This is a genomic window from Rhodovarius lipocyclicus (assembly GCF_009900765.1).
GTDB classification, from domain to species: Bacteria; Pseudomonadota; Alphaproteobacteria; order Acetobacterales; family Acetobacteraceae; genus Rhodovarius; species Rhodovarius lipocyclicus.
In genome coordinates this window covers 1-55,397 of sequence record NZ_JAAABL010000016.1, presented here as the reverse complement: position 1 = coordinate 55,397, position 55,397 = coordinate 1, and the positions used below count along the sequence as shown (strand labels likewise).

Sequence of the window (55,397 nt, the reverse complement as noted above, 5' to 3'; positions counted from 1 at the left end):
ATGGCGGGCGGGCCCTCGGCGATGCGGATGACCTCCAGCTCCGGCAGGCCGGGGGCGCGGAAGCCGGCCACGGCCTCACCGATGCCATCGGTGCAGGAGAGGGAGGAATTGGGATTGATGATCAGAATGCGTCCGGACATGCCCGCCAAGGTGCGGCGATGTCGCGCGCCGCGCAAGGCTGGGCTGCGGTGCGGGGCTTGCCCGGCGGGCGGATTTGCTGGACATCTGCTGATGGAGAAGGCAGGATTGCTGCACCGCACAAGACTCAGCGCGGAAACGACACAAGACGCCAGACCAAGAAACAGGCCCAGACAATCCGCCGGGCCGGGACCATTCGGGGCCAGAGTCATGACCGATTCATCCATCGCGGCCGCGCCGGATCCTTCCGTGCGCTGGGTGCCGCCTTCCGCTGCCGCCAATGGCAGCCAGTACCCACGCCCGCCGCTGGGCCTGGCGATGCGCCGCGGCATCATGGGCCGCTGCCCCGTGTGCGGCGAGGGTCATGTCTTCCAGTCCTTCCTGAAGCTGGCCCCGAAATGCGAGAGTTGCGGCACCGCCTTCGGCAAGCTGCGGCCTGACGACGCCGCGCCCTATTTCGTCATCCTGCTGGCCGGCCACATCCTGATGCCGCCGATCTTCTGGATCGACCGTGCCTATGAACCGCCGATCTGGCTGCACATGGTGGTCTGGCTGCCGCTGTTCGCCGTGGTGTGCACCCTGCTGCTGCGCCCGGTGAAGGGCGCCATCGTGGGGTTGCTGTGCCGGCTGGGCATCACCGGCAACACGGATGACCCCAACCTGTTCGGCGACAAGCCCGAATAAGCCATGGTGGACCGCCGCCTCATTCGCGTGGACATGCCGGAGATGGCTCCGCTGCCCAGCGCCTATGCCGAGGCGGACCGCCTGCAGGCGTTGCAGGACCTGCTCTCGGACAATCAGTTCGCGCCCTCCGGCATGGGGGTCGGGCCGTTCGGGCTGGAGATCAGCCTGCGCGATGGGCGGCTGGTGTTCGACATCCGCGACGCCGACCACAAGCCCCTGCGCGCCATCGTGCTGGCGCTGGGCCCGTTCCGGCGGCTGATCAAGGACTATCGCATGGTGGTCGAAAGCCATGAGATGGCGGTGGCGGACGGCATGGGCGAGGCCCGCATCCAGGCGATCGATATGGGCCGGCGCGGCTTGCACAACGAAGGCGCCGCACTGTTGATGGAACGTCTGGAGGGGCGGGTGGCGCTGGACCATGAGACCGCGCGGCGGCTGTTCACGCTGATCTGCGCGCTGCATCAGCGGATCTGAGGCCGGGGGCCTTGCCCCCGGAGCCCCCAGCAAGGGGCTCTGCCCCTTGCATCCCCGCCAAAGGCCGAAAGGCCCTTGGAACCCAACAGATTGGCGCCTTACCTTGCCAGGTTGGGCGCCATTTTCATGATAAAAACCAATAGGAAACACCTTCCCAAGGTCAGCGCCAAACTGCTCTAGGTCCAGGACCGAGCACGGTCCTGGCGGGGGTCCAGGGGGCAGCGCCCCCTGGTGGGGCCAGGGGGGCAAGGCCCCCGTGCTCAGTGCGCGATCTTCTCCGCCACATCCCGGTATCCGGCCCGCCGCGCCGGCGGCAGCGGGTGCCGGCCTGACACGCGTTCCAGCAGGGTACGCATCGCCGCATCATCCCCCGCGTCGCGCGCCGCGACCAGGAAGAACTGTTCCAGCACATCCTGCTGGGCGTAGCTGCCGCCCAGCGTGTGCATCGTGCCCAGTGCCGGCAGCATGCGCCGCACCGCGCCCGCGGCATCGCCCCGGGCGTGCAGGGCGATGGCCTCGCACACCGGCAGGGCGGCGTCGCGCAGGATGGCGGCCTGCGGGCCATTGCCGCGCGCGGCTTCGCGCAGGGCCTCCAGCATGCGGGCGGCGGCGGCCTCACGGCCGGTGGCGGTCAGCGCCATCATCCAGTGCGGCAGGGTGAAGCCCGACAGCGTGTCGCCGATCCGGGCCTCGGCCTTGTCGGCGATTTCCACCCAGCGGTCGCCCACATCCACGCCCTGACGCTGCAGCCGCCACAGCATGGAGGCCGCGTTCTGGCAGTCGATGTACAGGTCCGGCTGCATCTGCGTCACCTCGCTGCCCAGGTCCCGGAAGCCGGTGTCGTACAGCTCCAGCACGCGGTCATGCTGGCCGAGTTCCAGGTGATACATGGCCTGGTGCCATTCCACATGGTGACGGATGTTGTTGGTGCCGCCGAAATGCGGGCGCAGGCTTTCCACCCATTGCACGCCCTCGCCGCGCCGGCCCTGCATCTCCAGCGTATGGGCCACGGCGTGCACGGCCCACAGGTCCGCGGGGTCCATCGCCACGGCGGCGCGGCCGGCGTGCTCGGCCAGCACATAGTCGCCGCATTCCTCCGCCGCGAAGGCGCGGCAGGCCAGCATGCTGCCATAGCCGGGGTCGTCCCGGCCCCAGGCGGGCATGACGCGCTCCACCACCTCTCGCATCACCGGCGCGCGGCCCAGCCAGAAGGCGCAGAAATGATGCAGGCGGAAGGCCAGGATGTCGCGCGGGTATTGGGCCAGCACCTGCTCCCAGATATGGATCGCGCGGTCCCAGTCGAGCCCCGCCCAGGCGCGGACGGCGGCGATGTACAGCGCCTCACGCGGGTTGGGGTTCAGGGCCTCGGCCTTGTCGGCGGCGGCCAGCGCGGCCGGCACGGCGGCCGCCTTGTAGGACAGCATGGCGAAGACGCCCTTCATCAGCACCGCCAGCGGTGCCTCGGGGTCCAGCGCCAGCACGGCCTTCAGGCGCAGCGGCGTGTCCAGCCGGTTCTTCAGGAAGCCCTCGACCAGGTGGTCGAAGGCGGCGGCCGCCTCGGCGGAGGCGATGGACATCTCCAGCCCCTGGGCATTGCGATGGCTCATGCTGCGCTCTCCTTCAGGCCATGCTCTGCCAGCACGGCATCGGTATGCTGCCCCAGCCCGGGTGAGGGCGAAAGGATGGGCCCGATTCCCGGCAGCGCCACCATGGGCACGGGGCCGAGGCCGGGCTGGTCCAGCAGGGGCGCCGCGTTCACTTCCTTCACATGGGGCTCGGCCAGCCATTCCAGCGGGGTGTTCATGCGGTCCGTCAGCAGGCGCTTGGTGCGGAACAGGGCGAGCCATTCCTCGCAGCTCCGGGTCAGGAAGATCTCCCGCAGCAGGGGCAGCAGCGCGGATTTGTTGGCGGCGCGGGCGGGGAAATCGGCGAAGCGCGGGTCCTCCAGCAGGTGGGGGGCGCCCATCAGCGTCACCAGGTCCACCCATTCCTGCTCCCGCACCAGGGCCACCATCACCCAGGCGCCATCGGCGCAGGCGTAGCTGCCGGCGGGCACGTTCAGCTCCGGCGGCTGGCGGCCCAGCAGGCCGACATCGGCCACCTGGATGGACAGCAGCGAGGCGGCACCCGCCATCAGCGAGCAATCCAGGATGCGCTGGCGCGGCGCGCCGCCCCGCGCGCCTTCGGCCAGGCGGTCGGCCAGCGCGGCCTGCACGGCGGCGAAGGTGCACATGCCCGTGTGGATGTCGATCGGCGTGGTGTAGGCGCGGTGGGGCACGTCATCCATGCCCTTGTTCAGCGCGGCGAAGCCCGAGAAGGCCTGCATCACGCTGTCCGTGCAGGGGCGTTCGGTGTGCGGCCCCTTCTGCCCGAAGCCCGAGACGGAGGCATAGACCACATCCGCCTTGCAATGTTCCGGGCCGAGCCCGATGCGCGCCGCCACCCCGGGGCGGAAGGCCTCGATCACCACATCGGCCTTCGCGGCCAGCGCCTGGACCTGGCGCTTGCCGTCCTCGGTCGCCATGTCCAGCACCACGCCGCGCTTGCCGCGGTTGAACACCGTGCTCATCACCGAATGGTCGCCCTGGCGGGTGCCGAGGCCGCGCGACCAGTCGCCCTTGGGCGGTTCCAGCTTGATCACCTCCGCGCCCATCGCGGCCAGCAGCATGCCGCAATAGGGCCCGGCGATACCCTGTGCCGCGTCCAGCACCAGAAGTCCTTTGTAGGGCTGCATGGGCGTTTCCTCTCGTTTCTTTTCGTGCCTATCCTGCCCGCAACGAGAAGATTGGGAAGGGTAGGATGCGGATTTCATGCCGGATGGGCCGCCGCGCGGCCTTGTCATTGCCATTCGTGGCCACCGCCGCCGTGGCGCAGGAGGCATGGCCGAGCAAGCCCGTGCGCATGATGGTGCCCTATCCGCCCGGCGGGCCCACCGACATCCTGGGCCGCATCGCCGCCAACCGCCTGACGCAGGACCTCGGCCAGCCCTTCGTGGTGGAGAACCGGGGCGGGGCAGGGGGCTCCATCGGGGCCGAGATGATCGCGCGCGCGGCCCCCGATGGCTACAATTTCCTGGTCAATGCCTCGGCCCATGTGATCGTGCCGCACATGATGCGGGTGAACTACGACCCGGTGCGGGATTTCGCGCCGGTCACCACCATCGCCTCCGTGCCGCTGATGCTGGTGGTGCCCGTCTCCTCCCCCGCGCGGGATGTGCAGGGGCTGATCGCGCATCTGCGCGCGACCCCCACCGCGCGCAGCTTCGCCTCATCCTCCAACGGCGGCGCGCCGCACCTGGCGGGGGAGATGTTCAAGCTGGCCACGGGGATCGAGCTGCAGCACGTGCCCTATCGCGGTTCCGGCCAGGCGCTGCCGGATGTGGTGGCGGGGCAGGTGGGCTTCATGATCGACAGCATGGCCAGCAGCGCCGACCTGGTGCGCCAGGGCCGGCTGCGGGCGCTGGCTGTGACCACCCGCGACCGCCAGCCCGCCTTCCCCGATCTGCCGACCATGGAGCAGGCGGGGCTGCCGGGCTTCGTCATCACCACCTGGTACGGCATCTGGGCCCCGGCGGGCACGCCCGCGCGCCTCGTGACCGCGATGCAGGAGGCCACGGCGAAGGCCCTGGCCAACCCGGAATCCGGGCAGCGGCTGGCGGCGCTGGGCGCCATCGCCGGGGGCGAGAGCCCCGAGACCTATGCCGATTTCACCACGGCCGAGAACGCCCGCTACGCGCGGCTCGTTCGCGAGGCCAATATCAGGGCTGAATGATGCGAGCAGTCGTTTGCGAATCCTGGCGCCCCTTCGACGAGTTGGAGTTGAAGGAGGTCGCCCCCCCACCGCTGCGCCCGGGTTCGGTGCGTATCCGGGTGGAGGCGACGGGCATTTCCTTCGCCACCCAGCTGGTGGTGCAGGGCAAGTACCAGCGCCAGCCGCCCCGCCCCTTCACCCCGGGCACCGAGATCGCGGGCACGGTGATCGAGGCAGCCGCCGGCGTGGGCATCCCCCCCGGCACCCGCGTGTTCGCGGTGCTGGATTGGGGGGGCCTCGCCGAGGAAGCGGTGGCGGATGCCATCCATGTGATGCCGCTGCCCGATGAACTGCCGCTGGATGCCGCTGTCTCCATGCCCATCAGCTACCCCACCGCCGGGGCATCCCTGCTGTGGCGCACGGATGTGGGCCCGGGCGATTGGGTGCTGGTGCATGGTGCCGCCGGCGGCGTGGGGCTGGCGGGGGTTGAGATCGCCAAGGCCATGGGCGCGCGCGTGATCGCCCGCGCCGGGGCCGCCAAGCACGCCCTGCTGCACGATCGCGGCGCGGATGTGGTGCTGGACAGCGCCGTGCCCTTCAAGGACGCGGTGCTGGAAGCCACCGGCGGGCTGGGTTGCATGGCGGTGCTGGATGTGCTGGGGGGCGACGACTTCGATCCCTCGCTGCGCTGCCTGCGGGAAGGGGGGACGCTGGTCACCATCGGCTATGCGGGCGGGCATATCCCCACCGTGCCCGCCAACATCCTGCTGCTGAAGAACATCGCGGTCGCGGGGCTGAACTGGGGCACCTATATCGGCTGGTCCCCGGGCGACAACCGCGACCGCTACGCCCAGCGCGTGCGCGCGCTGTGGGGGCAGCTTGTGGAATGGTGGCAACAGGGCAAGCTGCGCCCGGAAGTGCACGCGCGCTTCCCGCTCGCCCAATTCCGGGAAGCGATGGCCGAAGTCGCCGCCCGCCGCAGCGTGGGCCGCGTGGTGCTGAAACCGCAGGAGTAGTAGCCGCATGGCCTGGCAGGCGAAGTTCATGGTGCAGAATGGCCGCGTGATCCCGTGGGAGGAGGGGCGCATCCACCCCCACGCCCTGGCCGTCACCTATGCTGCCACGGTGTTCGAGGGCATCCGTGCCTATCGCCACCCCGAGACCGGCGCCTATGCGGTGTTCCGCCTGAAGGAACACCTGGACCGCATCATGCAGGGCGTGAAGATCATGCGGTTCGAGAACCCGCCCAGCCTGGAGCAGATGCACGCCGACATCCTGCGCCTGATCCCGCTGAATGAGCCGGACGACGACGTGTATATCCGCCTGCAGGTGCTGGTGGACGGCCCCGGCACCCAGGCCACGCGCGGGCCCACCGGCTGGACGGTGGTGGCCATCCCGCGTGAGCGCTCGCCGGGTTTCGGTAGCGGGCTGGCGGTGGGCATCTCCTCCTGGACACGCATCACCGACAATTCCATGCCGCCGCGCGTGAAGGCGGTGGCGAACTACCACGCCGGGCGGTTCGTCACGATGCAGGCCAAGGCCGATGGCTATGACACCGCGCTGATCATGAACAACCAGGGCAAGGTCAGCGAAGGCCCTGGCGCCTGCCTGTTCATCGTCCGCGACGGGCGGCTGATCACGCCCAACCGCGGCAGCGACATCCTGGAAAGCGTGACGCGGACCACCGTGATCCAGGTGGCGCGCGAGATGGGCTATGCCGTCGAGGAAGCCCAGGTGGACCGCACGGAGCTGTATGTGGCCGATGAGGTGTTCCTGTGCGGCACGGGCCAGGAGCTGGTGCCGGTGGCCAGCGTGGACCGGCTGCCGGTGGGCGATGGCAAGCCCGGGCCGATCACCATGGCCCTGCAGGCGCGGTACGAGGCGCTGGTGCGGGGGACGACGGCGGATCATCCGGAATGGCGGACGGCGGTGTAGCGCGCTGGGGAGGCGCTGCCTCCCCAGGCCCCTCCGCCGGGGACACGCGTGTCCCCGGACCCCAGCGTCGCGGCGCTCCGCGCCGCTTTCGAGACCAAGGGGTTTCTCATTGAAAATTAATAAGAAACCCCTTTCCAAGCATCAGCTCCAAGCCAAAACTGATGAAAAGTAATGGGGGAGTTTGAGGGGGAAAGTCATTTCCCCCTCAACGGGAGTGTGAGGGCGGCGCCCTCACACCGCCCCCGAGCACGGAGCGCCCCATGACCACCACCGACCGCCACATCCTGGACCTGCATCGCCGAGGCCTGCTGACCGGCGCGCTCGCGCTCACGGCCCTGGTCACCCAGCCCGGCTGCGTGGCGCTGGCCCAGGACCAGGGGCTGTTCGGCCTGGGTGTCGCCAGTGGCGACCCCTGGCCCGATTCCGTGGTGCTCTGGACCCGCCTGACCCCCGCGACCCCCGACCCCGTGCCCCTGCGCTGGGAGTTGGCCACCGATGACGGCTTCGGCCAGGTCGTGGCGCGGGGCGAGGCGCTGGCCAGCCCCGACCATGCCCATGCGGTGCATGTGATCCCGCAGGGGCTTCAGCCCGGGCGGCGCTACTGGTACCGCTTCCACGCCCAGGGCCAGACCAGCCCGGTGGGGCGCACCCGCACGGCGCCCGCGCCCGGGGCCGATGTGCCGGTGCGCTTCGTGAATGCCAGCTGCCAGCGCTATGAGCACGGGCTGTTCACCGCCTGGCGCCATGTGGCGGCGGATGACACGCTGGATTTCGTCTTCTTCAATGGCGACTACATCTATGAGTACGCCCACCGCGCGGCGGGCTCCACGCCCATCCTGGTGCGCGCGGTCGATGGGCCGGAATGCGTGACGCTGGACCAGTACCGCGCCCGCTACGCCCAGTACCGCCGCGACCCCGACCTGCAGGCGGCCCATGCCGCGCACCCCTTCATCGTCGTGTTCGACGATCATGAGGTGCAGAACAACTGGGTCAGCGACATCCCCTCCGTCCCGCAGCCGGCGGGGGTGGAGTTCGCGCTGCGCAAGGCCGCGGCCTTCCGCGCCTGGTACGAGAACATGCCGGTGCGCCCCGGCGCCCTGCCGCGCGGGGCGGAGATCACGGCCTATCGCCGGCTGGTGTTCGGGCGGCAGATGGCGCTGCATGTGCTCGACACGCGCGGATACCGCGACGACCAGCCCTGCGGCGACGGCCGCAAGCCCGCTTGCGAGGCCGTGCACAACCCCGCCGCCCAGGTGCTGGGCCCGGCGCAGGAGGCCTGGCTGTTCGACAGCGTGGCCGGCAACAGCGCCGCCATGCAGGTGCTGGGCCAGCAGATCTTCATGGCCCCGCGCCCAGGGCCGCATGGGGAGGTGTCCATGGACAGCTGGGACGGCTACCCGGCCGCCCGCGCGCGGGTGATGCGGGGGCTGCGCCAGCGCGGCGTGGCCAACCCCATCGTGCTGACCGGCGACGTGCACCGCGCCTGGGCGGGGCTGGTGATGGTGGACGAACAGGCGCTGGGCACGGAATTCGTCGCCACCTCCATCAGCAGCGACGGCGATGGGCGCGATGCCGACCAGGGCGCGCTGGCGCTGATCGGCGCGCATCCGCATCTGCGCTTCCATTCCGCCCGGCGCGGCTATACCCGGCATGAGGCCAAGGACGGCCAGATGCTGGCGGAATTCGTGGCGCTGCCCTTCGTCAGCCATCCGGGCGCCGAGGCCCGCATCGTGGCAAGGCTGATGACGGAGGCCCGCGCACCCGGCATCATCACCGCCTGAGGAACGCCGAACAGGGGGAAACATGACAAGCATCGGTTTCGTGGGGCTGGGCCGGATGGGCCTGCCGATGGCGCTGAACCTGGTGCGCGCCGGCCACCGGGTGGCGGGCTTCGACCTGAGCGCCGCGGCGCTGGAAGCCTTCGCCGCCGCCGGCGGCACCCTGGCCACCAGCGCGGCGGAGGCCGCGCGCGGCGCCGAGGTGATCATCACCATGCTGCCCGCCGGGCGCCATGTGCGCGATGCGTGGCTGGGCGAGGGCGGCATGGCCGCCGCCGCCAGCGCCGACGCCCTGCTGCTGGATTGCTCGACCATCGATGTCGGCACGGCGCGGGAACTGGCCCGCACGCTGGGGGCGCGCATGCTGGATGCCCCGGTCTCGGGCGGGGTGATGGGGGCGGAGGCCGGCACCTTGACCTTCATGGTCGGCGGCGAGGCCGCGGCCTTCGCGGCGGCGGACCCTATCCTGGCCTCCATGGGCCGCAAGCGGGTGCATTGCGGCGCGGCGGGGGCGGGGCAGGCGGCCAAGGCCTGCAACAACATGCTGCTGGCGATCTCCATGATCGGCACCTGCGAGGCCTTCGTGCTGGCCGAGCGGCTGGGCCTGTCGCACCAGGCGCTGTTCGATGTGGCCAGCACCTCCTCCGGCCAATGCTGGTCGCTGAACACCTATTGCCCGGTGCCGGGGCCGGTGCCCTCCAGCCCCGCGAACCGGGACTACGCCCCGGGCTTCGCCACCGCGCTGATGGTGAAGGACCTCGGCCTGGCGCAGCAGGCGGCCGAGGAATACGGCGCGGCCACGCCGCTGGGGCAGATGGCGCTGGAACTGTACGAAAGCTTCGCGGCGGAGGACGGTTCGGCGTTGGATTTCTCGGCGATCATCGGGATGCTGCGCGGTCAGCCCCGCTGAAGCGCGCCCCCGCATTCTGCGCCCTGAAATTGCCGCACTGGCCGTGTCCGTTCCGGCCACTGGAAGCACCGGAAAGGGGTTCCGATGGGGTGGTGGGAAAAGAAGTCCTCGCGCTGGCAGGCCTGCATCGTGGCCCAGGTGGGGGGTGCGGCCGTGCTGGGCGGCGGGGTGTTCTTCATGCAGTTCCGCTCGCCCGATCTGGGCGGCGTGCGGCCGATCTTCCTGGCGCTGGCGGGCGGCGCGGGGGTGGGCGGCAGCATCGGCAGCGGCATCTCCATCCCGTATTCGGATGTGGTGCGCCAGCTCATCAACCCGCAATTCCACCCGCCGGTCGATGACTATGGCTGGGGCGACCTGAACGGCAATTTTTCCTGCGCGGAGATCCAGCGGGAACGCTTCGACATCGCGCAGGTGGGCGCCTCTGCCGTGGTGCTGGGGGCGCAGGTGGTGGTGTTCACCATCACGGAGGTGCACCTGTTCGACCCGGACCGCACCCTGTGCAGCACCCGGCTGAACATCCCGCGCAACCTGCCCCAGGTGGGCACGGCCCTGCTGGACCTGCCGCAGATCCAGGGCGGGCTGGGGGCGGGGGCCTTCGCCTTCCGGGGCACGCTGTTCTATATTGGGAGTTAGACCATCGCCCGGTCGGATGGCATCATCCGATCGGGCCAAGATGATCGTGCGGTTATGCGAAGCCCTCGGGGAAGATGTGCAGCCCGTCCGCGCCCAGGGGCAGTTCCAGCACGCGCGTGACGGCCGAGAGCGGCAGCGCGGCATACAGATGCGGGAACAGGCCGGGGCGGCCGCTGGCGGGCGGCTCGAAGCGCAGCGAATCGCCCAGGGGGGCGCTGGCGGCCTCGATGATCAGCAGGTCGTGCTCTCCGCGCCGGTGCTTGGCGGCGGTGGCGCGCAGCTGGGCGGCGGTGGAGAAATGCAGGAAGCCGTCGCGGCGGTCGTCGGCACTGCCGGTGTAAGCGCCGGCCGATTCCGCGGCGGTCCAATCGGCGCGGCGGACCAGGGTGTAGATGAAGGGTTCCATGGGCCCTGTGTCCCAGGCACCGGTGCCGGGGGCAAGAGGGCCGGGAGGGGCGTGCACCCCTCCCGGTGACCAGTTACGCCGCCTGGGCTTCGACCAGCTTGGGCTGGGCGGGGGCGCTGGTGGCGATCTCGATCCGGCGGGGCTTCAGCGCCTCGGGCACCACGCGCTCCAGGCCCACATGCAGCAGGCCGTTGCGCAGCTCGGCACCCTTCACCACCAGATGGTCGGCCAGCACGAAGCGGCGCTCGAAGGCGCGGCCGGCGATGCCCCGGTGCAGATAGCTGCGGGCCGCGCCCTGCTGTTCGGCCGGGCGGCCGGCGACGAGCAGCGTGTCGCCCTTCACTTCCAGCTCCAGCTCCGATTCGCTGAAGCCGGCGACCGCGAGGGTCAGGACATAGCTGTCCTCACCGGTGCGCTCGATGTTGTAGGGGGGGTAGCTCTGTGCCTCGGTGCCGCGCGCGCCCTCGACCAGGCGGGCCAGACGGTCGAAACCGATGGCGGTGCGGAACAGCGGAGAGAAATCGACAGCATTCATAAAAAAACCTCCTGCATCAGCAAGGTTCATGCGAAGCGACGAACCCTGATGCATGAGGCCCTGTGGCACCCCCGGGACGGGCGATGCCGGCCCCGGAACACCGGGCCGCCGTGGCGGGGCCCCATCAGGGCACCCCGCACACGGCGGATATGGAAAAGGCCACCCCCTGTTGCAAGGGGTGGCCTTCAAGCCTTCCGCGAGATGGAGAAGGGCGGCTCAGCCGCGCTTCAGGCCCAGCCCGGCGAACTTCTTGTTGAACTTGGCGACCTGGCCGCCGGTGTCCATGATGCGCTGCACGCCGGTCCAGGCCGGGTGGCTCTTGGGGTCGATGTCCAGGCGCAGCGTGTCGCCTTCCTTGCCGTAGCAGGAGCGCGTTTGGAAGCTGGAGCCGTCGGTCATCACCACGGTGATGGCGTGGTACTCGGGATGGGTGTCGGACTTCATGGCGCTACTCTCGGCTCTCTCGACTACGTGTCAGCTTACACGGCGCCCGGTCCGGCCCCGCAGGAATGCGGGCGTATAAGCCGCCATTCCCCGGGACGCAACCCGCAGCGCGCGGGGCAGGGCAAGATTCAGCGCTGGCCGCGTGCCCATTCCTGGATGGACCGCGGCCGGCCGCCGCCGCCACCACCCCCGCCGCCCCATTGCTGCGGCCGGCCGCCGCCGCCACCCCATTGCGGAGCCGGCCGCCCGCCGCCGCCCCAGCCGCCACCACCGCCCCATTGGGGGCGCGGCGGGGGCGGCGCGTAATAGGCGCGCGGGGGCGGCGCGTAATAGCTGCGCGGCGCGGCGTAATAGGGACGGCCATAGCCGCCACCATAGCCGCCGCCATAGTAGCCGCCGCTATAGACCGGCCCGCCATAGCCATAGCCCGGCTCCACGCAACCCGTCAGGGCCAGCCCGGCGGCGGTGATCATGGCGGCGAATGTGAGGCGGCGCATGGCTGCCCTCCTGTTCGGCACCGCCCCGGGGTTTGGGGGGATGGGGTGGTGCCATGGTCGAAAGATGAACGCGGATCGCGGCGAATTGTTGGCGGCCAAAGGTTTTTCTTGTGATGGCCGGCTTTTCATTCTCCCAGTCCCGATGTGGGTAAGGAAAAACCCGGATCAAGACAAGATTTGCTGCGCCAGGAATGCCTCCGTGTCCTGCAACCCGGCGGGCTTGCCGATTTCATAGAAGCGTTCGGTCACGGCAAAGCCCGCCAGCCGCCCTTCCAGCGCCAGCGCCCCGGTCAGGGCCGACAGGTCCCATGGGTCGGGCGCGGGCCATCCGGCGACCACGCCCGCGGTGAAGACGGACAATCCGTAATCGATCCATTCCACGCCGGGCTGGCCGCGCGCGGCCTTGTCGTGCCGCAGCACCCGCCCGTCCTGGAATTCCACATTGGAGGGGTCCCAGCGGTCCTGGTTGCGCAGCACCGTCAGCAGGGCGGGCGCGCCGGCGGCCCGGAAGGCGGCCCAGACCGGGGCGGCCTCGATGGGCAGGTAGCTGTCGCCGTAGAGGACGAAGAATTCCGGCCCCAGCAGCGGCAGGGCATGGCGCAGCGCGCCGCCGGTGCCGCGCCGCGTGGGCCCCTCATGGCTGATCGCGATCTCCAGCCCGAACCCGCCCCCGCGCGCGGCCAGGAAGGCCTCCACCTGCTCCGACAGGTGCCCCAGGCACAGCACCACGCGCGAAAACCCCTGGGCGGCCGCCAGGCGCAGCTGGTGGGCCAGGAAGGGCTCGCCCGCCACCGGCACCAGCACCTTGGGGATGGTTTCCGTGATCGGGCGCAGCCGGGTCGCCAGCCCGCCGGCCAGGATGGCGAGCGGGGGCAGCATCAGCCGACCAGCACCTGGGTGCCCTGGCTGTCCAGCTCGACCGGCACCTCGGTCAGCCCCGCGCCGCGCATGGCCGCGCGCAGCGCCGCCGGGTCATGCGCGTAGAACAGCAGGAAGCCGCCGCCGCCCGCCCCCACCAGCTTGCCGCCCACCGCCCCGTTGCGCAGGGCCAGATCGTACCAGGCGTTGATCTGCGGGCTGCTCATGGCGCCGGAGCGCTTCTTCTTGGCTTCCCAATGCTCGCGCATGATCTCCCCCCAGCGGGGCAGGTCGCCGCGCAGGAAGGCGTCGCGGGTCTCGTAGCCCAGCGCCTTCACCCGATCCAGGTTCGCCAGCATGCCCGCATCGGCGGTGCGGGAGGCCTTGTCCTGCTCCGCCAGGATGCTGCCGGCGCTGCGGGTGCGGCCGGTGAAGAACATCAGCGTGTTGGCGTGCAGCGCCTCCAGCGTCGCGGGGGCCACGGGCAGCGCCTCGGCCACCACCTGCCCGTCGCGGGCGAAGGTGAAGGCCGTGAGGCCGCCCACCGCCGCGATATACTGGTCCTGCTTGCCGATCGGCTCGCCCAGGCGGTGGATCTCGATATGGCAGGCCTGTTCGGCCAGCTCCCCGGGCGCGATGTCGCGGCCCAGCAGCCGGTGCAGCCCCTTCAGCAGGGCGGTGGTGAAACTGCCGGAGGAACCGAGCCCCGTGCCCGCCGGGATATCGGCCACCGAAGTGACCTCCATCGCGGTTTCCGCGTGCAGGCCGAGTTCCAGCAGCGCCTCGCGGATGATGGGGTGGTGGATGTCCGCCACCCGCTCCGGCCGCTCGATGCTGGAGTATTTCAGCAGCAGCCCCGCCTCCAGCGTGCGCTGCAGGGAAACATAGACATGCTGGCGGATGGCCATGGCCAGCAGGAAGCCTTCGCGTTCCTGGTAGTAGCTGGGCAGGTCCGTCCCGCCCCCGCCGATGGAGATGCGCAGCGGCGAGCGGGTGACGATCATGGCGCGTGGCCCGGGGCGACGGCGTAGAACACCAGGTCGATGCCGTCATGGTCATGCGCACGCAGATGGAAGCTGTGCCCGGGCAGATGCCGCATGGCCCATTCCGGCAGGGTGAAGATGTCCGCGGGCCAATGATAGGCCGACAGGCCCAGCGAGGGCTTCCAGGCCGCGATGCTGGCGGCGGCGCCGTCCAGCACGGCCTGCTCGGCGCCCTCGGCGTCGATCTTGACGTAGTCCACGCGCCCGCCCGCCAGCTCGGTGTCCAGCGTGACGCAGGGCACCTCCAGCATGCCGGCGGCGGCCTGGCTTTCGGTGATGGTGCCGGGCGTGCCGGTGGGGGTCAGGAACAGGCTGCCGGGGGCGGCGCCGATCGCCATCTGCCGGGGGGTGATGCGCGCCGCGATGTCGGGCCGCAGCCCCTGCTGCAACGCCACCAGCCGCGCGAAGCTCAGCGGGTCGGGCTCATAGGCCAGATAGGCGCCGAAGCCCGGCCCCTGCCAGGTCAGGAAGGTCGCCAGCGTGTCGCCGGAATAGGCGCCGATATCGGCCACCACCGCATCCGGCGGCAGGCGGATCAGCTCCGGGTCGAAATAGATGCGCTGGGGCTGGGGGGCTGGGATCAGCGCCGCGTCCAGCAGCACGCGCCAGGCGATGGCGCCCGCGTATTGGCGCTTGCTCTCGCCATCGGCCAGCGCGTCGTGCACGGCCAGGATGCGGGGGGCGGCCTCGGCATACAGGGCGGGGGGGCCGAACTGGTAGTGCGGGCCGATGCCCTCACCCCAGGCCCAGAAGCCGGCCTGCACCGGATAGGCGCGGGCGATGCCATGGGCGGCCAGCCAGGCGGCGGTGCGGGCATGGACGTGGTTGGGCGACCAGATGCCCACCAGCGCCACCGCGTCGGGGCCGGCCAGCGCCAGGGCCTCATCGGGTGGCAGCACCTTCAGGCCGTCCACCTCGCGCCCCCAGAAGCGGGCGTCGAATTCCACCAGGGCGGCCACCTGGCCGCCGGCGGCGCGCACGGCCGCCGCGATCTTGCGGGGCAGGGCGGCGGAACCCACGACCAGCAGCCGCCCGGTCGCGGCGGCCCCGGTCAGCTCGGCCGCCACATCGGCGCTGAACTGGGCGATGCGGGCGCCGTCCAGCGCCTCCTCCAGCAATTCGCGGCTGGCGGTCATGAGCGGGCCTCCAGAACCCATCGGTGGGCCATGATCCAGCGAAGGGTGGCGCGCACGCTGGCCTCGATGCGGTGGCGCGGCGCCCAGCCCAGCGCGCGCATGCGCGCGCAGTCCAGGAAGATGAACGGGTTGTCCCCGATCCAGCCGCGATCCCCGCCCGTGTGTTCCAGGCGGGGTGCCAGCCCCAACTCCGCCGTGATCCAGCCCACGCTGTCATTCACCTGGCAATAATGATCCTGCCCCAGATTGTAGACGGCGAAGGGTGCGGGCGCGCGTTCCAGCGCGACCAGCATCGCCGTCACGCAATCCTCAACGTGCAGATAGGATTTGCGTTGCCGGCCATCGCCCAGCACCTCCAGCCGGGTGGGATCGGCCAGCAGTTTCCGCGCGAAGTCGAACACATGCCCATGGGTGTAGCGCGGCCCCAGGATCGAGACGAAGCGGAACACCGTGGCGTGGAAGCCGAACCCCCCGGCATAGGCGCTGAGCAGCCCCTCCCCCGCCACCTTGGAGGCCCCGTACAGCGAGGTCTGCACCGGAAACGGCGCGTCCTCCGGCGTCGGGATCACGGGGGTCTCGCCATAGACGCTGCCGGTGGAGGAGAACAGGATGCGCTTCACCCCCGCGGCGCGCATCGCCTCCAGCACGGTGAAGGTGGCGATGGTGTTCTGTTCCAGGTCGCGGCGCGGGTGCTCGGTGCCGAAGCGCACATCGGCGTTGGCGGCCAGGTGGAACACCGCCTCCACCCCCGCCAGGGCCACGGTCAGGGCCGGCTGGTCCAGCACGTCGGCGCGCACCAGGGTGAAGCGGGGGTTGGCCCGCGCGCCCTCCAGGAAGCGTTCCTGGCCGGTGGAGAAATTGTCGTAGCCCACCACGCTGTCGCCGCGCGCCAGCAGGGCATCCACCAGGTTGCTGCCGATGAAGCCGGCGGCCCCGGTCACCAATACCCTCACAGGCGGAAACCCGCCGCCAGCGCGTCGTTGCGGAACATCTGCACCGTCTCCAGGCTGAAGCGTTCCAGATCCTTCCCGATCCCGCCCAGCTTGGCCAGCAGGTCGGCGGTCATGGTGATGATGTGGCAGCCGATGCTGTCGGCCTGGACCAGGTTCAGCACCTCACGCGGGGAGGCCCAGATCAGCTCCTGCTGCGGGCGGGGGGCCATGATCTCCAGCGCGGCGCGCATCAGCGGCAGCGGGTCCACGCCCGTGTCGGCGATGCGCCCGGCGAAGATGGACAGGCAGCTGGGTGCCGCATCGGCCAGCGCGTCGGACGCCGCGCGCAGCTGCGCCAGCGTCATGATCGCGGTCACGTTGCACTTCACCCCATGCGGGGCCAGCGCCCGCAGCACGGGGATGATGCTCTCGCCGCGCGTGTTGGTGATGGGCAGCTTCACATAGACATTGGGGCCCCAGCCCGCGATCAGCCGGGCCTGGGCCTCCATCTCCGCCAGCTCGTCGGAGAACACCTCGAAGCTGATCGGCCGGTCGGGGATGGCGGCGATGGCCGCGCGGGCGAAGGCCTCGTAATCGGCGACACCGGCCTTGCGCATCAGCGTGGGGTTGGTGGTGAAGCCCTGGATCAGCGGGTTGCGCGCGGCTTCGCGCATGCCCTCCAGATCGGCGCCATCGGCGAAGATCCGGGTCCGCAAGGAAAGGGCGGCGTTCATGCGGGCACCGACAGGATATGGTCCACGGCTTCGCTCAGGTTGCTCACGGTGATGTCTGGTGCCTCCGGCTGGCGCTCGGCGTAATGGGCCTGGATGAAGGCCGTGCGGCAGCCCGCCGCCTGGCCCGCCGCGATGTCCCGCCAGCGGTCGCCCACCATCCAGCTGTCTTGCAGGGCGATCCCGTGTTCCTCCGCCGCCCCGGTCAGCAGGCCCGGCAGTGGCTTGCGGCAGCCGCAGCCATCCGCGTCGTCGTGCGGGCACAGCGCCATGGCGTCCAGCCCCGCGGCCTGGCTCACCAGCGCGTTCAGGCGCCGCACCAGTTCGGGCGGGGTGGTGCCGCGCGCGATGTCGGGCTGGTTGGTGGCGCCGATCAGCAGGAAGCCCGCCGCGCGCAGCCGCGCGCAGGCCTCGGGCACGCCGGGCAGGATGCGCAGCCCGGCCTCGTCGCGCGGGGGCAGGGGGCGGCCCTTGGCATCGCGCAGGGCGGCGTTCAGCACGCCGTCGCGGTCGAGGAATACGGCGCGCCTCAAGGTGCGGCGCTTTCCCATTTCGTGGCTTCGCGCTTCAGCGCGGGGTGGCTGACCAGGCAGTGCCACAGCACGGCGCACAGCCCCTCGGTGTGGGGGGTGATGTGGTCGGCATACAGCGGCGGGATCACCACCACCGCATCGCCCACCAGCGCGGTGTAGCCGCCCTGCCGGCCCACGATGCCGGTGACCTTGGCCCCCACCTCCCGCGCCAGATCGACGGCCGAGACGATATTGGCCGAGATGTCGCGTTCCTTGTCCCCGCCGCCGACCGAGAAGACCAGCAGCCCGTCGGCGGGCCCGATACGGCTGCCGCGCAGCCAGGCGGCGAAGGTGGTGTGCCAGCCCTCGTCATTGGTGCGCGCCGTCAGCTCGCTGACATTGTCGGTGGGGGCATAGGCCTCGAAGCCGCAGAGCTTGCGGAAATCGTTCACCGCATGCCCGGCATGGCCGGCGGAGCCGCCGACGCCCAGGATGAACAGCCGCCCGCCGCCCTCGCGCACTCCGGCCAGGGTGGTGGCCAGCGCCTCGATGCGCGCGGGGTCCAGCGCCTGCAGGATGGCCTGGGTTTCCGCCAGATAGCGTGTCACGAATCCCGAACTCATCGCCACCTCACCGTCACGGGAACGTGGCTAGCCCGGCTGGGCCGCCGCAACAAGCCATAAGCCCATGAACCCCTTGTTAATCCGGCAATTTGCGCCGGATCGGCGGCTGTTCTATGCAGGGGCAGACACAAACGCAGCGCCCCTGCCGGGAGTCCGCTTGACCACTGCCCCCATGCCCCGGCTGCTGCTGCTGGCACCGGGCCTGCCCGGGATGCACCAGGCCGGCCCCGCCGGCCATGCCATGCTGTGCCTGGCCCGGCGGCTGGCGGCGGAAGGCGCGGTGGTGGACCTGCTCATCCCCCGCTCCCCCACCGGGCCCGAAACCGCGACCCGCGCCTGGGACCTGTGCCGGCGGGCGGGCATCCATCTGCATGTGCTGGCCGGGCATGATGGCGCGGATGCCATGCTGGGCTGGCGGGTGCTGGAATGGCTGCGCGGCCGGCCCGCGCGGCCCGACCTGGTGCTGGCCTGCGATGCGCGCGGCCTGGCCGCGCCGCTGCTGACCGCGCGGCAATTGGGGCTGGCGCTGGCCGGCGTCCCGGTGGCGCTGCTCGTCACCGGCCCCAGCGCCTGGGCGGCGGGGCCCGGCGGCATGCTGACGCCCGGGCTGCTGCTGCGCCGGCATGCCGAGGACGCGGCGCTGGGGGGCGCGGACGCGCTGTTCTTCGCGCATCAGGCCCTGGCGGATTGGTGGCGCGCCTCCCACCCCGCCGATGCCCGCCCGCATCGCGTGCTGTCCGGGCTGGGCGCGGGGCATACGCGGCCTGGGCCTGGGCCTGGGCCTGGGCCTGGGCCTGGGCCTGGGCCCGGCCGGCTGCTGCTGGCGCGCGGCCTGGCCGATGTGGCGGAGGCCCAGGCGCTGTGCCGCTTCCTGCTGGCCCTGCCACCCGGCGCCCCCCCGCTGTGCCTGCCCCCGCCCCCCGAGAGCGACCGGATCGGCCCCGACCCGATGGTCGCGCTGCTGGAAGGGCTGGCCGGCGCCCAGCCCGCGCTGGAGCTGATGACGGAGCCCGATACCCTCCGCCTGGAGCCGCGGCTGTTCCACCCGGGCGACCAGGTGCTGCTGCCCGGCCTGGATGCGGTGACAGAGCCGCTGGCGCTGGACGCGGCGGCGGCGGGCCTGCCGCTGCGGCCGCTGGCCGGCGCCGCACTGCCCATGGCGGCGCCGGCATGGCAGCCGCTGTTGCCGCATCTGCTGGCGCTGGCCGCCCCCCCGCCGCCCGTGGTGGCGCTGCCCGACCCGCCGCCGCTGGTCAGCGTCTGCATGTCCCATTTCGACCGGCCGGCGCTGCTGGAACAGGCCATCGCCTCGCTGAAGGACCAGACCTGGCCGGCGCTGGAGCTGGTGCTGGTGGATGATGCCAGCCCCTCCGCCGCCACGCGGGCATTCCTGGATGCGCAGGAGGATGATTTCGCGGCCCGCGGCTGGACCATCCTGCGCAACAGCCGCGAGGAATGGCAGGCCGCCGCCCGCAACCGCGCCGCCCGCGCCGCGCGGGGGGACTTCATCCTGATCATGGATGACGACAACCTGGCCCTGCCGGATGAGGTCGAGCTGATGGTCCGCGCGCTGACCATCACCGGCGCCGATGCCGTCGGCTCCTATCAGCAATTGTTCCGGGGCGAGCACGATGCCCGCGCGGAGGACGCCCCCGCCCGGGTGGAGTTCTTCCCCACCGGCGGCCCGGCCGCGCCCGGCACGGTGTGGAACGTGTTCGGCGACGTGAACGTCATGTTCCGCCGCGCCGTGTTCGAGAGCCTCGGCGGCTATACCGAGGAAGCGGGCATCGGCTGCGAGGATTATGAGATCGGTGCCGCCATGGCCCGCGCCGGGATGCGGCTGCTGATCGTGCCCCAGGCCCTGTATCTGTATCGCTTCTCCAGCGTGAACATGGCGCGCGGCATGTCCAATGAGCGCCTGTACCACAGCCATATGCGCCCCCTGCGCCCGGCCCTGGCGGGGCAGGGGCCGGCGGCCGCGCGGCTGCTGCGCTTCACCCATGGCATGGAGCACGCCCGCCAGCAGCGCTTCGGCTGGAGCTACTGGTCCGGCCGGCCGGAGGCCAAGCCCCTGCGGGACTACGACATCCATCAGCCCGGCACGCCCGGCCCGCTGTTCCAGCGGGAGGTGGCGGCGGCGCTGCTGGCCGCCGGCGATGCCCCGGGCGCGCTGCGGCTGGCGCTGCCGCTGTCGCTGGCGGCCCCGCATGATTGGGCGCTGGCCCGGCTGGTGGCCGATTGCGCGGCCGAACTGCCCGGCGACGCCGCCCTGCGCCAGCATGTGCGGGATACGGCCTGGCAATTGGGGATCGACCTGGTGGGGCGGGTGCGCGACAGGCTGCGGCTGGCCGGGCGCGAGGCCGATCTGGAACTGTGGCCGGAGGATGCGGCGTGACGATCCCCCCGCTGCCCCGCGCCGCCTTCGGGCTGGCGCCGCTGCCGCCCGGCCTGCATGCCGTCGTCCTGTCCTGGCACCTGGCGCCCGAACCCGGGCACCAGCCCGCCGCCGAGCCGCTGCTGGGCTTCTGGGCCGAACCGCTGATGGACGCGCTGGCCGAGGCTGGGGCGCGCGTGACGCTGCTGCTGCCCCTGGCCGAACCGGCGGCCGAGCCGGCGGAACAGACCGGGCTCGGCCGCCTGCTGGCGGCGCGCGGCATGGGGCTGGCCTTCGCCGAGGGCTTCACCCCCGCCGCCGTGGATGCCGCGATCGCGGCGCTGGCCCCCGATGTGGTGCACGCGCCGGAACGCGAGGGGCTGCTGGTCGCCGCACTTTCCCGCCGGGCGGCGGGGCTGGCGCACCGGGGCTGCGCCATGCTGCTGCACGCGCGCGGCCCGCAGGGCTTCCGCCATGCGGAGGAAGCGCGCTTCACCCCCTCCGTCTCCGCGCTGGGCGTGGCGGCGCGGGAGCGCCAGGCGATGCGCCTGGCCGATGCCGTGCTGTGCGCGAGCCCGGAGGTCGCGGTCTGGTGGGCGGCCGAGGGGCAGCCGGTGCGCCGCGTGGCGCCGCTGGCCTGGCGGGCGCATCCGGTGCCGGCCGCGCCGCCGCGCGAACTCGTGCTGCCCCTGCCGCTGGCCAGCGAGGCGGGGCTGGAATTCGCGCTGTTCGCGCTGGGCCGCGCGGCGGGCAGGCTGCGGCTGCCGGTGGTCTTCGCGGGCGTGCCCGGGCCCATGGTGCTGGGCAGCGCCGCCCAGGCCCTGGGGGGGCTGGCGGGCAAGCCGCTGGACTGGCGGCTGGAAAGCGAGACCACGCCCCAGGCCGTCTGCGCCCGGCTGCTGCGCCCCGGCACCGTCGCCCTGCTGCCCAGTGAGCGCGGCACGCCGCCCGAACTGTTCGCCTTCTGCGCCATGGCCGGGGTGCCGGTGCTGACCACCCCCCACGCGGTGGCGGCCGAGGCGGCGGCGCGATACCCCGGCCGCATCCATGCTTTCGAGCGGCAGGAGCGCCCCTTCGCGGCCATGCTGGCGCGGCTGCCGGAACTGCCCCCGGCGCCGGAGGGCACGGCGGCCCCCGACTGGCCCGCGCCGCCCCTGCTGCTGGCCCCGCGGCCCATCCCCCCGGCCCCGGCCGTGACACTGGTGGTGGAAGGCCTGCCGCCAGCGGGCGCGGAGGAGCAGGGAGTGGCCCTGCTGCTGGCCGAACCGGGCGGGTTGCGCCGGGCCGTGCTGGCCGCCGGCACGCCCTTCGTCGCGCTGGCGGGCGGTGCCCGGCATATCGCGCCCGGGGCTGTCGCCGCGATGGCCCGGCTGGCCTGCGCGGCAGGCAGCCCGGCCGTCACCGCCTGGGACAACACCGCTCAGCCCCTGGGCGGCGCCGAGGATCTGGCCGCCGTCCGCCCCGACGCGCTGCTGGGCCATCTGCTGCTGCTGGAGGTGGCGGCCCTGCCCACCGCCCTGGCCGCGCTCGGCACGCCGGGCTTCGCGGCCGCCCTGGCGCGGGAAGCGGGCGAGGTGTTCTGCCTGCCCGAACCGCTGGCCCATGCCGGCGCGCCCCCGCCGCCCGCCACCCCGGCAGAGCCGCTGTTCGCCGGCCCCTATCGCGGCATCGCGGCCATGGCGCGCCATGACGCGGCGCTGGAGGCGAAGCCCCTGAGCTGGCGCGACGGCCAGATCGTCCGCGCCATGGAAGGTACCTCACGCGGCAGCCCGGAATACCTGAAGCTGCTGGCGCTGCTGGCCGAGAGGCAGGGCTTCACCGCCCTGGCCATCCAGGCCTGGCAGGCCCGCGCCCGCGCGCTGCCCGAGGATCTGGAAGCCCTGGAACAGCCCATCCTGCTCAGCCTGCGCCCGGATGGCCGGCCCGAGGATGTGCCGCCCATGATCGCCTCCCTGGCCGCCTTGCTGGCCCGCACGGGGCAGGAGGAAGGGCAGCACCTGCCGGGCCTCGCGCTGCGGCGGGTGCTGGAACTGGCGGCGTTGGGCGATGAGGCGGGCGCCCGCGCCCTGCTGGCCGGGATCGCGGCGCATTTCCCCGTGCCGCCCGCCTTCGCCCTGCTGTGGCCCGGGGAATTGCCATGAGCCTGATGGACGACCTGTTCGCCGCGCAGCCCGAGGGCTGGAGCCTGTTGCAATTGTGCGGCCTCGGCGTGCCGGGGCTGGAGCTGTGCGCCCGCGCCCTGGCGGCCGGCGCCGCCCGCGCCACCCATGCCGAGCCCTGGCCCCTGCCGCCCGAGGCCTGGGCCGTGCTGGGCGAGCACCCCGGCCTGCATCACGGCAGCGTGGACATTACCGACGCCCGGGCCCTGGCCTGGGAATGGCCGCGCCATGATGTGGTGGTGGCCACGCAGCTGTTCTCCCTGCGCGATCCCTATCCGGCGCTGGAACTGCTCTCCCGCTTCGCGCGGCGGCATCTGGTGGTGATGACCAACCTGCTGCCCCTGGATGAGGGCATCGCCCCGGGCGACATGGTGCCGGGCTTCCTGCCCGACCCGCGCCTGCCGGATGTGGCGCGGGCGCTGGCCCGGCGCGGCGTGGAACTGCCGCAATTCCACCAGCCCGCCGCCCGCCATGACGCGGGCGGGCAGCTCTCCTGGCCCGGCATGTGGGAATGGTTCCAGACCGAGGCCGCGCTGGCCGCGATGCTGGAGGATCTGGGCTGGCGGGTGACGGCGCGCGAGGCGGTCTGGATGGATCTGGGCGTGGTGCTGGTGGCCGAGCGGGCCTGATCAACGCAAAAGCACGGGCAGCAGCGCGTCCAGCCGCAGCAGCCCTTCCGGCGTCGCGGCCAGATGGCCGTCCCGCCAGTGCAGGTAGTCTTCCTCCAGCAGCGCCTCCAGCATCACCGGGTCGATGATGGCGGCCCAGGGCAGGCCGGAGCGCGCCTCGACCCGGGCGGGCAGCACGCCCTCGGCCAGGCGCAGGCCCATCAGCATCGCCTCCCGCCCGCGCTCCCGCGGGGTCAGGCTGGTTTCCTCGACCGTACCGTGGCCGTGCTGTTCCACGCGGGCGGCCCATTCCTCGGGCGCGCGGTGGCGGCGGGTGGCGAGCATGGTGCCGCCTTGCAGCAGCCGCTGATGCGCGCCGGCGCCGATGCCCAGGTAATCCCCATACCGCCAATAGGCCAGATTGTGCCGGGATTCCGCGCCGGGCTTGGCGTAGTTCGAGACCTCATAGAAGCGCAGGCCGAAGCGCGCGGCTTCCTCGGCGGTGGCATGGTACAGCCGCGCGGCCTCGTCGCTTTCGGGCAGCTGGATGGCGCCGCGCGCGTGCTCGGTGGCGAAGCGCGTGCCGGGCTCGATGGTCAGCTGGTACAGGGACAGGTGATCGGCCGCGAGGTCCAGCGCCCGGCGCAGCTCGGCGCGCCATTCGGCCTCGCCCTGGCCGGGCCGGGCATAGATCATGTCGAAGGACAGGCGCGGGAACAGGGCGCGCGCCACCTCCAGCGCCACGATCGCCTCCCCCGCATCGTGCTGGCGGCCGAGGAAACCCAACGCCTTGCCGTCCAGCGCTTGCACGCCCAGCGACAGCCGGTTCACCCCCGCCTCCCGGAAGCCGCGCAGCTTCTCGCGCTCCACGCTGGTGGGGTTGGCCTCCAGCGTGATCTCGATATCGGGGGAGGGGGCGAACAGGCGGGTGGCGTCCGCGATCAGGGCGGCCACGTCCTCGGGCCGCATCAGGCTGGGGGTGCCGCCGCCGAAGAAGATGCTGGACAGGGTGCGGGGCCCCACCCGCGCGGCCTCATGCGCCAGCTCGGCGCGCAGGGCCGCGGTGAAGCGGGCGTGGTCCGGCCCCTCTGGCCGCACATGGCTGTTGAAGTCGCAATACGGGCATTTGGCCAGGCAGAAGGGCCAGTGGATGTACAGGGCGAGGGGCTCGGGGGACATGGCGGGGGTATCGCAGCGCTATTCCGTCAGCGCCAGCCCTTCCGGGCCATGCGCCAGCAATCCGGCCAGGATGCGCGCGCCCTGGCGCATGGTTTCGACATCGGGTGAGGAGAAGGCGATCCGCACCCCGTTGGGCGCGAGGCCCGGGGTGGCGGCGAAGGCGCTGGCCGGGGTCACGGCCACCCCCGCCCGGGCGGCGGCGGCGGCGAAGCCATCGGCCCGCCAGGGCTCGGGCAGGGCCAGCCACAGGTGATAGGCGCGCGGGTCCCCCAACAGGGCCTGGCCCGGCAGTTCGGCCCGCAGCACGGCCTGGCGGGCCTGGGCGTCGGCGCGCTTGCTGGCCTCCAGCGTGGCCAGGGCGCCGCTGTCCATCCAGCGCGTGGCGGCGGCCAGGGCCAGGGGGGCGGCGTGCCAGGCCCCCGCGCGGATGGCCTGGGCCACCCGGCGGCGCAGCGCCTCCGCCGGCGCCACGACCATGCCGGCGCTGAGGCCCGGCGAGGCGCGTTTCGACAGCCCCTCCACCAGCAGCGCCTGGCCCGGCAGCAGGGCCGGGAGCGGCGGCAGCCCCGTCTCGTCCAGGAAGGCGAAGACCGCGTCCTCGATCAGCGTGAAGCCCTCCCGCAGGGCCAGCGCCGCCAGGGCCTGCCGCCGCGCCAGCCCCATCGCGGCGCCGGAGGGGTTGTGCAGCGCCGGCTGCACATAGATCGCCTTCAGCGGGCCGAGGCGGCAGGCGGCCTCCACCGCCTCGGGCAGCACGCCCTCGGCATCCATGGCCAGCGGCACGGTCAGCACGCCCAGCCGCGCGGCCATGGCTTTCACCGCCGGATAGGTCATGGCCTCGATGCCGATGCGCTCGCCCGCCGAGGCGGTGGCGGCCAGCGCCGCGCCGATCGCCTGCCGCCCGCCGCCGGTGAACAGCAGATGCTCCGGCAGCGGCGCCCAGCCGGGGCGGGCCAGGTGGCGGGCGGCGGCGGCGCGGATGGCGGCATGGCCCTGGGCGCCCACTGGGCGCAGGCTTTCCTCCATGGCCTCCGGCGCCAGGGCCGTGCGGATGCCGGCGGCCAGTAATTCCGCCTGGCCGGGCAGGGTGGGGAAGTTGAACTCGAAATCGATCATGCCGGGGCGCCCGGGCTCGCTCATCGGGGGCGGCAGCTGGCGCGGGCGCACATAGGTGCCGCGCCCGATCTCGCCGGCCACCAGCCCGCGCCGGGCGAGTTCGGCATAGGCGCGGCTGGCGGTGGAGACCGCGATGCCGCGCGCATAGGCGAAGCGCCGCACGGGCGTCAGCCGCGCGCCGGCGGGCAGGCGGCCTTCGGCGATCTCGGCGGCCAGGGCATCGGCGATCCGGCGGTAGTCGGTGTCGGGCATATTGATCTCAGGACAATATCGCTATTGATCCGAGGCATTGTGCCAGACACTTTGCGCCCCGTCGCCAGGAATTGCACGGAGCCCCCATGACCGAATTCGCCTTCCAGCAGGTCGATGTGTTCAGCACCGAGCCCTTCCGCGGCAACCCCCTGGCCGTGGTGCTGGGCGCCGACGGGCTGAGCGACGCCGAGATGGCGCGCTTCGCCAACTGGACCAACCTGAGCGAGACCACCTTCCTGCTGCGCCCCACCAAGGCGGGCGCCGATTACCGGGTGCGCATCTTCACCCCGGCGCGGGAGCTGCCCTTCGCCGGCCACCCCACATTGGGCAGCGCCCATGCCTGGCTGCGCGCGGGCGGCGTGCCCAAGGGGCGGGACATCATCCAGCAATGCCAGGTGGGGCTGGTCACGGTGCGGCGCAGCCAGGGCGAGCTGGCCTTCGCCGCACCCCCGCTGCGGCGCTCGGGCCCCGTGGACCCGGCCATGGTCGCGCGCATCCGCGCGGGCTTCGGGCTGGAGCCGGAAGCCGTCGTCGCCGCGCATTGGGTGGACAATGGGCCCGGGTGGCTGGCGCTGCTGCTGCGCTCCCGCGCCGATGTGCTGGCGGCGAAGCCCGATTACGCCGCCCTGGCGCCCATGGATCTGCGCGCGGGGCTGGTCGGCCCCTGGGATGGCGCGCCCGACCCGGCGGGGGCGGGGTTCGAGCTGCGGGCCTTCATCTGCCCCGAAGGCTATGAGGACCCGGTGACCGGCAGCCTGAACGCCAGCGTGGCGCAATGGCTGATCAATGAGGGCAGGGCGCCCGAGGCCTATATCGCCGCCCAGGGCACGGCGCTGGGCCGGGCGGGGCGGGTCAGCCTGCGCCGGGACGCCGAGGGCGTGTGGGTCGGCGGCGCCACCGTGACCTGCATCGAGGGGCGGGTGAGCTTCTGACCCCTCAGGGCCGCAGCGTCTGGCGGGTTTCCGCCTCCGCCTCCAGCGCCGCCCAGCCGTAGCGCATCGGCGTCATGCGCGCTGCGGCCCATGTCCGGTGCTGGTCCGCGTAGTGCGGGCTGCCGGGATGGCCGGAGGCACCATGGAAGACGGTCCAGAGGCTGTTCTCCCACTCGCCCACGTCGAAGGCATAGCGCGACAGCGCGCCATAGCCCGCGCGCGGACCCGCGGGCGCGATCAGCCCATTGGCCATCACGCAGTCGCCATCGCCGCCCAGCGGCTCCGCCACCGGGTCCAGCACCGGGGCGGCCCCCGGGAACAGGGGCGAGAGGGGGTGCACCAGCTTCGGCCGGTGGGTTTCGCCCCAGGCCTCGGTGGGCGCGGCGGCGGCCACTTCCTCCAGCGCGGACCGCAGCAGCCCGTCCCAGTTTTCCCCCTTCAGCAGGGCGTCGTCATCGGCGCGCAGCAGCGCCGGCAGCGCCCACCACAGCTGCGTCAGCGGCGCCACCCCCGGTGCCGGGGCCAGATAGGGGTGCCCCGCCAGCGCGCCCAGCCCGCTGACGGCGGCGAAGCGCCGCGTCAGCGCCAGCCGGAAGGCGATATAGCGCCCTGCCGTGACCGAGCCCGCCTCCATCCGCGCATCCCAGCCGATGAGTTCCTGGCGCAGCGCCTCCGCGCCGGCCCCGCAGCCGGCCAGCCCCCGCAGCCGCGCCAGGATGTCCCCGGCCGGCTGCGACAGCACGTCGCCGTGGATGGTGGCGGAACCGGCGGGGCTGCGCGTGGCCGGGTCGGCGCGCAGCAGCGCCGCGACCCGCCGCGCGCGATAGGGCGGGTGGCAATCGGTCAGCAGGTAGTCCGGGTGGTCCTCTGCCACGATGCGGTTGTTCGCGGTCACGATCAGGCCGCCTTCCGGGTCATGCAGCACCGGCATCTCCTCATGCGGGATCCAGCCCTGCCATTCGTGCTCCCCGGTCCAGCCCGGCATCGGCAGCCAGCCGCATTCGCGCCCGCGCCGGGGCACCCGGGCCCGCAGCAGCCAGCCGGTGTGGCCTTGCGTGTCGGCGGCCACCAGATTGTGGTCGATCAGCCCCCAGCCGCGCGTGGCCTCGTACAGGGAGCGCACATCGCGCGCCCCCAGCATGCGCGGCAGGCAGTCGAAGGAGAGGTCGGTTTCCGCGAACTGCACGCTTTTCAGCGTCAGCGCATGGCCCGTGAGCGGGTCCCCGGCGATGACCGGGCCGTGGCGGGTGGCCAGGATCTCGACCTCCCGCGGTGCCTCGTCCCGGATCGCCACCGTCTCCGTGCGGCGCGCCACCGCCTCCCAACCGCCCTGGAACAGGGCGTGCCGGGCGCCGGCGTCGAAGCGTTCCACATACAGGTCGTGGATATCCGCGAAGCCATGGGTGACGCAGTAGGCCACCTGGCCGTTATGCGCGAAATGCGGAAAGCCCGGCACGCCCGGCACGGTCAGCCCGATCACGTCGAAATCCGGGCAGGCGAGATGGCCCTGGGCGTACATGTTCGGCATCTCGAACACGCGGTGCGGGTCGCCCGCCAGCACGGGGCGGCCGGTCTCGCTCAACTCCGGCGCCACCGCCCAGTTGTTGCTGCCCCCGCCCGTGGCATCGGGGGCGGCGGCCTCCATCAACGCCGCCACCGCCGGGGCCAGGTCGGCCAGGCTGGCGCGCCAGCGATCGGCCTCGGCACCCTGGGGCATCAGCAGGAAGTCCCGGCCGCCATCATCGTAGCGCAGGCTCGTCACCGCCCCACCCGCCACCGGCAGGGCGGCGGCGCGCCACAGCTTGAACCATACCGAACCCATCAGCAGGCCCAGCCGGCGCATGACCGCGATGGTGTGCCAGCCTTCCCATGCCTCAGGGGTGGCGCCCAGCAGCGTGTATTCCAGGGCCGGCGGCGCGCCGCTGGCGATGAAGGCGTTGATGCCGGCTGCATAGGCCTCGGTCATGGCCCGTGCCTCGGGCGACAGGGCCTCGGCGTCCCTCCGGCTCGCGGCCTCCACGCCCAGCCGGCGGGCCAGCGCGTCCGCCCCGAAGGCCGGGGCGCCCAGCCATTCCGCGCTGCGGCCCAGCGCGCGGCGGCGGTTCAGCTCCATCTGGAACAGCCGGTCCTGCGCATGGCAGAAGCCCTGGGCGAAGAAGGCGTCCCGCGCGGAGCCCGCCCGGATATGGGCGATGCCCAGCCCGTCGCGCAGCACCGTCACATCGCCTGAAAGGCCCGGCAGCCGGATCTCGCCATCCAGCCGCGGCACCGCGCGCCGCGCCGCCTCCCGCCAATCCCGCTGATCCATGGCGTTGCTGTTCCTCTTTGCTGGACGTGCCTTGCCGCCATCAAATACCGTCACGGCGGAAACGAACAGGGATGGGCGGGATGAACCCCAAGGAAATCGGCCGGCGCGGTGCCCTCCTGGCCGGTGGCGGCCTGGCTGTGCCCTGGATGGCCCCGCCCGCCCGGGCGGCCGGCACCGCCAATCTGGTGCTGGAGAGCGAGGTCGTGATCCTGGACCCGCACGCCACCACCGCGGCCATCACCCGCACCTTCGCCACCCATGTGTTCGACACCCTGTTCGCCATGGACGGCCAGGGCACGATCCGCCCGCAGATGGTCGAGGCATGGGAGAGCGGGCCCGATGGCCTGACCTGGACCTTCCGCCTGCGGCCCGGCCTGCTGTGGCATGACGGCACGCCGGTGACGGCCGCCGATTGCGTGGCGAGCCTGGAGCGCTGGGCCCCGCGCGACGCGCAAGGGCGCATGCTGTGGGCGGCCAAGGCGGAGCTGGTGGCGCTGGATGCGCGCGTGTTCCGCCTGGCGCTGTCGCGCCCCTTCCCCCTGGTGCTGGACGTGCTGGGCAAACCCAACGCGCCCCTGCCGGTGATGCTGCCGGAGCGCCTGGCCCGCGTGCCGGTGGAAACCCGCATCCGCGAGATCATCGGCAGCGGCCCCTTCCGGTTCCGCCCCGGGGATTGGCGGCCCGGCAACTACATGGTGCTGGAGCGTTTCGCCGGATATGTCCCGCGTGAGGAACCGGTCGATTTCCTGGCCGGGGGCAAACGTGTCCATCTGGACACCATCACCCTGCGCGTCATGCCCGACCAGGCGACCGGCGCCTCCGCGCTGATGGCGGGGGAGGTGGACTACATGCAGTACCTGCCCTTCGACCTGCTGCCGCGCCTGGAACGCGCGCGCGGCGTGCGGCTGCTGGGGCTGGGCGGCATCCACATGTTCCAGGGCAATTTCCGCATCAATCACGCCGCCGCCCCCATGGACGACCCGGCGGTGCGCCAGGTGCTGTGGCGCTGCGCGGACCAAGCTTCGGCCCTGACGGCGATGGGCGTGCCGGAACGCTTCCGCGCGCCGCCCTGTCCCTCCTTCTTCCTGTGCGACGCACCGCTGGACAGCCGGGCGGGGGCGGAAGCCATCGGGGTGGATGTGGAGGAGGCGAGGCGGATGCTCGCCCGCACCTCCTATCGCGGGCAGCCCATCATCTTCCTGACGGTGGCGGGCAGCATCAGCCAGACCGCGGCCCAGGTGATGATCCAGAACATGCGCCTGGCGGGCTTCACCGTGGAGGAGCAGCAGATGGACTGGGGCACGGTGCTGGCCCGCCGCGCCCGGCGCGAGGGGTGGCACCTGTTCAGCGTCTATGCCAACGGCACCGACATGTTCTCCCCGCTCACGCATTTCTATGTGGCCAACACCTGCGCGGACTATCCGGGCTGGGATTGCGACCGGGACATCGAGCGGCTGCTGGGCGAATTCGCGCTGGCCCCCACGCCCGCGGACCGCCGCCGCATCGCGGGCGAGGTCCAGGCGGCGGCCGTGCGGCACACGCCGGCGGTGATGTGGGGGCAGTTCACCATCCCCGCCGGCCACCGCGAGCGGCTGCGCGACCTGCCGCGCGCGGCCTATCCGATGTTCTGGGACGTGAAGGTGTAGGCGCCCTTCATATCCCCGCCTCTTGAGCGCGGGCGCCATCCGGTCCACATCCAGCGCGGATTTCCGGAGCGCCCGCCATGAAGATCAACGGCACCTATTATCGCAGCCTGTGGCTGGACGATGATGGCTGGTCCCTGCGCATCCTGGACCAGACGCTGCTGCCCTGGCGGGTGGAGGTGCTGCGCCTGTCGAGTGCCGAGCAGGTGGGCCATGCCATCACCTCCATGCAGGTGCGCGGCGCGCCGCTGATCGGGGCCGTCGCGGCCTATGGCGTCGCGATCGCCATGCGCACGGCGCCGCAGGATCTGGACCGGGTGGTGGCCTGGCTGGGCGAAACCCGCCCCACCGCCATCAACCTGCGCTGGGCGCTGGCGCGGCTGCATGCCCGGCTGGCCCCGCTGCCGGTGGCCGAGCGCGCGGCCGCCGCCTATGCGGAAGCGGCTGCGATTGCCGACGACGATGCCGAGACCTGCCGCCTGATCGGCCAGCACGGCCTGCCGCTGCTGCGGGAGATCGCGGCGCGCAAGGGCCGGGTGAACATCCTGACCCATTGCAATGCCGGCTGGCTCGCCACCGTCGATTACGGCACGGCGCTGAGCCCGATCTACCAGGCGCATGATGCTGGACTCGACGTGCATGTCTGGGTGGATGAGACCCGCCCGCGCAACCAGGGCGCCGCGCTGACGGCCTTCGAACTCGGCGCGCACGGCGTGCCGCACACCGTGATCGCCGACAATGCCGGCGGCCACTACATGCAGCATGGCGAGGTGGACATCTGCATCGTCGGCACCGACCGCGTGACCCGGCGCGGCGATGTGGCCAACAAGATCGGCACCTATCTGAAGGCGTTGGCGGCGCGCGACAATGGCGTGCCGTTCTGGGTGGCGCTGCCGCATTCCACGCTGGACATGCAGGTGGATGACGGCGTGAAGGAAATCCCGATCGAGGAGCGCTCCGCCGCCGAGGTGACGCATCTGACGGGCCCGGATGAGGCGGGCAGGCTGACGCGCATCCAGGTGACGGCCCCGGGCAGCAAGGCCGCCAACCCGGCCTTCGACGTGACGCCGGCGCGGCTGGTGACGGGGCTGATCACGGAGCGCGGGCGTTGCGAGGCGAGTGCCGCCGGGCTGGCCGCGCTGTACCCCGAGAAGGCCGCGTGACCGCCGCCCGCCGCGAGGCCCCCGCCGCCGCCCGCAACCGCGACCCCATCACCGAGGTCCTGCGCGCCATCCTGCCCGCCCAGGGGCTGGTGCTGGAAATCGCCAGCGGCTCCGGCGAGCACGCGCGCCATTTCGCGGCGAAATTCCCTGGCCTGACCTTCCAGCCCAGCGACCCTGACGCCGGCGCGCGCGCCAGCATCGACGCCTGGGCCGAGGGCATCCCCAACATCCGCCCCGCCCTGGAGCTGGACGTGCTGGCCCCCTGGCCCGCGCTGCGCGCCCAGGCCGTGCTGTGCATCAACATGATCCACATCGCGCCCTGGGAGGCGACGCCCGCCCTGATGGCCGGCGCCGCCGCCTGCCTGGAGCCGGGCGGGTTGCTCTACCTCTATGGCCCGTTCCGCGTGGGCGGCGCGATGGTCGAGAGCAACCACCAGTTCGAGGCCTGGCTCCAGGCGCGCGACCCGCGCTTTGGCGTGCGCGCGCTGGAGGATGTGGCGGCCGAGGCCGCCCGCGCGGGCTTCGGGCCGCCCGCCGTGACGGACATGCCAGCCAACAACCTGTCTGTGCTGTTCCGGCGCGGGTGAGCCGGGGGCTTTGCCCCCGGGCCCCCATCAAGGGGCGCCGCCCCTTGAGACCCCGCCAAAGGCCGCGAGGCCTTTGGAAACCGGGCGTTATTGAAAAGCCAGGGAGGGGACGATGTCCCCTCCCTGGCTTTTCAACTTCTGGGGTCCAGGGGCCTTTCGGCTCTTGGCGGGTTCCAAGGGCGGAGCCCTTGGTGGGGTCCGGGGCGAAGCCCCGGTTCCACCCTCACCCGAAGCTCACCCCGCGCGGCTTGTCGTCCGGCCGTTCCACGGTGAACAACTCGCTCACCTCCACATAGTCACGGTAGCCGCAGCGGGCGATGGTGCGTGCGGCCACCATGTCGAACCGGCCGTCCTTCAGCGCCCATTCCGCGATATGCACCCCCACCACCTGGCCGATCACCAGGAAGCCGTCGGTGGGTTTGCCGTCGATGTCCAGCATTTCCATATGGTGCACCACCTTGCATTCCATGCTGGCGGGGCTTTCGGCCACGCGCGGTGCCTTCACCACGCGGCAGGGGGCGGCGGGGATGCCCGCGGCCTCGAACTCGCTGACGCCCTCGGCCATGGTGGCGGAGCTGGCGTTCATCGCGTCGAACAGGGTGCGGGTGGCCAGGTTGAACACGAATTCGCCGCTGGCCACCGCATTAGCCGCGCTGTGCTTGAACCCTTCGGAGGTGAAGGCCAGCAGGGCCGGGCGCGAATGCACCGCGTTGAAGAAGCTGTAGGGGGCCAGGTTCGAGCGCCCCTGCGCATCCAGCGTGGAGATCCAGCCGATCGGGCGCGGCGCCACGATGGCCTTCAGCGGATCATGCGGCAGGCCGTGGCCTTGGCGCGGTTCGTAGAAATAGGTCATCCCGGTCATCCTATGAGCAACACGCCGAGCACGGCGCCGCCCGCCAGCATCCACAGCGGCGAGCGTTTGGTGAAGAACACGACGGCGGTGGTGGCGGCCATGATCGCGGCCCCCCACAGCGGCCTGGGGCCCCAGGCGGCCACCGCCGCACCCCCCAGATGCAGGGCGGAGGCCGCGGCGAGGCCGATCGCCATCGGCACCAGCCCGCGTTCGATCAGCCGCAGCCAATGCGCGCCCTCGAACCGCCGGCGGGTGGCGGCGAAGCCCAGCGCCAGCAGGAAGGCCGGCCCGCACATGGCCAGCGTGGCCCCCAGCACCCCGATGGGCCCGGCCACATGCCAGCCGAACAGCCCCACGACCAGGATGTTCGGCCCCGGTGCGGCCTGCGCCAGCGCATAGCGCCGGGCGAAGGCCGCATCGTCCATCCAGCCATGCTGTTCCACGATCAGCCGGTGCATGTCCGCCAGCACCGTGCTGCCCCCGCCGACCGCCATCAGCGAGAGCGGCGCCAGCCCGGCCATCAGCGCCATCAGGTCCTTCATGGGCGCTCCATCCGCGCGGTCAGGATGCCGATGGGCCCCAGCACCAGCAGGATCCAGCCGATGGAGACGCCGCACAGCGATGCCCCGAGTGCGGCCGCCAGCACCGCCCACATGGGCCAGGTGGGTTTCGAGCGCCGGGCCAGCTTCAGCGCCGTGCCCAGCATCATCCCCGCCGCACCCGCGGCCACCCCGGCCAGCGCGCCGCGCACCGGCTGCAGCTCCCCATACCGGTCATAGAGTGCCGCCAGCCCGCACAGCAGCGACAGCGGCCCCGCGAACATGCCGGTGACCGCCGCGATGGCCCCCGGCACGCCCGCGAATTCATGGCCGATGATGATGGCGCAGTTCATCGCGTTGGGGCCCGGCAGCACCTGCCCCAGGCCCAGGCGCGCGGCGTATTCGGCATCGGTCAGCCAGCCGCGCTTTTCCACCACCACATAGCGCGCCCAGGCATTCGCGCCGCCGAAGCCGGAGATGCCGACCTGGAAATAGGCGGCGAAAAGCTGGGCGGCGGTGGGCACCTAGTGGTCCGATCGCCGCTGTCGGGAACCGACAGCGGCGTGAATCGGCCCGCCGAACTCAAGGCGAGCGGTGCGCCGGGAGAGCTTCGGGGCAGGAACGGGCTGCATGAAGCGCACCGCTAGCGCGGCAGCAGCTGCTCGGCGAGCTGCACCCAGTAGCTCGCCCCCACCGGCAGCACCGCGTCGTTGAAGTCGAATTTCGGGTGGTGCAGCGACGGGTCGCTCGCCGTCCGCCCGCTGCCCAGCATGATATAGCTGCCAGGCTTGGCGTTCAGCATGAAGGCGAAATCCTCGGCCCCCATGGTGGGCTTGGCGAATTCCCGCACCCTGTCCGGGCCGGCCACCGCCTGGGCGGCCTTCACGGCCAGCTTGGTGCTCTCGGCCTCATTGATCGTGGCCGGGTAGGCGCGCAGGAACTTCGCCTCGGCGGTGGCGCCGAAGGCCTCGGCGATGCGGGGCACCATGGCCAGGAAGCGGGATTCCAGCAGGTCCCCCACCTCCGGCTTGAACCAGCGGGCGGTGCCCTGCATGGACACGCTGCCGGGGATGACGTTGTAGGTGAAGCCGCCCTTGATGTGGCCGATGGTGATCACCCCGGCCTCGACCGGTTCCACATTGCGCGCCACGATGGATTGCAGCCCCTGCACGATGGCCGCGGCCACCACGATGGGGTCCACCCCTTCATGCGGCATGGCGCCATGGGCGCCCTTGCCGGTGATCTCGACCTCCAGATTCGCGACGGCGGCCATGATCGGGCCCTCGCGCCAGTGGAACTCGCCGGCGGGCAGGCTAGGCCAGTTGTGCATGCCGAACACGCGCTCGACCGGGAATTTCTCGAACAGCCCGTCATCGACCATCACGCCGCCGCCGGCCAGGTTCTCCTCGGCGGGCTGGAAGATCAGCACGACGGAGCCGCTGAAGTTGCGGGTCTCGGCGAGGTATTTGGCCGCACCCAGCAGCATGGTGGTGTGGCCGTCATGGCCGCAGGCGTGCATCCTGCCGGGCGTCTGGCTGGCATAGGGCGCGCCGGTCTGCTCCTCGATCGGCAGCGCGTCCATGTCCGCGCGCAGGCCGATGGCGCGGCCGTTCGGGCCACTTTGGCCATGGATCACGCCGATCACGCCGGTCTTGGAGAAACCCTCCACCACCTGGTCGCAGCCGAATTCGCGCAGCTTCTGCGCCACGATGCCCGCGGTGCGGTGCTCCTCGAAGCCCAGCTCCGGATGGGTGTGGAAATCCCGCCGCCAGGCGGTCATTTCCGGGTGGAAGTCGGCGATGCGGTTGATGATGGGCATGGGGCTCAGTCTCCGGTTGGAGAAAAGGTAGCGCGAAGCCCCGCCTCCAGGGAGATGGGGTCCACGCCCAGAATGGCGCGCATGGGGCCGATGTCGAAGGCCTTGTCCTCGGTCAGGCGGCGGATCTCGGCGGCGCGGATGCGCGGCAGGCCGGGCAGGACCGTGAGCGGGGAGGCGGCGATGAGCATCCAGGCCGGGATGGGCAGCACGGGGCGCGGCGCGAAACCTGCGGCCCGCGCGATGGCGGCGCAGAAGTCGCGGTAGGGGATGGGTTCGGGGCCGGCGATGGTGATGACCTGCGCGCCCGGCGCGGTGATGTTCGCCGCCGCGATCAGGCAGTCGCTGACATCGTCCTGGTGGATGGGCTGCACCAGGTTCGCGCCGCCGCCAGGCAGCGGCAGTAGGGGCAGGCGGCGCATCAGCGCCGCGAGGCGCTGGACATTGTCCTCACCCTGCGCGCCATAGATCATCGTCGGATGGACCATCACCCCATCCCGCCCGCTGGCGAGGAAGGCGGCCTCGCCGGCGCGCACGCCGTCGCCATGCGCGTCCGGCCAGCGCGAGTAACGGCGAGTGCTGCCCATGAAGACGAAGCGGGCATGGGGCGGGGCGGCGGCCAGGATGGCGGGGATGTTGCGCGCATGCACGCAGGAGACGACGACGGCAACGCCGGCCAGCGCGGCTTTCAGCGCCACGGGGTCGTTCAGGTCGGCGACGGCAAGCGGCGTCTCCATGCCGCTGGCGCTCCATTTCCGGGCGTTGCGCACCACGGCCCGGAAGGGCTGCCGCAGCCGGCGGCAGAGCGCCATGCCGGACCGGCCCGATGCGCCGATGACCGCGATCATGTCCATCCGGGACAGTCGCAACTGCTCGTCCCATAGCGCCTGGTCTGTGGCGTCATCCCCATCGCGCATGGCCTCCCCAGTGCGGCGCGACCATTCCAGCGCGGCCGCCTTGGTAGGGAACGGGCCGCAGGGACGGCAGCAGCCGGGGTCGCAGAAGGGATCGACGTAGAAACCTTCGCATCGGATAGGCCCGTCAGCGACGCGGTCGCCACGCTCATAATAAGTGGCCTGGGCGTTGAGGAACCACTCGATGACCTCCCGGGAATAGGTGTCACTGCCCATCGGCGGTCAGAAAGCGCAAATCCGCCCCCTCGGGCGCCTGGTTCACCTGCTCGAACACCAGCCGGTCCCAGCCGCGCTTCGGCTTCGCGGGCGCCTTCCAGGCGGCGCGGCGCGCGGCCAGCACCGCCTCGTCCACCAGCAGGTCCAGCTTGCGCTCCTTCACCGAGAGCCGCACGCGGTCGCCGCTTTCCACCAGCGCCAGCGGGCCACCGGCCGCGGCCTCGGGCGAGATGTGCAGCACCACCGTGCCGAAGGCGGTGCCGGACATGCGGCAGTCGCTCATCCGCACCATGTCCTTCACGCCCTGGCGCGCCAGCTTGCGCGGGATGGGCAGGTAGCCCGCCTCCGGCATGCCGGCGGGGGACAGCGGGCCCGCGTTCTTCAGGATCATGATGGTGTTGGCATCGACGGGCAGGTTCTCGTCGTCGATGCGCAGCGCCAGGTCCTCGACACCGTCGAAGACCATGCATTCGGCCTCATGCTCGAACAGGGCGGGGGTGGCGGCGCTGCGCTTCAGGATGGCGCCATCCGGCGCCAGCGAGCCATACAGCGTGACCAGCCCGCCCACCGGCGTCACCGGGTTCTCGCGCGCCTTGATATAGGTGCGGTCCACGAAATGGCCGCCGTCGCCGATGCGCTCCGCGAGCGTCAGGCCGTGCACATCCACCGTATCCAGGTGCAGCAGGTCCCGCAGCTCCCACAACAGGGCGCGCATGCCGCCGGCGAAGTGGAAGTCCTCCATATAGCCCTCTCCGGTGGGCTTCAGGTCCACCAGCACGGGGGTCTCGTCGCTCATCTCGTCCAGGCGCTTCAGGTCCACCTTCACCCCCGCCCGGCCCGCGATGGCGGCCAGATGCACGATGGCGTTGGTGGAACCGCCGAGCGCCAGCAGCACCCGCATGGCGTTCTCGACCGATTTCCAGGTCACGATCTCCGAGGGGCGGCGCTTCAGCCCGGTGGCCAGCCGCCCGGCTTCCTCGGCGATGCGCAGGCGGTCGGCGTGCACGGCGGGGGCGGAGGCGCCCGCCAGCGGCATGAAGCCCAGGGTCGCGGCTAGGCAGGCCATGGTGCTGGCCGTGCCCATCACGCCGCAGGTGCCGGCCGTGACGGCCAGCGCGTTCTCCACTTCATTGATCCGCGCTTCGGAGACATCGCCCGCGCGGTAGCGCGCCCAGTAACGCCGGCAGTCGGTGCAGGCCGCCAAGCGCTCGCCCTGATAGCGGTTGGCGCTCATCGGCCCGGTCACGACCATCACGGCGGGCACATCGGCGCTGATGGCGGCCATCAGCTGGGCGGGCACGGTCTTGTCGCAGCCGCCGATCAGCACCACCGAATCCAGCGGCTGGGCGGCGACCATCGCCTCCGTGTCCAGCGCCATCAGGTTGCGGTAGTGCATGGAGCAGGGGCTCAGCACCGGCTCGCACAGGCTGACGGTGGGGAAGGCCAGCGGCAGCCCGCCCGAGAGCATGACACCCCGCTTCACCGCATCGATCAGGTCGGGCACGGAGCGGTGGCAGTTGTTCAGGTCGGAGGCGGTATCGACCACGCCCACCGTGGTGCGGGACAGCGCGTCGCGCGTGTAGCCCATGGATGCGGCGAAGGAGCGGCGCAGATAGAAGGCGAATTCGCGGTCGCCGTAATTGGCGGCGTTCTTGCCCAGCCCTTGGGGGGCTTGATCCTTCTGGGGTGCGTCGCTCATGGCTGCGTCTCCTGCCTTGTTATTCTGGCTGCACCCCGGCACGGGCCAGCAGCTCCCGGAAATGCACCAAGTCACGCTGGATGCGCGCGCGCAAGGGGGGACCGCCCAGCTCGGCCGCGGCCACGGGGGCGAAGCCGTTCTGGCCCAGCGTCTCCCGCGCGGCGGGTTCGGCCAGGGTCTCGGCCAGTGCCGCGCGCAGCCGCTCCAGGATGGGTTCCGGCACGCCCTTCGGGCCCAGCATGGCGTACCAGCCCGCGATGCCGAAGCCCGGGAAGCCCTGCTCGGCGATGGTCGGCAGGTCCGGCAACTGGTCGGTTCGGACCGGATTCGCCACACCCAGCGCTCGCAGCCGGCCCTCGGCCAGATGCGACTTGCCCGCGCCCAGCAGCATCAGCATGCAGTCGATGCGCCCCGCGATCACATCCGTCAGCGCGGGCGGGCTGCTGGTATAGGGCACATGCAGCATGTCCGCTCCGGCCAGGCGCAGCAGCTCCACCATCGGCAGGTGGCCGGTGCCGCCCACGCCCCAGCTGGCATAGGTCAGCTCACCCGGGCGCCGCTTCGCGGCCGCGAGCAGTTCCTCCAGCGAGCGCCAGCGCGGGTTGGCCACCAGCAGCGCCACCGTATCGACCAGCACGGAGACATGGGAGAAATCCTCGACCGGGTCGAAGCCCGGGTTGCGCACCACCTGGGGCGCGATGGTCATGCCCGCCACCGTGCCCAGCAGCAGGGTGTGGCCGTCGGGGCGCGCCGCCTTCACATAGCGGCTGGCGAGCGTCGAGGAGCCGCCCGGCCGGTTGTCCATCACGAAGCTGCCGCCCAGCCGCGTCTGCAGCCCCTGCTGGATGATGCGCCCCAGCAGGTCCGACGCGCTGCCGGCGGCATAGGGCACCACCACCGTGACGGGCTGGCTGCCGGGCCAGGCGGGGGTTTGCGCCCGGGCCGGGGTAGCCAGCAGGGCAGGGGCGGCGAGCAGCGAGCGGCGGCTGGTCATGGGCGTCTCCGGCAGGGTAGGGGGAGCCTGCCCGGGCCGCCGGAACAGCGCAAGCGGGGATGCGGTATTATATTACCGCAACAAAAAAAACCGGGGTTTCGCTTGACCCGCGCGTGGTCAGCGGGCATATCGCCGCCACAGTTCTTGGCGAAAGACCATGCTTCAGACTCAGACCAAATCCATCAAGCCCGCCGAAGTGCAGAAGGGCTGGGTGGTCGTGAATGCCGAGGGGCTGATCCTCGGCCGCCTCGCGACCATCGTGGCGAACCGCCTGCGCGGCAAGCACAAGGCCACCTTCACCCCGCACGTCGATTGCGGTGATCACGTGATCATCGTGAACGCCGACAAGGTGCGCGTGACCGGCAACAAGGCCGAGCAGAGCGTCTTCTACTGGCACACCGGCTACGCCGGCGGCATCAAGGAGCGCACGGTGACCGAGCGCCTGACCGGCAAGCACCCCGAGAGCGTGGTGGTGAAGGCCGTGGAGCGCATGATCACCCGTGGCCCGCTGGGCCGCCAGCAGATGAAGAACCTGCACGTCTATGCCGGTCCGGAGCATCCGCATGCGGGCACGCAGCCCGTCGTGCTGGACGTGGCTTCGATGAACCGCAAGAACGTGGCTTCGGCTAAGTAAGGATCGGCTGAGATCATGAGCGAACAGACTTCTGCCTCCTCCCTGGCCGATCTGAAGACCCTGGTGGCCGCCTCCCCGGCCGCCGCCGTGTCCGATGCGGTGAAGCGTGAGCCCAAGCGCGATGCCCAGGGGCGTGCCTATGCCACCGGCAGCCGCAAGAACGCGGTCGCCCGCGTGTGGATCAAGCCCGGCAAGGGCGAGATCGTCATCAACGGCGACCCGCAGAGCAAGTATTTCGCGCGCCCGGTGCTGCGGATGATCATCACCCAGCCCTTCCTGGTGGCCGACCGCTACCAGGCTTTCGACGTGATCTGCACGGTCAAGGGCGGCGGGCTTTCCGGCCAGGCCGGCGCCGTGCGCCACGGCATCAGCCGCGCCCTGTGCAACTACGAGCCCGAACTGCGCGGCATCCTGAAGAAGGCCGGGTTCCTGACCCGCGACAGCCGTTCCGTCGAGCGCAAGAAGTACGGTAAGGCCAAGGCCCGACGTAGCTTCCAGTTCAGCAAGCGCTGACGCCCGCGGACCGGCGTCAGCCGCCGGTTCACGTCGACCGAGTGTCATCAGGAAGGGGCGGGTCCGCGAGGACCCGCCCTTTTCGCATTTCCACCCCTTGCAAACCCGCATCCTCACCGGCCAACTGCCCAGCGAAGGAGAGATCCATGGCCCATAGCGTGTTCATCGACGGCGAATCCGGCACGACGGGGCTGCAGATCCGTGAGCGTCTGGCCCGGCTGCCGCACATCAGCGTGCGTTCCATCGCCCCGGAGCTGCGCAAGGACGCGGAGGCCAAGCGCGCCCTGATGGCCGAGGTGGATGTCGTCATCCTGTGCCTGCCCGATGACGCGGCCAAGGAATCGGCCGCCATGGCCGCCTCGCTCGGCGCCCGCGCCCCCCGGCTGCTCGATGCCTCCTCCGCCCACCGGGTGAACCCCGACTGGACCTATGGCATGCCGGAGCTTTCGCCGGCCCAGGCCCGCGCGATCGCGGCGGCCCCACGCGTCTCCAACCCCGGCTGCTACCCGACCGGCCCGATCCTGATGCTGCGCCCGCTGGTCGATGCCGGCATCCTGCCCGCCGATTATCCCATCTCGGTCAACGCCGTCTCCGGCTACACGGGCGGCGGCAAGGCGATGGTGGAGCTGTACGAATCCCGCAAGGGCAATGATTTCGAGCTGTACGGCCTCGGCTTCCAGCACAAGCATGTGCCGGAGCTGCAGCACTATTCGGGCCTGACCCGGCGGCCGATCTTCATCCCCTCCGTGGCCGACTACGCCCAGGGCATGATCGACAGCATCCCGCTGCATCTGGACACGCTGCCCGGCAGCCCCAGCGGCGCGGATTTGCTGGAGTGCATCCGCGCCCACCACGCCGGCAGCGAGTACGTGACCGTGCTGGCCGGCGACCCGAAGGATAGGCTGGAGCCGCAGGCGCTGAACAACACCAACGCCATCGAGCTGCGGGTGTATTTCAGCGATGCCCACCGCCAAGCGCTGCTGGTCTCGCGCTACGACAATCTGGGCAAGGGCGCCTCGGGCGCCGCGGTGCAGAACCTGGGCGTGATGCTGGGCGTGCCGGTCGAAACCCGCCTGGCGGCATGAGCGGCCCGCTCTATCCCTTCGAGGGCAAGACCCCGGTGGTGGATGCCACCGCCTGGGTCGCGCCCACGGCGGCCGTGATCGGGGATGTCACGATCGGGGCCGGGGCCAATGTCTGGTACCATTGCGTGCTGCGCGGCGACACCGACCGCATCGTGGTCGGCGCCCGCAGCAACATCCAGGACGGCACCATCGTGCATGTCACCGCCGGCCGGCTGCCGACGCTGATCGGAGAGGATGTGACGGTGGGCCACGCCGCCATTATCCATGCCTGCACCCTGCATGACCGCGCCTTCATCGGCATGGGCGCCACGGTGCTGGACGGCGCGGTGGTGGAGGAGGGCGGGGTGCTCGCCGCGGGCTCTGTCCTGCCGCCCGGCAAGCGGGTGGGGCGGATGGAATTGTGGATGGGAAACCCCGCCAAGCTGGTACAGGTGCTGACGGAGGAACGCCGGGCGGGTTTCGACCGCACCGCGCCGCATTACGTGGAGCTGGCCCAGAGGCATCGTTACAGCCTGTAACCCGATCATGGCCGCTCCGTATGTTGCGCGAAGCGGTTGAAGCGCCCAGATTCCGGCGCGCAGGAGGATCCTACCCATGCGTTTCGTGATTGCCGCTCTCGCGCTGCTGCCCGTCGTGGCCTGCGGCCCGCTTCCCCCGCTTCCGCCCAGCGCGACCCTGCCGGCCGATGCCGTCGCGGGCGCCGGCGACCCCACCCAGGCGGCCATCTACAGCACCGCCTATGCCTTCAACGACCGCAACGCCCTGCGGGACCCTGCGGCGGCCGCCCGGGCCCTGGGCAACATGGAATACCTGGCAGCCAGCCTGCCGCAGGACCCGCGCTACAGCTTCCTGGGCCAGGAGACCCTGCAGCTGGCCGCCGCCCGCACCGAGTTGCGCGGCGCGATGGGCGTCGCCTCCGACGCCAGCCCGCAGGCGGTGGTGGATGGGTTCTACGCGGCCTCCCGCGCGCTGCGTGCGCGTGACACGGCCGGGGCCACCCAGGCGCTGTCGCCCGCGGTCTTCCCGCAGCCTGCGGCCACCATCGCCCGGCTGCAGGCCCTGCCGCCCCTGCCGGTCACCGCCAATGCGGCATCCGCCGCCGAGCGGGCCCTGCAGCGCGTGCAGATCGACCGCCAGCAGAGCCGCCAGTCGGCGCCGTTGTGATCCTGATGGGCTCCCGCTTCCTTCCCCTGGTGCTGGTCCTCGGCACCATGGGCTGCGCCGAGTTGCAGCGGCGCCCCGTGATCCCGCCCGCCGCGCTGACGGTGCCGGGTGACCCGGTGCGCGGCCAGGTCTCGGCGCTGGCCGATGCCTTCGGCGATGGCGGGCAGGCCCTGAACGGCCACCCCGCCGCCATGGCCCAGGCCGTGGCGCGGAACGAGCAGGTGCTGGTCTGGCTGGACCAGGACCCGCGCTTCAATTCCTTCTCCGAGGCGGTGCGCCAGCAGCTGGAAGGCGCCAGCCGCGAGCAGCGGGGCGCGCTGGGCATGGCCGAATCCGTGCCGCGCGCCCAGGCCATCGCGGGGCTGCTCGCCACGCGGCGGGCCCTTCTGGCGGGCGACGACGCGGCCGCGCGCGCGGCCCTGGGCGCCATCACCAACCCCGAGGGCCTGCCGCCGCTGGAACGCCTGGCGCGGATGGGCGGGCTGCCGCAATCGGCGATCGCCACCACCCTGCTGCGTGAGGAAGTGACCCGGCTGGACGCGGAAAACGCCTGGCGCGGGGTGCGCGGGTCGGAGAACGCGGCGCTGGCGATCACGACGCCGGGGCTGGGCGGGAATACGGACAGGTAGCGCCCCGGGAGGGGCGCCGCCCTTCCCGGCCCCTGCACCCCAGGAGTTTGGCACCGGCCTTGGGCAGGTGTTTCCCAATGAATTCAAAATGAAAATGGCGCCTCACCCGGGAAGGTGAAGCGCCAATTCATGGGTTCCAAGGGCCTTTCGGCCTTTGGCGGGGTGTCCGAGGGGCAGAGCCCCTCGGTCTTTACGCCCTTTGGGGGGGCGGAGCCCCTCGGCCCTGACCTCAGGCCACCTGGCCGGTGCTCAGGCCGCCCTTCTCGAGCAGTTCCTCGACCACATCCCACGCCACCAGCTTGTTCAGGAAGTTGTCCAGGTAGTTCGGGCGCACGTTGCGGAAGTCGAGGTAGTAGGCGTGCTCCCACACGTCGGCGCCCAGGATGGGCGTGCCTTCGCCGGTGGAGAGCGGGTTGGCGCCGTTCGCCGTCTTGGTCACGGCCAGCTTGCCGTCGGCCTTCAGGATCAGCCACGCCCAGCCCGAGCCGAACTGCGTCACGCCGGCCTGCTTGAAGGCTTCCTTGAAGGCCGCGAGGCCGCCCAGGTCGCTGTCGATCTTGGCGGCGAGCTTGGCCGGCAGCTTGTCGCCACCGCCCGTGGGGCTCATCACCTGCCAGAACAGCACATGGTTGAAGTGCTGGCCGGCCTGGTTCAGCACGGGCAGGCCGTCGGCGCCGGCCTTACCGGCCTCGGCCACGATGGTTTCCAGCGACTTGCCGGCCAGGCCCTTGGATTCGATCAGGCCGTTCAGCGCGGTCACATAGGCGTTGTGGTGCTTGCCGTGGTGCAGCTCCAGCGTCTCCTGGCACATGCCGTTGGCGGCAAGGGCGCTGGTGGAGTAGCCGAGGGAGGGGAGGGTGAAAGCCATGCGTTCTCTCCTTGAGGAAGCTGCCCGGAAGATGAGGGCCGGGTGGCAAGCCGTCAACCAAGCCTGTAAGCCCTTCCCATGGCTGAGAGCCTTTCCCCCCTCGGCGCCTATGTGCGCCAGCATGAGCCCGACCGCTTCTTCACCACCCTGTTCGCGCCGCCGGACAGGCGGGAGGCCGCCTTCGCCCTGGCCGGCCTGCACCATGAGCTGGGCCGCGCGCGGGAGGTGGCGTCGAACCCGCTGATCGCGGCCATCCGCCTGCAATGGTGGCGCGACGCGATCGAGGAAGCGGCCGCCGGCAAGCCCCCCCGCAAGCATGAGGTGGCGGAGCCCCTGCACGCCGCCATCGCCGCCGGCCTGCTCGACGCGCCCGGCCTGCTGGCGCTGGCCGATGCGCGGGAGGCGGAGCTGGAAGAGGAAGGCATCCCGACCGCCGCCGCCTTCGCCGCCTATCTGCGCGGCGCGCATGGCGGGCTGGCGGTCGCCATGGGCCGGCTGCTGGGCGCCACGGGGCCGGAGCTGCTGGCCTTGCAGGAACACGGTGCCGCGCAGGGGCTGGCCGCGCTGCTGCGCAATACGGGGCTGCTGGCCTCACGCGGGCGCTGCCTGCTGCCGCTGGACCTGCTGGCCGAAGCCGGGCTGACGCTGGAGGAAGCGATCGCCGACCCCGCCGCGACCCAGCCCCTGGCCCGGCGCCTCGCGGCCCAGGCGCTGGCGGGCCTGCCTAAGCCGCGCCGCTGGCCGCGCCCGCTGTTGGCCGCGGCGCTGCCCGCGATTGCCGCCCGGCGGGATCTGGCGGGGATCGCCGCCGGCAGGCCCGCCGCGCGCGGCACGGGCGACAGGCTGTCCATCCTGCTCGGCTGGGTCCTGGCCAGGGCATAGCATTCCGCTGCGGTGCGTCATTCTTGCACCACATTCTGTTGGTTAAAGCTGTGCCGGCGCCCAATGATGGTGGCGCCGCCCTGAGGAGTCTGGCCCATGGCCCGGTATCTGGTGAGTGGTGGAGCCGGTTATGTCGGCAGCCATGTGGTGCTTGCGCTGCTCGACCGCGGCGACGAGGTGGTGGTCCTGGATAATCTGAGCACCGGACACCGTGCGGCCGTGCCCGCCCAGGTGCAGCTGTGCGAGGTGGACCTGGCCAACCGGGCCGCGGTGGACGAGGTGATGGCGGGCTGGAAGTTCGACGCGGTGTTCCACCTGGCGGCGCTGTCCCTGGTGGGCGAAAGCATGCGCGAGCCGCTGCGCTACATCCGCACCAATGTGGGCAATTCGATCAACCTGGCCGAGGCCGCGATCAAGGCCGATGTGAAGCGCTTCGTGTTCAGCTCCACGGCCGCGATCTTCGGCGTGCCGCGCAGCACGCCGATCCCGGAGAACGCGCCGGCCGAGCCGGTGAACCCGTATGGCGAGAGCAAGCTGATGGTGGAGCAGGCGCTGGCCTGGGCCGAGAGCGCGCACGGGCTGCGCAGCGCGTGCCTGCGCTATTTCAACGCCGCCGGCGCCGACCCGAAGGGCCGTGCCGGTGAGGACCACACGCCCGAGACGCATCTGATCCCGCGCGCGATCCTGGCGACGCTGGGGCGTGAGACGCCGGTGACGGTGTTCGGCACGGATTACGACACGCCGGACGGCACGGCGGTGCGCGACTATGTGCACGTGGCCGATTTGGCGGCGGCGCATCTGGCGGTGCTGCCGCGGCTGGAGGAAGGCTCGGTGGCCTACAACATCGGCAATGGCACGGGGTATTCGGTGAAGGAGGTGATTGCCTCGCTGGAGCGCGTGTCCGGGCGCGAGGTGCCGCACAGCCTGGGCGAGCGGCGCGAGGGCGACCCGCCGGCGCTGGTGGCGGGCTCCGAGCGGCTGCGGGCCGAGACGGGCTGGACGCCGCGGCTGGACAAGCTGGACGACATCGTGCGGACGGCCTGGGCCTGGCACCTGGCCAATCCGGATGGCTACGCCTCGCGCCAGCGTCAGGCGGCATGACGGCGCCGCGGGAACCCTGGCAGGTCTTCACCGAGGAGGCGGCGCCCCCGCCGTGGCGGGATTTCTATCCCGCCCGCATGCCCGATGGGCGCGTGCTGGAACTGCCCATCCGGGATTACGGCGATGTGGGCGTCACCGGGCTGATCGCCAACCAGACCAGCTTCGCGGTGGCGCGCGCCCTGTCGGGCTGGATGACCGATGCCGTGCGCGACCTGGCGCCGGAGGTGGTGCTGGGCCTGCCCACTTTGGGCCAGGTGTTCGCCCCGCAGATCGCGGAAATGCTGGGCCATCCCAACTGGGTGGCGGCCGGATACACCCGCAAGCGCTGGTATGACGAAGAATTGAGCGTGCCCATCAGCTCCTCCACCGGGCCGGGCGAGCGGCGGTTGTGGCTCGACCCGCGCGTCGCGCACCGGTTGCGCGGGCGGCGCGTGCTGCTGGTGGACGACGTGATCTCCACCGGTTCCTCCGCCCTCGCGGGCCTGGCTTTGTTGCGGTTGCTCAATGTGGTGCCGGTGGCGCTGGCGGTCGCGTTGGCGCAAGGTGACCGCTGGCGGGGGGGCTGGCCCGCGCAGGTGCCGGTGCGCTGGGCCTTCGCCACGCCCTTGCTGCGGCATGTTTCCAATGGATGGCAAGAAAAAGCCGCGTTTTAGGGACTGTTTTTGGCCTCTTGAGAGGTGCGCGCCGTCAGCTATACCAGCGCTACAACCTTAACCTGAAACGATGAGGTGCAAGTGGCGATCCTTTTGACGGGGGGCTTCGGCTTCATTGGTTCGGCGGTGGTGCGCCATTTGCTCGCGGCGACCGGCGAGGTGGTGGTGAACATCGACAAGATGACTTACGCCGCCAGCCCGGAATCTCTGGGCATGCACGCGGGCAACCCGCGGTTGATCAACATCCGGGCCGATATCTGCGACGCCGAGGCGATGCGCTCCGCCTTCGCCACGCACAAGCCGCGCCGGGTCATCCACCTGGCCGCCGAAAGCCATGTGGACCGTTCCATCGACGGGCCGGCGGAATTCATCCAGACCAACATCGTCGGCACACAGGTGCTGCTGGAAGCCGCCCGCGCCTATTGGACCGGGCTCGACGCCGCCGCCAAGGAGGATTTCCGTTTCCACCACGTCTCGACCGACGAGGTGTTCGGCTCTCTGCACCACGGCGACGCGCCGTTCGACGAGCACACCGCCTATGACCCGCGCAGCCCCTATTCGGCCTCCAAGGCCGCGTCGGACCATCTGGTGCGGGCCTGGCAGCACACCTACGGGTTGCCGACCTTCGTCTCCAACACGACGAACAACTACGGCCCCTGGCAGTTCCCCGAGAAGCTGATCCCGCTGGTCACGCTGAACGCGCTGGAGGGGCGGCCGCTGCCCGTCTATGGCGATGGCTCCAACGTGCGCGACTGGCTGCATGTGGAGGACCACGCGGAGGCGCTGGTGCTGGCGCTGCTGAACGGGCAGGTGGGTGCGACCTATTGCATCGGCCCCCGGCAGGAGCGTTCCAACCTGCAGGTGGTGCAGGCGATCTGCGCCACGCTGGACCGGCTGCGCCCCGACCCCGCCGGCCCCCGCGCGCGGCTGATCACCTATGTGCGCGACCGGCCCGGCCATGATTTCCGCTATGCGATGGACCCTTCGGGGGCCGAGCGGGCGCTGGGCTGGAAGCCGCGCTTCGATTTCGAAAGCGGGCTGGAACACACCATCCGCTGGTATCTGGACAACGAGGCCTGGTGGCGGCCGATCCGCGACCGGGCCTATGCCGGGCAACGGCTGGGCACCAAGAGCGAGAAGGCAGGCGAATGAAGGGCATTATTCTGGCAGGCGGTTCGGGCACGCGCCTGCACCCCATGACGCTCGCCGCCAGCAAGCAATTGCTGCCGGTCTACGACAAGCCGATGGTCTATTACCCGCTCAGCACCCTGATGCTGGCCGGCTGCAAGGATATCCTGCTGATCTCCACCCCGCATGACCTGCCCAGCTTCAAGCGCCTGCTGGGCGATGGCAGCCAGTTCGGCATCACGCTGACCTACGCCGAGCAGCCCTCGCCGGACGGGCTGGCCCAGGCCTTCCTGATCGGGGAGGAATGGATCGGCGATGAGCCCTGCGCCTTGGCGCTCGGCGACAACATCATCTATGGCGGCGGCCTGTCGAAGAAGCTGGTGGACGCGGCGGAGCGCGCCAAGGGCGGGATCTCCACCGTCTTCGGCTATCGCGTGGCGGACCCGGAGCGCTATGGCGTGGCCGAATTCGACGCCAGCGGCCGCGTGCTGTCGCTGGAGGAGAAGCCGCTGAAGCCCAAATCCGACTGGGCGGTGATCGGCCTGTACTTCTACGACAAGCGCGTGGTCGAGATGGCCAAGCGGGTGAAGCCCTCCGCCCGCGGCGAGCTTGAGATCACCGACATGAATATCCTCTACATGGAGGACGGCACGCTGAACGCCGAGCAGCTGGGCCGGGGCTTCGCCTGGCTCGATGCCGGCACGCCGGGCAGCCTGCTGCAGGCCGCGACCTTCGTGCAGACCGTGCAGGAGCGCCAGGGCCTGGTCGTGGCCTGCCCGGAGGAGATCGGCTTCTACCAGGGCTGGCTGAGCGCCGAGCAGCTGAAGGCGCAGGGCAAGGCGCTCGGCAAGACCGCCTATGGCCAGTACATGCTGGAAGTGGCGGAGGGGCCGCGCTGATGAAGGTCATCCCGCAGGCCATCCCGGAGGTTCTGCTGATCGAACCCGCGCGCTTCGGCGACGCGCGCGGCTTCTTCAGCGAGGTCTGGAAGCGTTCGGCCCTGGAGGCCCAGGGTTTCGCCGCGGATTTCGTGCAGGACAACCACTCCCTGTCGCGGGAGGTGGGGGTGCTGCGCGGGCTGCATTTCCAGCGCGCGCCGCATGCCCAGGGCAAGCTGGTGCGGGTGGTGCGCGGGCGCATCCTGGATGTGGCGGTGGACATCCGTGAGGGTTCGCCCACCTACGGCCAGTATGTCGGGATGGAGCTGTCCGCGGAGAATTGGCGGCAGCTGTGGGTGCCGCGCGGCTTCGCGCACGGGTTCATCACGCTCGAGCCCGATACCGAGGTGCTGTACAAGGTGGATGCCGAATACAACCGCGAGGCGGATGGCGGCATCCTGTGGAACGATCCGGCGCTGGCCATCGACTGGCCGCTGCCGCCGCAGGGGCCGGTGCTGTCCGACAAGGACCGCGTGGCGCCGAAGCTGGCCGATCTGGCCCCCATCTTCCCGAAAGGCAGCGTCTGATGAAGCGGATCCTGGTGACCGGGCAGGGGGGGCAGTTGGCCACCGGCCTGCTGGAAGCCCTGCCGGCCCTGGGCTTCGAGCCTCTGCCGGTCGGCCAGCCCGATTTCGAGTTCGACAAGCCGGAGACGGTGGAGGCGGCCTTCGCCGCGCTGCGCCCCGACGCGGTGGTGAACTGCGCCGCCTGGACCGCGGTGGACGCGGCCGAGGACGACGAGCCGGGTGCCTTCCGCGCCAATGCGCTGGGCCCCGCCCTGCTGGGCCGGCTGACGGCGGAGGCGGGCATTCCGCTGATCCAGATCAGCACCGATTATGTCTATGACGGGCAGAAGCCCGATCCCTATGTCGAGACCGACGATCCGCGCCCGGTCGGGGCCTATGGCCGCACCAAGCTGGCGGGGGAATGGGCGGCGCTGGCGGCCAACCCCCAGACGGTGGTGATGCGCACCGCCTGGGTCGTGAGCCCGGTCGGCAGGAATTTCGTGAAGACCATGTTGGCCGTGGGCGCCACCCGGCCGGAGCTGAAGGTGGTGGCCGACCAGTGGGGCAACCCGACGGCCGCCCCCGACCTGGCGGACGCCATCGCCAAGGTGCTGGCCAGGATCCGCGAGACCGGCTGGCAGCCGCAGTACCGTGGCGTGTTCCATGCCACCAATGCCGGCCACGTCTCCTGGCACGGCTTCGCGGAGGCGATCTTCGCGGCGGCGGCGCAACGCGGCGGGCCGCGCCCGGTGGTGCATGCCATCACCACGGAGGAATACCCCACCAAGGCCGTGCGCCCGGCCAACAGCCAGCTGGTGCTGGACAAGCTGCGCGACGTGTTCGGCATCGAGATGCCGAACTGGCAACAAGGGCTCGACCGGGTGTTGAAGGTTCTGCTGTAGGGCCTGTGAACAGTTGGGTTGCGGGCGCGTTCAGCGGCGCTTTTCCGGCCCCGCGGCGTTGTCATGGGATGCCGATAGAGCCATCGCCATCCCATTCCGCCTTGCGGGACCGAAAAATCCCTCGCTGACCGCATCCCGGCCCCAACTGTTCAAAGGCCCTGGGGCCTGTTCGCGGCAGCCGGACGTGGCATAAGCCCGGCCATGATCCGGCTCGACAACATCAGCAAGCAGAACGGCCAGCAATTGCTGTTCATTGAGGCCTCGGCCGCCCTGCAACGGGGCGAGAAGATCGGCCTCGTCGGTCCCAACGGGGCCGGCAAATCCACCCTGTTCCGCATGATCACCGGCCGGGACCAGCCCGATGAGGGGCTGGTGCTGGTCGATCGCGGCGTCACCATCGGCTTCTTCAGCCAGGATGTGGGCGAGATGTCGGGCCGCAGCGCGGTGGCCGAGGTGATGGATGGCGCGGGCGACGTCAGCACCGTCGCGGCCGAGCTGCGGGAGCTGGAGGCGGCGCTGGCCGACCCCGACCGCATGGATGAGATGGAGGCGCTGATCGAGCGCTTCGGCGAGGTGCAGGCCCGCTTCGAGGAGCTGGGCGGCTACGCGCTGGAAAGCCAGGCGCGGGAGGTGCTGGACGGCCTTTCCTTCACGCAGGAGATGATGGACGGCGATGTCGGCCAGCTCTCGGGCGGGTGGAAGATGCGCGTGGCGCTGGCCCGCATCCTGCTGATGCGCCCGGACGTGATGCTGCTGGACGAGCCGTCGAACCATCTCGACCTCGAAAGCCTGATCTGGCTGGAGAATTTCCTGCGCGGCTATGAGGGCGCGCTGCTGATGACCTCGCACGACCGCGAGTTCATGAACCGCATCATCAACAAGGTGATCGAGATCGACGGCGGCAGCCTGACCAGCTTCTCGGGCGATTATGAGTTCTACGAGCAGCAGCGCGCGCTGAACGAAAAGCAGCAGCAGGCGCAGTTCGAGCGCCAGCAGGCGATGCTGGCCAAGGAAATCAAGTTCATCGAGCGCTTCAAGGCCCGCGCTTCCCATGCCTCCCAGGTGCAGAGCCGGGTGAAGAAGCTGGACAAGATCGAGCGCGTCGAGCCGCCCAAGCGCCGGCAGACCGTGGCCTTCGAGTTCCTGCCCGCGCCGCGCTCCGGCGACGATGTGGCGAACCTGAAGGGCGTGCACAAAAGCTATGGCAGCCGGGTGATCTATCAGGGCCTGGACCTGCTGATCCGCCGGCGGGAACGCTGCTGCGTGCTGGGCGTGAACGGTGCCGGCAAATCCACCCTGCTGAAGCTGGTCACCGGCTCCACCGACCCGGATGCGGGCAGCGTGGCGCTCGGGAGCAGCGTGAAGATGGGCTATTTCGCCCAGCACGCGATGGAGCTGCTGGACGGCGACCACAGCGTGTTCGAGGCTCTGGAGGATGCCTTCCCCCGCGCCGCCCAGGGTTCCCTGCGCGCGCTCGCGGGCTGCTTCGGCTTCTCGGGCGATGAGGTGGAGAAGAAGTGCCGCGTGCTGTCGGGCGGCGAGAAGGCCCGGCTGGTCATGGCCAAGATGCTGTATGACCCGCCGAACTTCCTGGTGCTGGACGAGCCGACCAACCACCTGGACATGGCCACCAAGGAAATGCTGATCGAGGCGCTGAAATCCTATGAGGGGACGATGCTGTTCGTCTCGCATGACCGGCACTTCCTGGCGGAACTGTCCAACCGGGTGCTGGAGCTGACGCCGGAGGGCATTCACCAGTACGGTGGCGGCTACACCGAATACGTGGCGCGGACCGGGCAGGAAGCGCCGGGGCTGCGGAGCTGAGAGGCGGCGGGGGCACCTTATCTCGCGCTTTGTTTCCCGGTATTTCGTGCTAGCATCGCCGCCATGTCGGAAGTCCTCACTGGCGAAAGCCTGATCGACCGCGCGCTGAAGCGCGTCACGGCCCTGTGGCGGGAGCGCGTCTCCCCCCAGAGCGAACCCGAAACCGACCTGACGCAGCGCATGCAGGCCTGCCTCGACGCCCGTGGCGGCGAGGTCTCGGCCCGGGCCCGCGCGGCCGGTCTCGCCCACACCTATCTGGATGCGGACCTGGCCGGGCGCAGGCATTTCCTGCGCACCCTGGCGGGCTTCGATTCCGATGTGGAGCGCGTGACCCGCGCGGTGGAGGCGCTGAGCAAGACCACCGACATCTCCGGCCGGGCCGCCGCCAAGGTGCGGCTGCGCCAGGCGCTGGAGCCGCCGCGCCTCAGGCTGCTGACGCAGTTCGCCAACATCCCCGATGGCGTGAAGCTGCTGGTGGACATGCGCGCGGAGCTGATCACCCTGAAGGGCGACGACGCCCTGCTGGCCGCGCTGGAGGCCGACCTGCGCGGCCTGCTGACCAGCTGGTTCGACCTGGGCTTCCTGGAGCTGCGCCACATCGACTGGTCCAGCCCCGCCTCGCTGCTGGAAAAGCTGGTGGCCTATGAGGCGGTGCACCGCATCCGCACCTGGCGCGACCTGAAGAACCGGCTGGACAGCGACCGCCGCTGCTACGCCTTCTTCCACCCGCGCATGCCGCAGGAGCCGCTGATCTTCGTGGAGGTCGCGCTGGTGCAGGGCCTGTCCGGCAGCGTGCAGGGGCTGCTGGACGAAAAGGCCCCGGTGCTGGACCCCAGGCAGGCCGACACCGCCATCTTCTATTCCATCAACAACTGCCAGCGCGGGCTGGACGGCATCGCCTTCGGCAATTTCCTGATCAAGCGCGTGGTGGAGGTGCTGGGCAGCGAGCTGCGCTCGCTCAAGCAATTCGCCACCCTCTCCCCCATCCCGGGCTTCACCCGCTGGCTGAACGAGCGCGAGCAGGCCGCCGACGACACGCTGCTGACCGAGGCCGAGGCGCTGGCGCTGCGCCAGGCCTCCGGCGCCGCGGCGGGCACGCATCCGCTGGCCGCGCTCTCCCTGCTGCTGGCGCGCCGCAACTGGCCGCGTGAGGCCGCGGTGGCCACGGTGCTGGAGCCGGTGCTGGTCCGCCTCTGCGCCCGCTATCTGGTGCATGAGGCCGGCCGCAACCCCAAGCGCGCGCGGGACCCGGTGGGGCATTTCCACCTGTCCAACGGCGCGCGGGTGGAACGCATCAACTGGCTGGCCGATACCTCGCCCAAGGGCATGGCCGAGAGCGCCGGGCTGATGGTGAACTACCTGTACGACCTGGCGAAGATCGAGGACCAGCACGAGGCCTATGCCGGCGAGGGCAAGCGCGCCGCCAGCACCGCCGTGAAGAAGCTGCTGAAGGCGTAGCCACAGGCGGCGTGGCGGGCCATACCGGGGCACTCGTTCCCGGAGGCCGCCATGCCGCGCATCGCCCTTTTCGGTTCCCATGTGCTGACGGAGCGCGACGGCGCCCAGGCCGTGCTGCGCGACCATTGGGTGCTGGTCGAGGGCAACCGGATCGTGGCCATCCAGCCCGGCCGGCCCGCCGCCGACATCGTGCACGACGCCCCCGGCCGCTTCCTGCTGCCCGGGCTGATGAACCTGCACAATCACTGCTTCAGCGAGGCCGTGGCCCGTACCCACACCGAGGACGGCAACGGCCGCAAGAACAACCAGTCCATCGTCTATACCGTGCTGATGCCGCTCTCGAAGCGCGGCGCCGAACTGCTGAGCGCCGAGGAGCGCATGGCGGTCGCGCGGCTCGGCGTGCTGCAATTGCTGAAGGGCGGCGCCACCACGGTGATGGAACCCTTCCGCGCCGGCATGGCCGAGATGTTCGACGCCGCGCTGGAGATGGGCCTGCGCTTCTATGGCGCCCCCTATCTGTTTTCCGTCGATGCCAAGGCGCGGCCGGATGGCAGCGTGGACTACGCCATGGCGGACAGCGGCGAGGCCGCTTTCGCCGAATGGAATGCCCTGCATGCCCAATGGGAAGGCCAGGGCAACGGCCGCATCCGCCTGGCCATGAGCCCCCACGCCACCGACACCTGCGGCCCCGAGCTGCTGCGCGCCGCCCATGCCCGCGCCGCCGAACTGGGCGTGCCCTTCACCACCCATCTGGCGCAAAGCCCCTCCGAGGTCGCGACCATCCAGGCCCGCCATGGCTGTTCTCCCGCCGAATACCTGGACCGGCTGGGCGTGCTGCCGGGGCTGCTGGCGGCCCATGCCGTGGCCAGCAGCGACAGCGACCTGGCCCTGATGGCCGCGCGCGGCACGGTGGTGCTGAACTGCCCGCGCGTCTTCGCGCGCTCCGGCACCACGGCCAGCTTCGCGCGCTTCGCCGGCGCCGGCATCCGCACCCTGGTCGGCACCGACGGCTACAACATGGACATGCTGGGCGAACTCAACGCGGCGGCCATCATCAGCAAGGTGACGGAGCACAGCGCCACCGTCGCCACCGCGCCCGAACTGATCGACGCCGTGACCCGCCATGCCGCCGACGCCATCGCGCGGCCCGACCTCGGGCGCCTCATTCCCGGCGCGCTGGCCGACATCACGGCCGTCGACATGACCCACCCCCACCTGCAACCCATGCACGATCCCCGCCGCGCGCTGATCTGGCTGGCCAACCGCGCCAATATCGACCTGGTGATGGTGGACGGCCGCATGATCCTGGAAGGCGGTCGCCTGCCTGGCGTGGACGAGGCCGCCCTGACCCGCGCGGGCGCGGCCGCGGTGGAGAAGATCTGGGCCCTGCCGGAGGCACAGGCAGCCTTCGCGGGGTAGGCGGGGGCTTCGCCCCCGGGGCCCCCAGCCAGGGGCTCCGCCCCCTGCACCCCCGCCAGGAGCCGAAAGGCCCCTGGACCCCAGAAGTTGAAAAGCCAGGGAGGGGACATCGTCCCCTCCCTGGCTTTTCAATAACGCCCGGTTTCCAAAGGCCTCTCGGCCTTTGGCGGGGTTGTCAGGGGCGGAGCCCCTGACTGGGGGTTCGGGGGCTGTTCAGACTGGAGAGATGTTTGACAGGTGTACGGAGACATCCCTGACGGTTTTGAGATGGGGTGTTTCGTCCCTGAGGTCGAGTGTGGCGAGAGGAAATCGCGAGAAGAAC

56 protein-coding genes (1 of these 56 running past the window's edge) are annotated in these 55,397 nt (G+C 71.2%); 31 read left to right on the top strand and 25 right to left on the bottom strand.

Annotated features, from left to right (window positions below):
* A protein-coding gene (locus GT007_RS12565; RefSeq protein WP_160121966.1) for an aspartate/glutamate racemase family protein crosses the window boundary here: on the bottom strand, positions 1–140 show its beginning. 541 nt of this gene lie to the left of the window's left edge; only the first 140 of its 681 coding nucleotides appear in the window; it begins with the start codon at positions 138–140; the stop codon falls past the left edge of the window.
* A gap of 208 nt (positions 141–348) precedes the next feature.
* On the opposite strand from GT007_RS12565, the gene GT007_RS12560 reads away from it, so the two are divergent.
* Both GT007_RS12560 and GT007_RS12555 read left to right on the top strand, forming a co-directional pair.
* The gene (locus tag GT007_RS12560; protein WP_160121965.1) at positions 349–822 is read left to right on the top strand and encodes a DUF983 domain-containing protein; all 474 of its coding nucleotides are present in this window, start codon (positions 349–351) and stop codon (positions 820–822) included.
* 3 nt (positions 823–825) lie between these two features.
* Positions 826–1,296: a UPF0262 family protein gene (locus tag GT007_RS12555; RefSeq protein WP_160121964.1), complete on the top strand. Its 471-nt coding sequence runs from the start codon at positions 826–828 to the stop codon at positions 1,294–1,296.
* A gap of 260 nt (positions 1,297–1,556) precedes the next feature.
* On the opposite strand, the gene GT007_RS12550 is transcribed toward GT007_RS12555, so the two are convergent.
* Entirely contained in the window at positions 1,557–2,903 is a 1,347-nt protein-coding gene (locus GT007_RS12550; RefSeq protein ID WP_160121963.1) for a tetratricopeptide repeat protein, read from the bottom strand.
* On the bottom strand, positions 2,900–4,030 hold the full coding sequence (locus tag GT007_RS12545) for a CaiB/BaiF CoA transferase family protein (protein ID WP_160121962.1): 1,131 nt from the start codon (positions 4,028–4,030) through the stop codon (positions 2,900–2,902). Before GT007_RS12545 ends, GT007_RS12550 begins: the two co-directional genes overlap by 4 nt.
* A gap of 116 nt (positions 4,031–4,146) precedes the next feature.
* Here GT007_RS12545 and GT007_RS12540 point away from each other — a divergent pair, with 116 nt between their 5' ends.
* From GT007_RS12540 to GT007_RS12515, 6 genes are all read left to right on the top strand, one after another.
* Complete coding sequence (locus tag GT007_RS12540) at positions 4,147–5,067, top strand: Bug family tripartite tricarboxylate transporter substrate binding protein (protein ID WP_236571643.1); 921 nt, start codon at positions 4,147–4,149, stop codon at positions 5,065–5,067.
* Positions 5,067–6,062, top strand: coding sequence for an NADPH:quinone oxidoreductase family protein (locus tag GT007_RS12535; RefSeq protein WP_160121960.1), 996 nt, complete (start codon positions 5,067–5,069; stop codon positions 6,060–6,062). Before GT007_RS12540 ends, GT007_RS12535 begins: the two co-directional genes overlap by 1 nt.
* A 7-nt stretch (positions 6,063–6,069) precedes the next feature.
* The gene (gene ilvE / locus GT007_RS12530; RefSeq protein WP_160121959.1) at positions 6,070–6,981 is read left to right on the top strand and encodes a branched-chain-amino-acid transaminase; all 912 of its coding nucleotides are present in this window, start codon (positions 6,070–6,072) and stop codon (positions 6,979–6,981) included.
* A gap of 260 nt (positions 6,982–7,241) precedes the next feature.
* Positions 7,242–8,762 carry an alkaline phosphatase D family protein gene (locus GT007_RS12525; protein WP_201451906.1) on the top strand — a complete coding sequence of 507 codons (1,521 nt, stop codon included), beginning with the start codon at positions 7,242–7,244 and terminating at the stop codon, positions 8,760–8,762.
* Positions 8,763–8,784: 22 nt separating this feature from the next.
* Entirely contained in the window at positions 8,785–9,669 is an 885-nt protein-coding gene (gene mmsB / locus GT007_RS12520; protein ID WP_160121958.1) for a 3-hydroxyisobutyrate dehydrogenase, read from the top strand.
* A gap of 84 nt (positions 9,670–9,753) precedes the next feature.
* Positions 9,754–10,302 (top strand): hypothetical protein, encoded by a 549-nt coding sequence (locus GT007_RS12515; RefSeq protein ID WP_160121957.1) that lies wholly within the window; start codon positions 9,754–9,756, stop codon positions 10,300–10,302.
* A 52-nt stretch (positions 10,303–10,354) separates the two neighbouring features.
* Here the strand turns inward: GT007_RS12515 and GT007_RS12510 are convergent, their stop codons facing one another.
* The 11 genes from GT007_RS12510 to GT007_RS12460 all read right to left on the bottom strand — a co-directional run bounded on the left by GT007_RS12510 (position 10,355) and on the right by GT007_RS12460 (position 18,004).
* Entirely contained in the window at positions 10,355–10,708 is a 354-nt protein-coding gene (locus GT007_RS12510; RefSeq protein WP_160121956.1) for a DUF952 domain-containing protein, read from the bottom strand.
* A gap of 73 nt (positions 10,709–10,781) precedes the next feature.
* Positions 10,782–11,243 carry an Hsp20 family protein gene (locus GT007_RS12505; protein ID WP_160121955.1) on the bottom strand — a complete coding sequence of 154 codons (462 nt, stop codon included), beginning with the start codon at positions 11,241–11,243 and terminating at the stop codon, positions 10,782–10,784.
* 216 nt (positions 11,244–11,459) lie between these two features.
* Entirely contained in the window at positions 11,460–11,687 is a 228-nt protein-coding gene (gene rpmE, locus GT007_RS12500; protein ID WP_160121954.1) for a 50S ribosomal protein L31, read from the bottom strand.
* A 128-nt stretch (positions 11,688–11,815) separates the two neighbouring features.
* A complete protein-coding gene (locus GT007_RS22205) occupies positions 11,816–12,184 on the bottom strand; it encodes a hypothetical protein (RefSeq protein WP_201451905.1) in 369 nt (122 codons plus the stop codon).
* Positions 12,185–12,349: 165 nt separating this feature from the next.
* Positions 12,350–13,063 carry a sugar phosphate nucleotidyltransferase gene (locus tag GT007_RS12490; protein WP_160121952.1) on the bottom strand — a complete coding sequence of 238 codons (714 nt, stop codon included), beginning with the start codon at positions 13,061–13,063 and terminating at the stop codon, positions 12,350–12,352.
* Positions 13,063–14,046, bottom strand: a complete 984-nt coding sequence (locus GT007_RS12485; protein WP_160121951.1) for a GHMP family kinase ATP-binding protein — start codon at positions 14,044–14,046, stop codon at positions 13,063–13,065. The genes GT007_RS12490 and GT007_RS12485 overlap by 1 nt, the downstream gene beginning before the upstream one ends.
* Positions 14,043–15,221 (bottom strand): FkbM family methyltransferase, encoded by a 1,179-nt coding sequence (locus GT007_RS12480; protein ID WP_160121950.1) that lies wholly within the window; start codon positions 15,219–15,221, stop codon positions 14,043–14,045. Before GT007_RS12480 ends, GT007_RS12485 begins: the two co-directional genes overlap by 4 nt.
* On the bottom strand, positions 15,218–16,162 hold the full coding sequence (locus GT007_RS12475; protein ID WP_201451904.1) for an NAD-dependent epimerase/dehydratase family protein: 945 nt from the start codon (positions 16,160–16,162) through the stop codon (positions 15,218–15,220). Before GT007_RS12475 ends, GT007_RS12480 begins: the two co-directional genes overlap by 4 nt.
* Positions 16,163–16,170: 8 nt before the next feature.
* Entirely contained in the window at positions 16,171–16,887 is a 717-nt protein-coding gene (locus GT007_RS12470) for a transaldolase (protein WP_160121948.1), read from the bottom strand.
* Entirely contained in the window at positions 16,884–17,417 is a 534-nt protein-coding gene (locus tag GT007_RS12465) for a D-glycero-alpha-D-manno-heptose-1,7-bisphosphate 7-phosphatase (RefSeq protein ID WP_201451903.1), read from the bottom strand. Before GT007_RS12465 ends, GT007_RS12470 begins: the two co-directional genes overlap by 4 nt.
* On the bottom strand, positions 17,414–18,004 hold the full coding sequence (locus GT007_RS12460) for an SIS domain-containing protein (RefSeq protein WP_201451902.1): 591 nt from the start codon (positions 18,002–18,004) through the stop codon (positions 17,414–17,416). The genes GT007_RS12465 and GT007_RS12460 overlap by 4 nt, the downstream gene beginning before the upstream one ends.
* A gap of 172 nt (positions 18,005–18,176) precedes the next feature.
* Here GT007_RS12460 and GT007_RS12455 point away from each other — a divergent pair, with 172 nt between their 5' ends.
* From GT007_RS12455 to GT007_RS12445, 3 genes are read left to right on the top strand one after another with little or no spacing between them, the layout of a single operon-like run.
* Entirely contained in the window at positions 18,177–20,414 is a 2,238-nt protein-coding gene (locus GT007_RS12455) for a glycosyltransferase family 2 protein (protein ID WP_160121945.1), read from the top strand.
* The gene (locus tag GT007_RS12450; RefSeq protein ID WP_160121944.1) at positions 20,411–22,534 is read left to right on the top strand and encodes a glycosyltransferase; all 2,124 of its coding nucleotides are present in this window, start codon (positions 20,411–20,413) and stop codon (positions 22,532–22,534) included. The genes GT007_RS12455 and GT007_RS12450 overlap by 4 nt, the downstream gene beginning before the upstream one ends.
* The gene (locus GT007_RS12445; protein WP_160121943.1) at positions 22,531–23,181 is read left to right on the top strand and encodes a hypothetical protein; all 651 of its coding nucleotides are present in this window, start codon (positions 22,531–22,533) and stop codon (positions 23,179–23,181) included. The genes GT007_RS12450 and GT007_RS12445 overlap by 4 nt, the downstream gene beginning before the upstream one ends.
* Here the strand turns inward: GT007_RS12445 and hemW are convergent, their stop codons facing one another.
* Together hemW and GT007_RS12435 are read right to left on the bottom strand one after the other, a co-directional pair.
* Positions 23,182–24,339: a radical SAM family heme chaperone HemW gene (gene hemW / locus GT007_RS12440; protein ID WP_160121942.1), complete on the bottom strand. Its 1,158-nt coding sequence runs from the start codon at positions 24,337–24,339 to the stop codon at positions 23,182–23,184.
* Between the two features lie 18 nt (positions 24,340–24,357).
* Entirely contained in the window at positions 24,358–25,707 is a 1,350-nt protein-coding gene (locus tag GT007_RS12435) for an aminotransferase-like domain-containing protein (protein WP_160121941.1), read from the bottom strand.
* A gap of 86 nt (positions 25,708–25,793) precedes the next feature.
* On the opposite strand from GT007_RS12435, the gene GT007_RS12430 reads away from it, so the two are divergent.
* Complete coding sequence (locus GT007_RS12430) at positions 25,794–26,639, top strand: PhzF family phenazine biosynthesis protein (protein WP_160121940.1); 846 nt, start codon at positions 25,794–25,796, stop codon at positions 26,637–26,639.
* Between the two features lie 4 nt (positions 26,640–26,643).
* Here GT007_RS12430 and GT007_RS12425 read toward each other — a convergent pair whose 3' ends face one another.
* Positions 26,644–28,947: a penicillin acylase family protein gene (locus tag GT007_RS12425; RefSeq protein ID WP_160121939.1), complete on the bottom strand. Its 2,304-nt coding sequence runs from the start codon at positions 28,945–28,947 to the stop codon at positions 26,644–26,646.
* Between the two features lie 80 nt (positions 28,948–29,027).
* On the opposite strand from GT007_RS12425, the gene GT007_RS12420 reads away from it, so the two are divergent.
* The 3 genes from GT007_RS12420 to GT007_RS12410 all read left to right on the top strand — a co-directional run bounded on the left by GT007_RS12420 (position 29,028) and on the right by GT007_RS12410 (position 32,340).
* Positions 29,028–30,593 carry an ABC transporter substrate-binding protein gene (locus GT007_RS12420; RefSeq protein WP_160121938.1) on the top strand — a complete coding sequence of 522 codons (1,566 nt, stop codon included), beginning with the start codon at positions 29,028–29,030 and terminating at the stop codon, positions 30,591–30,593.
* A 77-nt stretch (positions 30,594–30,670) separates the two neighbouring features.
* Complete coding sequence (mtnA, locus tag GT007_RS12415) at positions 30,671–31,753, top strand: S-methyl-5-thioribose-1-phosphate isomerase (RefSeq protein ID WP_160121937.1); 1,083 nt, start codon at positions 30,671–30,673, stop codon at positions 31,751–31,753.
* A complete protein-coding gene (locus tag GT007_RS12410) occupies positions 31,750–32,340 on the top strand; it encodes a DUF938 domain-containing protein (protein WP_160121936.1) in 591 nt (196 codons plus the stop codon). The genes mtnA and GT007_RS12410 overlap by 4 nt, the downstream gene beginning before the upstream one ends.
* Positions 32,341–32,563: 223 nt before the next feature.
* Here the strand turns inward: GT007_RS12410 and GT007_RS12405 are convergent, their stop codons facing one another.
* The 7 genes from GT007_RS12405 to GT007_RS12375 form a co-directional block, all read right to left on the bottom strand.
* Positions 32,564–33,193, bottom strand: a complete 630-nt coding sequence (locus GT007_RS12405) for a flavin reductase family protein (protein WP_160121935.1) — start codon at positions 33,191–33,193, stop codon at positions 32,564–32,566.
* Positions 33,194–33,198: 5 nt separating this feature from the next.
* Entirely contained in the window at positions 33,199–33,735 is a 537-nt protein-coding gene (locus tag GT007_RS12400) for a chromate transporter (protein WP_160121934.1), read from the bottom strand.
* Positions 33,732–34,256, bottom strand: coding sequence for a chromate transporter (locus tag GT007_RS12395; protein WP_160121933.1), 525 nt, complete (start codon positions 34,254–34,256; stop codon positions 33,732–33,734). The genes GT007_RS12400 and GT007_RS12395 overlap by 4 nt, the downstream gene beginning before the upstream one ends.
* Before the next feature lie 119 nt (positions 34,257–34,375).
* The gene (locus GT007_RS12390) at positions 34,376–35,551 is read right to left on the bottom strand and encodes a M20 aminoacylase family protein (RefSeq protein ID WP_160121932.1); all 1,176 of its coding nucleotides are present in this window, start codon (positions 35,549–35,551) and stop codon (positions 34,376–34,378) included.
* Positions 35,552–35,556: 5 nt separating this feature from the next.
* Positions 35,557–36,678: an NAD(P)H-binding protein gene (locus GT007_RS12385; RefSeq protein WP_328798947.1), complete on the bottom strand. Its 1,122-nt coding sequence runs from the start codon at positions 36,676–36,678 to the stop codon at positions 35,557–35,559.
* Positions 36,668–38,377, bottom strand: a complete 1,710-nt coding sequence (locus GT007_RS12380) for a dihydroxy-acid dehydratase (protein WP_160121931.1) — start codon at positions 38,375–38,377, stop codon at positions 36,668–36,670. Before GT007_RS12380 ends, GT007_RS12385 begins: the two co-directional genes overlap by 11 nt.
* 19 nt (positions 38,378–38,396) lie before the next feature.
* Complete coding sequence (locus GT007_RS12375) at positions 38,397–39,371, bottom strand: Bug family tripartite tricarboxylate transporter substrate binding protein (protein WP_160121930.1); 975 nt, start codon at positions 39,369–39,371, stop codon at positions 38,397–38,399.
* A gap of 157 nt (positions 39,372–39,528) precedes the next feature.
* Between GT007_RS12375 and rplM the strand changes: the two genes are divergently transcribed.
* The 6 genes from rplM to GT007_RS12345 all read left to right on the top strand — a co-directional run bounded on the left by rplM (position 39,529) and on the right by GT007_RS12345 (position 43,396).
* Positions 39,529–40,005, top strand: coding sequence for a 50S ribosomal protein L13 (rplM, locus tag GT007_RS12370; protein WP_160121929.1), 477 nt, complete (start codon positions 39,529–39,531; stop codon positions 40,003–40,005).
* A gap of 15 nt (positions 40,006–40,020) precedes the next feature.
* Positions 40,021–40,518: a 30S ribosomal protein S9 gene (gene rpsI / locus GT007_RS12365; protein WP_160121928.1), complete on the top strand. Its 498-nt coding sequence runs from the start codon at positions 40,021–40,023 to the stop codon at positions 40,516–40,518.
* A gap of 146 nt (positions 40,519–40,664) precedes the next feature.
* Entirely contained in the window at positions 40,665–41,603 is a 939-nt protein-coding gene (gene argC, locus GT007_RS12360) for an N-acetyl-gamma-glutamyl-phosphate reductase (protein WP_160121927.1), read from the top strand.
* A complete protein-coding gene (locus GT007_RS12355) occupies positions 41,600–42,121 on the top strand; it encodes a gamma carbonic anhydrase family protein (RefSeq protein ID WP_160121926.1) in 522 nt (173 codons plus the stop codon). The genes argC and GT007_RS12355 overlap by 4 nt, the downstream gene beginning before the upstream one ends.
* 76 nt (positions 42,122–42,197) lie before the next feature.
* Entirely contained in the window at positions 42,198–42,767 is a 570-nt protein-coding gene (locus GT007_RS12350; protein ID WP_160121925.1) for a hypothetical protein, read from the top strand.
* 5 nt (positions 42,768–42,772) lie between these two features.
* Positions 42,773–43,396 carry a hypothetical protein gene (locus GT007_RS12345; protein WP_160121924.1) on the top strand — a complete coding sequence of 208 codons (624 nt, stop codon included), beginning with the start codon at positions 42,773–42,775 and terminating at the stop codon, positions 43,394–43,396.
* Between the two features lie 229 nt (positions 43,397–43,625).
* On the opposite strand, the gene GT007_RS12340 is transcribed toward GT007_RS12345, so the two are convergent.
* Positions 43,626–44,264: a superoxide dismutase gene (locus tag GT007_RS12340; RefSeq protein ID WP_160121923.1), complete on the bottom strand. Its 639-nt coding sequence runs from the start codon at positions 44,262–44,264 to the stop codon at positions 43,626–43,628.
* Positions 44,265–44,342: 78 nt separating this feature from the next.
* Here GT007_RS12340 and GT007_RS12335 point away from each other — a divergent pair, with 78 nt between their 5' ends.
* From GT007_RS12335 to GT007_RS12290, 10 genes are all read left to right on the top strand, one after another.
* Entirely contained in the window at positions 44,343–45,146 is an 804-nt protein-coding gene (locus tag GT007_RS12335; RefSeq protein ID WP_160121922.1) for a phytoene/squalene synthase family protein, read from the top strand.
* A gap of 96 nt (positions 45,147–45,242) precedes the next feature.
* Positions 45,243–46,247: a UDP-glucose 4-epimerase GalE gene (gene galE, locus GT007_RS12330; RefSeq protein WP_160121921.1), complete on the top strand. Its 1,005-nt coding sequence runs from the start codon at positions 45,243–45,245 to the stop codon at positions 46,245–46,247.
* Positions 46,244–46,900 (top strand): phosphoribosyltransferase, encoded by a 657-nt coding sequence (locus GT007_RS12325; RefSeq protein WP_160121920.1) that lies wholly within the window; start codon positions 46,244–46,246, stop codon positions 46,898–46,900. Before galE ends, GT007_RS12325 begins: the two co-directional genes overlap by 4 nt.
* An 81-nt stretch (positions 46,901–46,981) precedes the next feature.
* Positions 46,982–48,052 carry a dTDP-glucose 4,6-dehydratase gene (gene rfbB / locus GT007_RS12320; RefSeq protein ID WP_160121919.1) on the top strand — a complete coding sequence of 357 codons (1,071 nt, stop codon included), beginning with the start codon at positions 46,982–46,984 and terminating at the stop codon, positions 48,050–48,052.
* Complete coding sequence (gene rfbA, locus GT007_RS12315) at positions 48,049–48,927, top strand: glucose-1-phosphate thymidylyltransferase RfbA (RefSeq protein ID WP_160121918.1); 879 nt, start codon at positions 48,049–48,051, stop codon at positions 48,925–48,927. Before rfbB ends, rfbA begins: the two co-directional genes overlap by 4 nt.
* Complete coding sequence (gene rfbC / locus GT007_RS12310; protein WP_160121917.1) at positions 48,927–49,493, top strand: dTDP-4-dehydrorhamnose 3,5-epimerase; 567 nt, start codon at positions 48,927–48,929, stop codon at positions 49,491–49,493. Before rfbA ends, rfbC begins: the two co-directional genes overlap by 1 nt.
* Positions 49,493–50,374 carry a dTDP-4-dehydrorhamnose reductase gene (gene rfbD, locus GT007_RS12305; protein ID WP_160121916.1) on the top strand — a complete coding sequence of 294 codons (882 nt, stop codon included), beginning with the start codon at positions 49,493–49,495 and terminating at the stop codon, positions 50,372–50,374. Before rfbC ends, rfbD begins: the two co-directional genes overlap by 1 nt.
* Before the next feature lie 201 nt (positions 50,375–50,575).
* Positions 50,576–52,198: an ABC-F family ATP-binding cassette domain-containing protein gene (locus GT007_RS12300; RefSeq protein ID WP_160121915.1), complete on the top strand. Its 1,623-nt coding sequence runs from the start codon at positions 50,576–50,578 to the stop codon at positions 52,196–52,198.
* A gap of 63 nt (positions 52,199–52,261) precedes the next feature.
* Positions 52,262–53,656: a malonyl-CoA decarboxylase gene (locus GT007_RS12295; protein ID WP_160121914.1), complete on the top strand. Its 1,395-nt coding sequence runs from the start codon at positions 52,262–52,264 to the stop codon at positions 53,654–53,656.
* Positions 53,657–53,707: 51 nt separating this feature from the next.
* Positions 53,708–55,075, top strand: a complete 1,368-nt coding sequence (locus tag GT007_RS12290; protein ID WP_160121913.1) for an amidohydrolase family protein — start codon at positions 53,708–53,710, stop codon at positions 55,073–55,075.
* Positions 55,076–55,397: the final 322 nt, after the last annotated feature.

Bases quoted from the DNA above. Each gene is read 5' to 3' on its own strand.
- GT007_RS12545 (WP_160121962.1), bottom strand. From the start codon at position 4,030: ATGCAGCCCTACAAAGGACTTCTGGTGCTGGACGCGGCACAGGGTATC.
- GT007_RS12390 (WP_160121932.1), bottom strand. From the start codon at position 35,551: ATGCCCATCATCAACCGCATCGCCGACTTCCACCCGGAAATGACCGCC.
- GT007_RS12470 (WP_160121948.1), bottom strand. From the start codon at position 16,887: ATGAACGCCGCCCTTTCCTTGCGGACCCGGATCTTCGCCGATGGCGCC.
- galE (WP_160121921.1), top strand. From the start codon at position 45,243: ATGGCCCGGTATCTGGTGAGTGGTGGAGCCGGTTATGTCGGCAGCCAT.
- GT007_RS12505 (WP_160121955.1), bottom strand. From the start codon at position 11,243: ATGAATGCTGTCGATTTCTCTCCGCTGTTCCGCACCGCCATCGGTTTC.
- GT007_RS12300 (WP_160121915.1), top strand. From the start codon at position 50,576: ATGATCCGGCTCGACAACATCAGCAAGCAGAACGGCCAGCAATTGCTG.
- mtnA (WP_160121937.1), top strand. From the start codon at position 30,671: ATGAAGATCAACGGCACCTATTATCGCAGCCTGTGGCTGGACGATGAT.
- rfbA (WP_160121918.1), top strand. From the start codon at position 48,049: ATGAAGGGCATTATTCTGGCAGGCGGTTCGGGCACGCGCCTGCACCCC.
- GT007_RS12445 (WP_160121943.1), top strand. From the start codon at position 22,531: ATGAGCCTGATGGACGACCTGTTCGCCGCGCAGCCCGAGGGCTGGAGC.
- rfbD (WP_160121916.1), top strand. From the start codon at position 49,493: ATGAAGCGGATCCTGGTGACCGGGCAGGGGGGGCAGTTGGCCACCGGC.
- GT007_RS12405 (WP_160121935.1), bottom strand. From the start codon at position 33,193: ATGACCTATTTCTACGAACCGCGCCAAGGCCACGGCCTGCCGCATGAT.
- GT007_RS12430 (WP_160121940.1), top strand. From the start codon at position 25,794: ATGACCGAATTCGCCTTCCAGCAGGTCGATGTGTTCAGCACCGAGCCC.
- rfbC (WP_160121917.1), top strand. From the start codon at position 48,927: ATGAAGGTCATCCCGCAGGCCATCCCGGAGGTTCTGCTGATCGAACCC.
- hemW (WP_160121942.1), bottom strand. From the start codon at position 24,339: ATGTCCCCCGAGCCCCTCGCCCTGTACATCCACTGGCCCTTCTGCCTG.
- GT007_RS12355 (WP_160121926.1), top strand. From the start codon at position 41,600: ATGAGCGGCCCGCTCTATCCCTTCGAGGGCAAGACCCCGGTGGTGGAT.
- GT007_RS12335 (WP_160121922.1), top strand. From the start codon at position 44,343: ATGGCTGAGAGCCTTTCCCCCCTCGGCGCCTATGTGCGCCAGCATGAG.
- GT007_RS12535 (WP_160121960.1), top strand. From the start codon at position 5,067: ATGCGAGCAGTCGTTTGCGAATCCTGGCGCCCCTTCGACGAGTTGGAG.
- GT007_RS12485 (WP_160121951.1), bottom strand. From the start codon at position 14,046: ATGATCGTCACCCGCTCGCCGCTGCGCATCTCCATCGGCGGGGGCGGG.
- mmsB (WP_160121958.1), top strand. From the start codon at position 8,785: ATGACAAGCATCGGTTTCGTGGGGCTGGGCCGGATGGGCCTGCCGATG.
- GT007_RS12425 (WP_160121939.1), bottom strand. From the start codon at position 28,947: ATGGATCAGCGGGATTGGCGGGAGGCGGCGCGGCGCGCGGTGCCGCGG.
- GT007_RS12400 (WP_160121934.1), bottom strand. From the start codon at position 33,735: ATGAAGGACCTGATGGCGCTGATGGCCGGGCTGGCGCCGCTCTCGCTG.
- argC (WP_160121927.1), top strand. From the start codon at position 40,665: ATGGCCCATAGCGTGTTCATCGACGGCGAATCCGGCACGACGGGGCTG.
- GT007_RS12490 (WP_160121952.1), bottom strand. From the start codon at position 13,063: ATGCTGCCCCCGCTCGCCATCCTGGCCGGCGGGCTGGCGACCCGGCTG.
- GT007_RS22205 (WP_201451905.1), bottom strand. From the start codon at position 12,184: ATGCGCCGCCTCACATTCGCCGCCATGATCACCGCCGCCGGGCTGGCC.
- GT007_RS12510 (WP_160121956.1), bottom strand. From the start codon at position 10,708: ATGGAACCCTTCATCTACACCCTGGTCCGCCGCGCCGATTGGACCGCC.
- GT007_RS12325 (WP_160121920.1), top strand. From the start codon at position 46,244: ATGACGGCGCCGCGGGAACCCTGGCAGGTCTTCACCGAGGAGGCGGCG.
- GT007_RS12380 (WP_160121931.1), bottom strand. From the start codon at position 38,377: ATGAGCGACGCACCCCAGAAGGATCAAGCCCCCCAAGGGCTGGGCAAG.
- rpmE (WP_160121954.1), bottom strand. From the start codon at position 11,687: ATGAAGTCCGACACCCATCCCGAGTACCACGCCATCACCGTGGTGATG.
- rpsI (WP_160121928.1), top strand. From the start codon at position 40,021: ATGAGCGAACAGACTTCTGCCTCCTCCCTGGCCGATCTGAAGACCCTG.
- GT007_RS12290 (WP_160121913.1), top strand. From the start codon at position 53,708: ATGCCGCGCATCGCCCTTTTCGGTTCCCATGTGCTGACGGAGCGCGAC.
- GT007_RS12480 (WP_160121950.1), bottom strand. From the start codon at position 15,221: ATGACCGCCAGCCGCGAATTGCTGGAGGAGGCGCTGGACGGCGCCCGC.
- GT007_RS12295 (WP_160121914.1), top strand. From the start codon at position 52,262: ATGTCGGAAGTCCTCACTGGCGAAAGCCTGATCGACCGCGCGCTGAAG.
- GT007_RS12345 (WP_160121924.1), top strand. From the start codon at position 42,773: ATGGGCTCCCGCTTCCTTCCCCTGGTGCTGGTCCTCGGCACCATGGGC.
- ilvE (WP_160121959.1), top strand. From the start codon at position 6,070: ATGGCCTGGCAGGCGAAGTTCATGGTGCAGAATGGCCGCGTGATCCCG.
- GT007_RS12435 (WP_160121941.1), bottom strand. From the start codon at position 25,707: ATGCCCGACACCGACTACCGCCGGATCGCCGATGCCCTGGCCGCCGAG.
- rplM (WP_160121929.1), top strand. From the start codon at position 39,529: ATGCTTCAGACTCAGACCAAATCCATCAAGCCCGCCGAAGTGCAGAAG.
- GT007_RS12340 (WP_160121923.1), bottom strand. From the start codon at position 44,264: ATGGCTTTCACCCTCCCCTCCCTCGGCTACTCCACCAGCGCCCTTGCC.
- GT007_RS12555 (WP_160121964.1), top strand. From the start codon at position 826: ATGGTGGACCGCCGCCTCATTCGCGTGGACATGCCGGAGATGGCTCCG.
- GT007_RS12385 (WP_328798947.1), bottom strand. From the start codon at position 36,678: ATGGGCAGTGACACCTATTCCCGGGAGGTCATCGAGTGGTTCCTCAAC.
- GT007_RS12420 (WP_160121938.1), top strand. From the start codon at position 29,028: ATGAACCCCAAGGAAATCGGCCGGCGCGGTGCCCTCCTGGCCGGTGGC.
- GT007_RS12515 (WP_160121957.1), top strand. From the start codon at position 9,754: ATGGGGTGGTGGGAAAAGAAGTCCTCGCGCTGGCAGGCCTGCATCGTG.
- GT007_RS12550 (WP_160121963.1), bottom strand. From the start codon at position 2,903: ATGAGCCATCGCAATGCCCAGGGGCTGGAGATGTCCATCGCCTCCGCC.
- GT007_RS12350 (WP_160121925.1), top strand. From the start codon at position 42,198: ATGCGTTTCGTGATTGCCGCTCTCGCGCTGCTGCCCGTCGTGGCCTGC.
- GT007_RS12560 (WP_160121965.1), top strand. From the start codon at position 349: ATGACCGATTCATCCATCGCGGCCGCGCCGGATCCTTCCGTGCGCTGG.
- GT007_RS12375 (WP_160121930.1), bottom strand. From the start codon at position 39,371: ATGACCAGCCGCCGCTCGCTGCTCGCCGCCCCTGCCCTGCTGGCTACC.
- GT007_RS12525 (WP_201451906.1), top strand. From the start codon at position 7,242: ATGACCACCACCGACCGCCACATCCTGGACCTGCATCGCCGAGGCCTG.